Raw genomic sequence first — 57508 nt, 5'->3', positions numbered from 1 at the left:
CCGGCTTCGGCGACGGTGAAGGAAGCGGGGCGCTCGAGCAGTTCCCAGAAACGGCCGATCTCACGGGAGATCAGGCGGCCGAAGGCGCTGTGCACGTTCATGCTGGTGTAGAAATCCCCCTCGGCGCCTACCTTGCGCCCCGGGGAGGTGTAGTAGCCCAGGTCGGGTTCGTAGAGAGCGCTCTCCATGAAGGAGGCGAAGGTGATGTCACCGCGGGAGCGGATGCGTTTGAGGATGATTTCTGCCAGTTGCGTCGTTGCCACTTCGTCAGCCATTAAAAGCCCTCCTGAATCTGAAGGTCTTTTTATATACGGAACGAAAATGGTTGTCAACGCAGGGTGAGAGCCGGGGGGGGGATGAATTATATATAGTGCTGACTGAGGAGGGGAGAAAACGGGATGCTGGGCTCTGGGCACTTACGCGACGACAACGTCACGCCGTCACACGAAGTGACCCCGGTGCCTCAAGCGTCCCCGCCCCCGGAGGGGGAGGGACTATCGGGGGGAGTCGTAAAGCTGAGCGGTGGCTTGCACCATCCCCGCCAGTTCCTCCCGAAGGTGGAACGGTTGCAGCAGTTCGGCGTGCGCGCCGTAGGAGAGGAGCCAGGCGAGGATCTCCATCTTGCCGCCGGCGTGGAACTTGAGCAGCAGGGTGCCGTCCGCCTGCTCCTCGATCTTCTGCGACGAGTGCCAGACGCGGTCCCTGATGGCGTGCGCGATGGACGCGGAGAATCTGATCACGACGTCCATGGGGGGCTCGGCGACGATGCCGAACGCCTCGCCGAGCGCCGAGCCGGGATGGAACCCCTCCGGTATCTCGAAGCGCTCCTTCAAGGGCTCCACGGCGCAGATCCGCTCGACGGCGAAGGTGCGCAGCGCCTCGCGCTCCTGCGCGTAGCCAAGGAGGTAGATGCCGCCCTTCTGGAACAGCAGCGTGTAGGGATCGACCCGGTAGTCGACCGGCTCGGGTCGGTTGGGTGGACGGTAGGAGATGACCACGGTCTGCTGGTAGAGCAGGGCGTTGCGGATCAGTTGCAGGTATTCGGCGTGGCGGGAGTAGTCGCGCTTGCCCTGCAACAGCGGCAGGGACACCTCGGCGATGCGCTCCATGTGGGCGGCGAGGCGCGGCGGCAGCACCGAGTTCACCTTGCGGAAGACGCTCTGCATGTCCTCAAGGAAAGGTGTCCCCTTGAGGAGGTCGAGCTGGGAGCGCAAAAGGGAAAGGGTCATCAGCTCCTGCAGGGTGAAGCTGATGGGAGGGACGTCCTTGAACCGGGTCAGGAAGCGGTACACCTTTTCGCCATCCTGCCAGTCGGAGATGAGCGGGTAGCCTGCCTCCTGGATGGCGACCAGGTCGCGGTGGATGGTGCGCTTGTTGACGCCGGTCTCCTCGGCGAGCTCGGCCACGGAAATGCCGTGACGCGCCTCGATGAGGCGAATCACGTCGTGGACCCTGCCCGCCTGGGAGTATTTGCGCGGGGGACGTCCCTTTCCGGTCACGGCTGCTCGGGCTGCTGCTCACCAGTCGTGGCTTTGGGCTTGCGGCGCCGGCGCTTGCGCTTGGCCGGTGCATCCCCGGTTGCGGCAGCCTCGCCTGTGGGCGCTGTTTCCATCGGCGCCGGCTTGGCTTCCTTCTCGGCTTTTTCCTTGCCCGAACCTGACCTGCCACCTTTGCTGCGGGATTCTCCGCGTCCTGGTTTCGCCCCGCGATCGCCTGGCTTGCCGCCCCTGCCGCCGGGCTTGTCGTCGGTGCGGCGGGGAGGCCTGGCCGTTCTCTTGTAGTCGTGGACGAACATGTCGTCCTCGGCCCATTCGGTCGGGATCTTCTGCTTGATGAAATCCTGGATCGCCTCGATGTAGAAGGCACCGTCCTCGTCGGCCAGCGAGATCGCCATCCCCTCGGCGCCGGCGCGGGCGGTGCGGCCGATGCGGTGCACGTAGTCCTCGCAGTCCTGGGGCAGGTCGTAGTTGATGACGTGCGATACCCCCTCGATGTGGATGCCGCGGGAGGCGACGTCGGTGGCGATCATGATGGGGAGTGTGCCGGCCTTGAAGTCGGCAAGGATCTTCATCCGCTTTCTCTGCTCCACGTCGCCCGAGATCACCTTGCACGGGAACTCGTTGGCGTTCAGGCGGTCCTGCAGGTATTCCGCCTCCCGCTTGGTGTTCACGAAAATCATGGTGCGTTCCATGCCCATCTTGCGCAGCAGGCCGAGCAGCAGGGGGAACTTCTCTTTTCTGGAGGCGTGGTAGAGAACCTGCTCGACGCGCTCAGCGGTCATCTGCTCCGGCGTGACCGAGACCTTTTCCGGCATGTTCATGAACTCGTAGGCAAGTTCCATGACGCGGGTGTTCAGGGTGGCCGAGAAAAGGAGGTTCTGGCGTTTTTCGTAGGGGGGGAGGCGCCTCAAGATAAAGCGCAGGTCGGCGATGAAGCCCATGTCGAACATGCGGTCGGCTTCGTCTATGACGAGGGCCTCGACATCCTTCAGCGAGTAGACCTTCTGCTTCAGGTAGTCGATGAGGCGTCCCGGGGTGCCGATGACGATGTCTGCGCCGGCTTTGAGCGCGTCGCGCTGTTTCATGTAGTCCACGCCGCCGTAGATGGCCTGGATGTTGAAGCCGGTGTACTTGCCGAGCGTCTGGGCGTCCTTTTCGATCTGGACGACAAGTTCCCGGGTGGGTGCCAGGATCAGTGCGCGGGGGTGGTGCTCGGCGCCGGTTTTCTGCTGGCTCAAAAGCCTGGTGAAGATGGAGATAAGGAAAGTGGCGGTTTTGCCGGTGCCCGTCTGGGCCTGTCCTGCCACGTCCTTGCCGGTGAGGGCCAGGGGGAGCGCCTTTTCCTGTATCGGTGTGCAGTCGGTGAAGCCGGTTTCGTCGATGCCCTTCTGGACCAGTTCCGGCAGCTGCAGCTCGGTAAATTTCATGTTTGTGTTTTCCTTTTTTGCCTTATTTCAACCGGATACAATTAGCATGTTGTGAGAAAAATGGCAATGACAGAAAGCCCGGCACGGGAGCGATGAGAAAGTCAAAGGCTTTAACGCAAAGACGCCAAGCCGCAGAGGCGCAAAGAGAAAAGCATGTGTGCCTTGGTTAGCGACTTGCTGCAGGGGGGCAAAAAAGACTTATTTGACGCAAAGCCGCAAAGGTGCGAAGAAAACCTTTACGCTTGTCTTGTCCTGTCGCCTTTCTTAACGTCTCTGCGGCTTCGCGTCTTCGCGTTGGGCCTCTGTGTTTTTTGGTGTCCGCTTTCTGCCTTCTTAGCGCCTTTGCGTCTTTGCGTTACCTACCAGCTTTTCGTTTTTGTGTTCTTTTTTTCCGTCTTTGCGGCTTTGCGTGCCACCTCTTTTTGTGTTATGTTCCCCGCGACAAAATCCCCAAGAGGTACCGATGACGCAATCCTTTATTCACATCGAATCACCCAACTACCTGAGACTTCAAGACCTTCCCACCCCGCCCGACTGGCAAAGCATTTTCGGCAACGACAACAGGCTCGCCCTGGAGATCGGCTGCGGCGTGGGCGACTTCATGCTCAAGACCGCCCTTGATCAACCCGACACCAACTTCGTCGCCATCGACTTTTACAACAAGGGGTGCGACAAGACCTGCCGCCGCATAGACCGGCATGGCGTCACCAACGTGCGCGTGGTGCGCGACGAGGCCCGCGCCTTCGTCACCGAGCGCATCCCCAAGGGGAGCCTCTCCGCGATCTACATAAACTGCCCCGATCCCTGGCCCAAGAAGCGGCATCGCAAGCGGCGTCTAGTGAACAAGGAGTTCATCGAGTTCCTCCTGGACTACATGGTCCCCGGCGCCGACTTCTTCTTCGCCACCGACTTCGACGACTACGGCATCGACGTCGCCAACGCCCTCCCCGGTATCGCGCCCCTCGAGAACCAGTTCGCCCCGGATCTCTACCGCCACGAGTTCCCCGGCTACCACCTCTCCAAGTACATGCGCAAGTTCATGGCGGAGGGAAAGCAGATCTACTTCATGCACTACAAGGTGAAGTAGCTTGGTGGTGGAAAACATAAGAGGGGGGCCGATATACCGGCCCCCCTCTTTTTTATGCCGTCAGCCTTTCACTCTCCGAACATCCGGGTCAGGTGCCCCTTGAGCGTCGCCTCGAAGTCGGACTCGCGGTCGCCGCGGTAGACGAGCGATGAGCCGATCTCCGCGGCCAGAATGGCGAAGAGGTACTTCTGCGGCAGGTTCTTGATGCGCTTGGCATACTTGGGCTCGTCCCTGAGCATCTTGGGGAGGTGCGAGAGGATCGCCTTCTTGTAGATGGGCTGCAGGCAGAGTTGCGGCCGGTTCTGGAAGAAGCGATAGATGGTCGCGTACTGCTGGTTGATCTCCCCGCTCAAGGCGTCCGAGATCTCGGTGCAAAGAAGTCCCGGTTGCTCGCGGCGCCGCCTCAGGATCAGCCGCGCCTCGTCCGCCGCGCGCTGTTCGAGTATCTCCAGGACGTCCTGCACGTAACGCTCCTTGTGCGCCATGAACTCGCTCTCGGTGAGGAGCAGGTTGGCGATGATCTCGTAGGAGGAGGAGATCACCCCGCACTTGTTGGCCGAAGCGTCGCGCATGATGATGACCCCCTTCTTCTGCAACTGCACGCGCGCTTCCGGCGTGATGAAGGAGTTGGCCCCCTCGACGATCGCCCCCGCGGAGGGGGCGCCGCTGGGCAGCAGGTAATTCTGCCAGTTGTCCTTGTCGATGGTCTCCGGCCGTCCGCCGGCCGGAATGAAGAGGTCGGTCTTCACCGTGAAGGGGAGGCCCGCGTAGACCCTGGAGAACTCGTCGGTGGAGATCCATTCCTCCCTGAGCCCCTCGGCGGTCTTGCTCACCTTTTTGTACAGTTCGCGCAGGCCGTCGCGCCTACTGCCGCTGCGGTAAAGGAGGAAGCCGCCAGGGTGCAGCGCCTGCGGGTCGAACGCGTCAAGATCCTGCTGCAGCACGATTCGCCCCAGTTCCTTGCGGTCGGCCCCTTCCGGATCGCACAGGGCGGCGGTGCCGTCCAATACCAGCTTGACCGCGACCTGCGGGGCGCGCTCCAGGAGGATGCGCATGGCGTTGCCCGCCACGTCCCCGTTTGGGCCGCCGGTGAACTTGACGCTGAAGGGATCGCGGTAGATGTCGATGCCCAGCTCCGCCATGGTGATCTCGGCGAACTTCACGACGCCGGTCGAGGTGACGCCGTACTCCTTGTGGTTGATCCCCACCTCCTTGCTGGACATGATGCCGATGCCGAGGATGTAGCCGCGCCGCTTGGAGATGCGCGCAATGTTTTCGATCATGGAATCGTGCATGTTCTCGTCCGGCCCGAGCTCGATCGGCTCGTCCTCGCGGTAGTAGTCAACCACCGACGGGGAGCGCGCCACGCCGTGATCGGTGACGAAGATGTCCAAAAAGGCGTTGGTGACCCCGTGCTGCAGCTTGTACAGGCGCCAGTTCTCCATCTGGCGCTCGCTGCCGCGCTGCAGGTCCGAGGAGTCCAGGATCAGCACCAGCTTCGAGCCCCCCTCGTAGATGTCCTTGTTCTTCAGGTGCTGGGTGTGCGCCAGCACGAAGTTCTCCCTAAAGATGGTGTTCGAGTTGGTGATGAAGTCGTCCATGTTGCGGGCGATGACGGTGCGCCAGCCGCCGCGCGCGATGTCGGAGAAGCCGATGTGGTAGCCGAACCCGAAACGGCTGAAGAAGAAGGTGACCCGGAAGGGAAGCGCCTGCGGCAGGTCCGCGGTGAAGGCCGGGCCCAGTTCGGTCAGGTAGGTCGGGTCGAGCCGGAAGGCGAAGGCCTGCTTCTCCAGCACGAAGAAGTTGGTCTTTAACGTATGGGCGATGAAGATGAGGCAGCAACGGTAGATGGCGCGGCGTACCTCGTCCAGGTAGCGGTGACCCGTGTTGTAGTCGTTCACCGCCCGCACCGTCTCCTCCCGGATCGAGGCGTAGAGCGGATGGCTCTCGGTGATGGCGGGATCGAAGCGTGCCTTGAACAGCTTCACGAGCTGCAGCGACATCTCCGGGTGCGCGTGGAAGGCGTTCTGCACGTCGTCCAGACCGAAGCGGTCCGGCTGGTTATGGGCGAGGTTGGTGTGGCAGAAGGCGATGAACGCGTTCACCAGGGAGGCTTCCTCGCCGGTCATGACGTTGTTGGTCACGAACTCACGGTAGGTGTAGCTCTTGGTCGAGACGATCTGGGTGTTGTAGAGCTCCTGCTGCAGCCTGCGGTACAGCTCTGAGCCCGGCTCCAGCACCTCGCCCGAGCGCCGGTTCACCAGGAAGGTCCCCAGGAAATAGGGGTGGATGCCGTTGGAGATGGTGAGGCAGTAGGCGCGGTTGACGCCGAGGTCTAACCGGTTGAACACCTCCATGAGCTGCAGGAGGAACTCCTTCTGGGGCGGGTTGGCGACGGCGAAATGCACCCTCGATATCTTCACGTCCGGAGTCGGCTCGACGTGCAGGTATAAACCGCCGCTCCTGCTCGATTTCTGCAGCAGTTGCAGCACCTGGGCCACGCGCAGCGGCGAGGCCACCTTCACGTAGCTCTCGTTATTGAGCCAGAGGATCTTGAGCAGGCGGTCGAACTCCTTCATGTCGAACTCGGGATAGGTCGCGCGCAGCTCCGCGGCGATCTTGCGCAGCAGCCCCTTTGGGAGTTGCACGTCCTTCCAGGCCATGATGTCGTCGTTACTCTTGCGGTCGAACTCGAAGCGCTGTATCTCCAATGCCTGGTTCATCCCGGGCATCGGCCCGTCCGAATGGGTGATCATGGCATAGGAGATCTCCCGGTCCTGGAAGTGGCGCAGCGAATCGTACAACGATCCCGGTTCGTTGACCCTGGCGAGGATCAGGCTCTTGTCCCGGTCAGCCAGGATCAGGCGCCGGTTGCTCTTTAGGGAACGCAGCTCGCGCTCCAGAAGCACCAGCGCTTCCGGCTCGTCCTGCATGGAGGTGAAGAAGTAAGAATTTATCTGCTCTCTCAGCCACTTGCGGTTTTCCGAAAGCTCATTGGCAGCGCTTCTTCTGACATTGGCCTTGCTGGTCATGCTTCATTCCCCTTTTGCTTCGATATAACTGCTCCCACACCAGTATATCAGCGACAACGCCATTTGCTTAATTGATCATGGTTGTGATTGAAAAAAAGTTTGTTTTGAGTAAACAGACGACTGCACGACCCGATGATGGTGACGTTCCTTTCGAAGATAACATCGGTGGCTGTCGCGGGAAGCTGGCACCAGCGTGGTTCGGGCGGTCGGCATAAAGGTAAGGCGTGACGATTCACTACCGCCGACAAAACCAGTTGAAACCATGCCTGCTACTGAGTATGATGCCGTGATCGATAGAACGTTCGGGATGGAGGAGCGGTGCAGAGATACTTAACCGCCGAGGTACCTGGTACCGGCGGCATCATGAAAAATACCCCCGAGGACTTCATCGTCGAGGAGATTCCCGCATACCTGCCCAACGGGCAGGGTGAGCATTGCTACGTGGCCATCGAGAAGCGCGGCATCGCGACGCTGGAAGCCGTGCGCCGCCTCGCCAAGGCGCTTGGCGTGCAGGAACGGGACATCGGCTATGCCGGCATGAAGGACGCCGTAGGCATCACCCGCCAGACCGTCTCCATCCCCCGGGTTGCACCCGACAAGGTGCGCGCGCTGGATATCCCCGGCATCAATATCCTCTCTGCCGTCTTGCACGGCAACAAGCTGAGGCTTGGGCACCTGAAGGGTAACCGTTTCGAGATCAGGGTCCGCGAGGTGGCGCCCGGTGCGTTGGCACAGGCCGAGACCGTACTTGCCGTGCTGATGTCGCGGGGGGTGCCCAACCGCTTCGGCGTGCAGCGCTACGGTGTGCAGGGGAACACCCATGTCATCGGCGCGGCCATGCTGCGTCGCGATTATAAGGCGGCCGTCGATACCTTGATCGGTGACCCCGCGCAGGTGACGGACGAGCGCTGGCGGCAGGCGATACATGTGTACCGGCAGGGGGACCTCGCCGAAAGCCTCGCCCTGTTCCCCGGGCATTTCCGCACCGAACGCGAGTTGCTTGGCCGGCTGCAGCAGCGTCCCGACGCGTACGAGAAGGCTTTCCACGCCGTGCAGCCCCGCATGAAAAGGCTGTACCTCTCCGCATTCCAGTCCTCCCTGTTCGACCTGGTCCTGGAGCGGAGGCTGGAACGTCTGGACCAGGTGGAAGAGGGGGACATCGCCTTCAAGCACGACAACGGCGCCTGTTTCCTGGTTCAGGACGTGGCAGCCGAGGCGCCGCGGGTCCAGGCCTTCGAGATTTCCCCGACCGGGCCCATGTTCGGCTGCACCATGATGGAAGCCAAAGGTGCGCAAGGAGAATTGGAAGCCGGAATACTCGCCGCCGAGGGGCTGGTCCCGGAGAGTTTCAACCTTTCCGGTGGGCTCAGGATGGAGGGTGAACGTCGCCCGCTGCGGGTGCCGCTTTCGGCGGCCTCGGTGCGCCAGGAGGGAACTGATCTGCTCTTTGATTTCTCCCTGCCGCGCGGCGCCTACGCCACCTGCGTTCTCAGCGAGGTAATGAAAGATCAATAAACCCTGTTCCCCTTAAACGGGGTGGAAGGAGTAAGTCGTGGACAAACTGCAATTACAGGCACCCGCCAAGGTGAACTACCGATTGGACGTGCTTGGCAAGAGGCCCGACGGCTATCACGAACTGCGCATGGTCATGCAGCGTGTCGGCCTGTGTGACGAGATCAGCATCGCCCTGAGTGCGACTCCCGGTATCCGCGTTACCTGCGGTAAAAAGGGAGTGCCCGACGGTCCCGGCAACATCGCCTGGCGTGCCGCCGAGGCGCTCCTGGAGCTTTCCGGGAAAAAGACCGGCATCGACATCGCCATCGACAAGCGCATCCCTGTCGCAGCGGGACTGGGCGGCGGGAGCAGCGACGCCGCCACCGTGCTCATGGGAGTGAATGAGCTCCTGGGGCTCGGGCTTACCGATGAGCGCCTCATGGAGATAGGAGTGAAGCTCGGTGCTGACGTCCCGTTCTTCATCTTCAAGAAAACCGCGTTGGCTGAAGGCATTGGCGACAAGCTCACCGCGATGGAGTCGATGCCGAGTCTGTGGGTGGTTCTGGTTAATCCAGGCATCCATGTTTCCACCGCCTGGGTCTATCAAAATTTAATATTGACAGAGAAGGGTCCCGCCACTATAATTCGCGGTTCATACAGCAACGCGGCAGAAGTTGCCGAGCTTTTATCCAACGATCTCGAACCCGTAACCTGCGGAAAGCATCCGCTGCTGAACGAGGTTAAGGATATGCTGCTTTCCGCTGGAGCCAGCGGTTCTTTGATGTCCGGCAGCGGCGCTACTGTCTTTGGTATCTTCGAAGACGAAGCAGTCGCCAAGAAAGCCGCGGCAGACATCGCGGCGGCGCGTGGGTGGTTTGCGGAAGCGGTACAGACGCTGTAAGAGAAAAACAGAATATTGGGGCGTCGCCAAGCGGTAAGGCAACGGGTTTTGATCCCGTCATTCCCAGGTTCGATCCCTGGCGCCCCAGCCAATAATAACGGGCATTTACCTTTTTAGGTAGATGCCCGTTTTTGCTTTTGTGACCTTTTTCGTGACCGTTTTTACGGGCGTTGCAGGGGCGCTGCAGCCGGCGGAGATAGTCCCCACCCACTACCTATTTTACTGGACGCATTGTCATGGCAAACGTCCATGGCTTTTCAAGGATTTCTCCGTCTTCGGAGTCTACACCAATCCCGACAGCCCGCCGGTTGCGAGGTTGATGTGTCCAGACTCATGATCTAAACCTTATCTTGCTCTTTCTCGTCCTGTTTTTCCAGACGTTGATGATATTTCTGCGTAGGCAACGCTTTCGTCCCCCCGGAGAAAGCTTTCTCAGCTCAATACAACACATCCGTCGCTCGCCGGAAGCTTTCTCTGCCCAACGCAACGTTCCGTCGCTCGCCGGAAGCGTTCTCTGCTCAACGGAACGCTTTCGTCGCTTGCCGGAAGCTTTCTCTGCGCAACGCAACGTTCCGTCGCTCGCCGGAAGCTTTCTCTGCGCAACGCAACGTTCCGTCGCTCGCCGGAAGCGTTCTCTGCTCAACGGAACGCTTTCGTCGCTTGCCGGAAGCTTTCTCTGCGCAACGCAACGTTCCGTCGCTCGTCGGAAGCTTTCTCTGTGCAACGCAACGCTTCCGTCGCTCGTCGGAAGCTTTCTCTGCGCAACGGAACGCTTTCGTCGCTCGCCGGAAGCTTTCTCTGCGCAACGCAACGTTCCGTTGCTCGCCGGAAGCTTTCTCTGCGCAACGCAACGCTTTCGTCGCTCGCCGGAAGCTTTCTCTGCGCAACGCAACGCTTCCGTCGCTCGCCGGAAGCTTTCTCTGCGCAACGGAACGCTTCCGTTGCTTGCCGGAAGCTTTCTCTGCGCAACGGAACGCTTTCGTCGCTCGCCGGAAGCTTTCTCTGCTCAACGGAACGCTTCCATTGCTCGCCGGAAGCTTTCTCTGCTCAACGCAACGCTTCCGTTGCTCGTCGGAAGCTTTCTCTGCTCAACGCAATTCTTCTGCTGCTCGCAGAAAGCTTCCTTTGCTCAACGCAACGCATCAACCGTACAGCTGAAGCATTGTTTGAATTGGCTGGGGCGTGTAAAGGATTTTGACGGAGATTGGCTGTGGTGAACGGGCTGAGGTTTGCTCTCAAAAAAGGGAGGGGCTGATCGAGGAGCGTTGGAGACAAGTAAATGCCGCCCCCGCCGCAGGGGAGGGGCGGCATTACACGATATAAATTACAGCTGATCAAGCAACTGCTTTACTTCGGGTGTGCGTTTGGCGGCCTCGCCGGCGGCGATGGCCCTCGGATCGAGGTTGCCGTAGTAGGCGCCGTTGGCATCGTCGTCGATCATCAGGGCCGCACCGTCGAGGGCGATCCCGGCAAAGAGACCGCGACTGCGCGAATAGGAAAGGATCTCGCTTTTTAGGGTCACGTCGGTGGCACCCTCGGCGCTTCTCCCCACCGGGCCGGCGGCTACGGACGCGTCTGCGCCAAGCGTGAACTTGCCCCTGAGGACGCCGTCCACGCTCTTCCTGGTTTTGAACACCAGGACCAGATCGGTCGACTGGGCGCCGATCTGCCATCCCAGACTGCCGCCAGCTATCTTCACGAAGACTGGATCGCCCCAGTTACCCTTTTCGCCGCGCACGGTGAGGACGCCGGTGCCGTACCTGCCGCCGACCACGAAGCCGACCTTGATGACTTCGGGGATGATCATGATCCCTTCGGCGTTCTTCAGCAGCATCGGGGGGATCCCCTCCTCGGGTATGGCCTTGATCGCCTTGACGACTTCGACGCAGTCCTCGATCTTTCTCGACTCCTTGCCGGCGTAGGCCGGGGGGACCGAAGTTGCCAGTAGGACAGCGGCTACGGCTGCTGCCAGAAGTTTCATCGTTTTCATTTGGTGTTGTCCTCCTTTCCAGTGATACAGGTTAAGGTTTAATCAAAGGCAAATCCCCTCTGTCTCCCCTTCACAAAGGGGGAGGACGTGGGGGCTCCTTCACAGCTGCATGGTGAATATTTTGGGCTGCACAACTGTTAAAAGCGAAAGCTTGTGCAGTGCTTCCTTGAGGTATATTTTATTCCCCAGTATCTGCTGAAGAAACAAAAAAGCCGGGGCCGAATATCTGGTGATAGTTCGGCAACCCGGCAGTCTCGGTGAGACCCTGTAGGCTTTCCGCCCCATCCTCGCGGATGGTTGAGTATTGTCGCTAGGTCTTTGTCAGCCGTGTCGGGACTGGGTGTTCAGGTACCTGCCGAAGTCGGCATCGGTTTCGCGTATGTGGTGGGTGACCCAGTTACAGAGAAACCAGAGGAGTTCGACGGAGGCCTTCGTGTCAAGCGCCTGTCTTTTCTTCAGTTGCGCAATCTTGGTCCTGAATTGTCGGTGCTCCTCTTTGTGCGGCCCAAGCTTCGGGTAGGAGGAGTTCTCCATCCAACGCTCTTCGCAGCCGAAGTGCTGCATGGAATAGTCGATGAGGATCTCCAGCACGGAAGGGTCCAACTGGTGCCCCTCCCGGAAATGGTCATAGGTTTTGTTGAGATACTGCACCAGGCTCTGGTGGTGTTGATCGATCTCTTGTATGCCGACCACATAACAGTCCTTCCATTCAATTATAGGCATACTAGTTACATCTCCTCTTCATTGATAGGACCCGGCCCTTTGCAGAAGGACCGGGTCCATTTCATTTCCGTTATTGCGGGGTGAGGACGATTTCCCCAAGGTTCTTCGCCTCACCCTGGGCCACCGGCAATGCAGCCGAGGAATAGACGGCAAACCCGTTGGCGCTTATGAAGGTCTTGTAGTTCCAGCCCGGGTCACTCGCCGGTACGAACGCTGAGAACGGTGCCTGCCATTTGCCGCTGGTATAGGCAGCAAAGATCTGGCCGGAGGCGATCGGCGTGACATCGTTGATGGTGCCGCGACGCTTGATGGAGACGGTCGCGCTGCTCCAATTCTGCAGGGTGTTGCTGACGTTGCCGATGATGGAGCCGAACTGGTCCAGCATGTTGGCCATCTGGATCATCCTGATGCCGGTCGGCTTTAGGTTGTACTCGTTGCTGTTGCCGCGCTTCACCACTGCGGTGTTCGGGTCGAAGTCGATCATGACCGCGTTGATCACCCCCGGCTTGACCTCGAGGGGGCCGAGGATCTTGAGGCCCGAGGTCTGACCGCTCGGGGTGGTCAGAGGGATCTTGGTATTCGGGTCGGTCTTCAGGGTGAGGTAGTTGACCGGAGCCTGGTTTCCGTTCGGATTCGGGTACAGGACCAGGCGGATCTGCCGGTAGGTTCCTGCCGGCAGCACGATCTCGCCCAACGCCTGCTGGACGAATTGCAGGGTCATGATATCGATGACCTTTTCCTGCGGGTTGAACTTGGCCAGGACGGGGAGGGCCGGGTCGTTGTCTGGGGCATTTTCGTGGCCGGCGGGTACGACCCTGATCTCCTTGATGGAGATGACCAGGTTCTGGTAGGCGTCACTTGGCTTGTCGGTGATGGCGAGCTTGAGGGTTCCGGTGCTGGCGCCGCCGCCACCGCCGCCGCAGCCTCCGAGGTAAACCATTGTGGCGATGATGGCGCCGATGGCGATGATGACGGATCTAAAGGCAACAGTCGTGTTTCGCATAGTGCTAACCTCCTTTCACCTGAGAAAAGATTTAGTCCTTGTGATGCTTCTTGTGCCCTTTCTTCTTGCCGTGGTCGTGGTGCTCCTTCTCGTGGTGATCCTTTTCCTTCAGGTAAACCCTCTGGCGGTTTTCTACGTAGTAGGGGCGGCCGGAATCGTAATAGATATGTACTCCGGGGGGAGCGGGGATATAGCCGTTCAGGTTGATGTTAACGCCGACGGAACCGGCCTGCGCGGTTGTGACGCCGAGCATGCAGAAAACTGCTCCTGCCGCAAAGGTGCTCAGTAACGCTCTTATGTTCATGTCAGTTCCTCCTGGTGTATCAGCCTTTTCCTGTCCAGTCATAGCGGGAGTCGGGACGGAATGGGGGCTGGATTTTGGGCAATAAAAAAGCCGGGACCGAATATCTGTTTGATATTTCGGCGACCCGGCTGTCTCGGTGAGACCCTGTAGGCTTTCCGTCCCATCCTCGCGGATGGTTTAGTATTATCGTCTATCGTATGTGGTGTCGGGAAATTTGGTGGAACGATAGCTCAAGGCTTGAACCCTGTCAAGGAAGGTTTTTAAGTTCAGGGGCCAATTCCTCTAATTGGAGGCGAATGCTAGTGTCAAAAACACTAAAGTTTCCCCAGTAGTTGCCGAAATCTAAGATCATGGAGGCGGTCGTAGCACCGTCTTGTTTTAATGATTTTGAGCTGTATCGGGAGAGGGTATGGTGAGAAGCATCCTTGAGATCGGCAACGCCAAGTACAAGATCGACAGAATCGCGCTGGGCCGGTTCAAAGACGAGGTGCGCCAGAACTGGACCAAGGTGAGTCCCGACGTGGCGGTGCCGGAAGCCGGACGCGAGCTGTCGCTGGATGAATCGCTGGATGCGGTTTTCAAGGAAGTAATGCAACTATACAACGAATACGCCAAGACCGAGAGCATCGATGTCCTGTTGCGTTTAAAGGATAAGCTGGAACAGGTCTCGCTGAGGTACAAGAGCCTCGCGCTGGCTGAAGAGGTGCTCAATATCAACAGCTGCCTCCCCTACGAACGGCGCATACCCAAGGATTCGGAGATTCGCCCCACCAAGCATTGAGCGGGGCGCGCCGCGCTGGCGATCAGAAGATCGCCACTGCCGCTTCGGGGATGCTCGCCGTCTCCTCCTCGGTAACCGAACTTTCCTTCTTCAGGCTTTCCCACTCCTGCATGAGTTTGTCCGGCTCCGAAGTCTCCCGCTTCAGTAATTCGAGCAGCCTCAATTCGGAGTCGCCGGCGAAGGCGATGAACTTCACCCCGACCATCGAGAAGAAGCAGTGCACCACGCTGACCGTGATGATGAGCGGTTCTTTTCCAGGTTCAAGGGGAAGGGTGAGCCTGCAGGACTCGTTGAGAGGCACCATCAGGCACTCATCGGCGCTGATCAGGGCGCCGCGCAGGCTGACGTTTTCCAGACGGCAACGATATTTAATCTCATGATGAACCAATTCGCCGGGGGCACTGTATTTGACCCGGTGATAACGCCGCTGTTCCATCTCGCATCCTCCTCGCACACATCTAGTGTTGTTCGGCAGGGTTCTTATCGTCAACGATCCTTACTAACTGTAGCGATTTTTGTCAACAATCGGTTGTTGCGCGGCTTTTTTGCCGCGAGGAGCGAAGTATCCGGCGCGAGGCCGGCGGAGGGCTTCCCGGCAAGGGGGGAGGGGGGGTCGCATGGAAGCTTTTCGATTGACTTCACGGGGCAACTATTGTATTAAGTAGCGTTTCCTGGGTTTTGGATGCAGGCTGCCCCGCCGTCGCGACCGGCGCACGTGCAGCCAATTTATAAAAGAAAAATCAAAGAGGGCCGGTGCATTGATGGAAAACAAGATCAGGGTGTTCAGCGGTAACTCCAATCCGGTTCTGGCAGAGAAGATCTGTGACTGCCTCAGGGTCCCCCTGGGTAAGGCGAAGGTGAGGACCTTCTCCGATGGCGAGATCATGGTCGAAATCGGCGAGAACGTGCGCGGTCGTGACATCTACGTGGTTCAGTCCACCTGCTGCCCGACCAACAACAATCTGATGGAGCTGCTCATCATGATCGATGCCCTGAAACGGGCGTCCGCGGCGACCATCACTACCGTGATCCCCTACTACGGCTACGCGCGCCAGGACCGCAAGGCTGCCCCGAGGACCCCGATCACCTCGAAACTCGTGGCCGACCTGATTACCGCGGCCGGCGCCAACCGTGTGGTGACCATCGACCTGCACGCCGGTCAGATCCAGGGCTTCTTCAACATCCCGGTGGACAACCTCTACGCCGCACCGGTGCTTTTGGCCCACCTGAAGAGCCGTTTCGCCGACGGCCTCGACAACCTGGTCATGGTTTCCCCTGACGCGGGCGGCACCGAGCGCGCCAGGGCCTTCGCCAAGAGGCTCGGCTGCACCCTCGCCGTGATCGACAAGCGCCGCACCGGTCCGAACGTCGCGGAGATCATGCACCTGATCGGTGACGTGAAAGGCAAGTCCGCCATCATCCTGGACGACATGATCGACACCGCCGGCACCCTGACCCAGGCAGCCCTGGCGTTGAAGGAGCACGGTGCCGCCAGCGTCTACGCCTGCGCCACCCACGGGGTGCTCTCCGGGCCGGCCATCGAGAGGATCAACAATTCCGTCATCGAGAAGGTGGTCATCACCGATACCGTTCCGCTGGGCGAGAAGGCGGAACAGACCGACAAGCTCAGGGTGCTTTCCGTAGCAGACCTCCTGGCCGAGGCGATCCGCCGCATCCACGAGGACGAATCCGTCAGCTCCCTTTTCGTGTAGTACTAAAATAAAAACTGTCATTGGAAGATCAAATACCAAGATTGACATCGGAGGATGTATGAGTAAGCAGGTGCTGAATGTTGAACTGAGGGAAAAAACCGGTAAGGGTATCTGCCGTCGTCTGCGCGCCGCTGGCCGCGTTCCGGCCGTCGTGTACGGCAAGGGGATCGAGCCGATCTGCATCTCGCTCGCCCTGAAGGACCTCACCGAAGCCATCGCCGGCGAAGGCGGCCGCAACCATATCCTGACCCTGCAGGGCGTGCCGGCTCTGGAAGGCGCTAACGTCATCGTGGCCGACCTGCTGCGCGACTCCCTTAAGAACCACGCACGTCACGTCGACCTGCACAAGATCAACCTCGCCGACAAGGTGAAGGTACAGGTCAAGCTGAACCTGGTCGGCACCCCGGCTGGCGTGAAAGCTGGCGGCTTCCTCGATTTCGCCATGCACACCGTCGAGGTCGAGTGCCTCCCGGTTCACATCCCGGCGCACATCAACGTCGACGTCGTCGACCTCGCCATCGGCCACTCCATCCACGTGGGCGACATCAGCGCCCCGATCGGCGCCACCATCCTGAGCGATCCGAAGGCTCCGGTGGTCAGCATCCTCGGCCGCAAGGCTGGTGCCGAGGAAGAGGCCGCCGCCTAGTTCAGGACCGTTATGGCAGCAAAACTTATCGTAGGGCTCGGCAACCCCGGGCCCAAGTACACATGGACCCGCCACAACGCGGGTTTCATGGTTTTAGACCGCTTGGCAAGCCAGTCCAACATCGCCGTCACCAGGAAGGCCTTTTCCGGTCTTGCCGGTGACGGCAACTGGGCGGGCGAGCGGGTCTATCTCCTCAAGCCGCAGACCTTCATGAACCTGTCCGGCCGCTCGGTGGCCGAGGCGCTCCGCTTCTACAAGCTGTCCCTGTCTGATCTCATCGTGATCCACGACGACCTCGATATCCCGTTCGGCAAGGTGCGACTCAAGGAAGGGGGCGGTCACGGAGGGCACAATGGTCTCCGCTCGCTGGGGCAGGAGTTGGGCTCCAACGCCTTCGCCCGGGTGCGCGTCGGCATCGGCCGGCCGCTGCACGGCGACGTGGTTAACTTCGTCCTGACCAACTTCGCCAAAGAGGAGATGAACGAGCTGCTGGAAGTACTGGATACCTCCCTGGACGCCATGGAGATGGCCATAAAGGAAGGGATGCCCAAGGCCATGAGCATCTTCAACGCGAAGTAACGACCAAAAGGAAATAGCATGGGTTTCAACTGCGGCATAGTCGGTCTCCCTAACGTGGGAAAGTCCACCATCTTCAACGCGCTCACCTCGGCCGGAGCCGAGTCCGCCAACTACCCCTTCTGCACCATCGATCCCAACGTCGGCATCGTGTCGGTGCCCGATCCGCGCATGGACAAGCTTGCGGAGATCGTGCACCCGGAACGGGTCCTTCCCACCACCGTCGAGTTCCTCGACATCGCCGGCCTGGTCAAGGGGGCGAGCCAAGGTGAGGGGCTAGGCAACAAGTTCCTCGGGCACATCCGCTCCGTGGACGCGATCCTGCACGTGGTGCGCTGCTTCGAGAACGAGAACGTTGTGCACGTAAGCGGCAGCGTCTCGCCGGTGCGCGACATCGAGGTGATCCAGACCGAACTGGCGCTGGCCGACCTGGACACGGTCGAGAAGCGCATCCTGCGTACCGAGAAACAGGCGAGAAGCGGCGACAAGAAGGCCAAGGAAGACGTGGAGTTCTGCCAGAAGGTGAAAACGACCCTGGAAAAGGGGCTCTCGCCGCGCGACCTGCCTGAGAACGAGGACGAGAGACTGATCCTGCGCGACATGCACCTGATGACCGCGAAACCGGTGCTCTACGTCGCCAACGTGGCCGAGGACGACCTCGAGGGGAAACACCCCTACATCGAGGAGGTGCGCCAGTTCGCCGCCAAGGAAGGCAACGGCGTGGTCACCATCTGCGGTTCCATCGAGGCGGAGATCTCCGAGCTGGAGGGGGAGGAGAAGCAGGCTTTCCTCGAGGAGATGGGGCTTGTCGAGTCCGGTCTGGACCGCCTGATCCGCTCCGGCTATGAACTGCTCGGGCTCATCACCTACTTCACCGCGGGGGTCAAGGAAGTGCGTGCCTGGACCATCACCAAGGGGACCAAGGCTCCCGGCGCCGCCGGCGTGATTCACTCCGACTTCGAGAAAGGGTTCATCCGCGCCGAGGTCATCTCCTACAACGACTACATCGCCTCCGGCGGCGAGTCGGGCGCCAAGGAGAAGGGCCTGATGCGCCTGGAAGGGAAGGAATACGTGGTGCAGGACGGCGACGTCATGCACTTCAGGTTCAACGTATAGTTGCCGGGTGGGAGGGCGAATGATTATTCGCTCCTACAAAGGCTGCGGTATCCACTGTTACAGAGCATCTTTCCACTGTAGGGGCGAATAAATATTCGCCCTCCTCTGGATCTTTTGCTTGTCAAATTTTCATAAGTGTAGTAAGAAGTAACGTTCACCAGAGCGGCCTACAGGCCGTATCTCCTTGCTCCGGGTTGGACCGGGGCTAAATTAACCGTGAGGAGGCTTAACAATGAGCAGGATGTACGAGACGATTTACATCGTCCAGCCGGACCTCGGTGACGAAGAGATCAAAGCTCTTTCCACCAAGGTGCAGGACGTAATCGCCAGCATGAACGGCGATTTCAAGAGACTTGAGGACTGGGGCACCAGGAAACTGGCTTACCCGATCAACAAGAACCCCCGTGGCCGTTACTTTTACCTCCGTTTCGACGCAGATGCCCCGCTGATCGCAGAGCTGGAGCGTCGTCTGCGCCTTGACGACAAGGTGATCAGGTACCAGAGCGTGAAGCTCGAGCAGGAAGTGGTTGCACCGGCAGCCGCTCCGGCCAAAAGTGCCGAGGAAGGGACTGAGGAAGTGGCCGCGGCTGCTACCGAGGCTCCGGCCGAAACGACTACTACGGTGGAGGAATAAAAGATGGCAGACGAAAGAGCACCCCAGAGAACCAGCAGCGGGCCGAGGAAGAAGCGTCCGTTCCAGCGTCGTAAAGTCTGCCGTTTCTGCGCAGACAAGCAGGTAACCATCGACTACAAAGATCCCCGTACCCTCCGTTACTTCGTTTCGGAGCGCGGCAAGATCATCCCGCGCCGTATTTCCGGCAACTGCTCCAAGCACCAGAGGGAAATCACCGAGGCGATCAAGCGCGCCAGGAACATCGCGCTGCTCCCGATCGCCGGCAGCCACGCAACCGCCTAGGTGCCGCTGACGGTGAATCCGTTGCAGGGGAAGATTCTAGATGTGATCAAGGGGAGCGTCACCACGGTGACGCTCTTCCTTGCTTTCGTCTACCTCCCCGTGGTCGGTACCATTCCCGGTCTGTTCGCCTCGGCTCCGGCCGCGTTCTACGCGGTCAAGCGGGGGAGGGGGACGGGGGTGGCGGTGGTTCTTGCCAGTTGCGCCATTCTTCTCGGCGTCGGTGATCCCGCCGCGACGGCCATCTATTTATTACAGGCCGGCGTACTGTCGCTGGCGCTTCCCGAGTTCCTGCTCAGGAACAAGGGGGGAGCCCGATCCGTCATCTACTCGGTGGCGGTGACCATCGCCGTTCTTTTGGTCGCGGCGGTAGTGTACGGCATGGCAACCGGGGCCGACCTGCACGCCAAGATCAGCAAGGGCGTGCAGACGAGCATCAACCAGACCTCGCAGATCTACCAGAAGGCGGGTGTCAAGGGTGACGAGCTCAAGGCGCTGCAGGACTCGATGCACCAGGCCGGACAGCTGGTGATCACCATTTATCCCGCACTGGTCACCGTGGCCTACGGGATGATCGCCTGCATGAACCTGATGCTTCTCGCCGGCATAGCGGCGCGGCTGCGCATGCCGCTCTACGTCGGGGATTTCAGGAAGTACAAGAACCCGGAGCCGCTGATCTGGCTGTTGATCGTGGCGGGTTTCGGCACGCTGGTGCCGGAAACCGTGGTGCACCTCGCTTTCCTGAACGTGCTGATCGTCCTCGGCGCCGTCTACTCGGCGCAAGGGTTCGCGATCATCAGCTTTTTCTTCAGAAAGCTCCAGGTTCCCGTCTTTATCAGACTTTTGGCAACCCTGCTCCTGATCTTCCAGCCCATGATGGTGCTGGCGGTGGCGGCGCTGGGCGTATTTGATCTCTGGGCGGACTTCAGGTCCCCCAATAAACAGGAAAACCTGTAACTAACCAGGCTAGGAGGCAACACATGAAGGTCATTCTCAAAGAAAACGTAGAGCATCTCGGCAACATCGGCGACATCGTGAAAGTAGCACCGGGCTACGCCAGGAACTACCTGCTCCCGAAAGGCTTCGCCATCGAGGCCACCGAGAAGAACGCCAAGGCCCTCGAGCACGCCAAGCGTCACCTCGAGTACAAGAAAAACAAGGTTCTCGAAGCTGCCAAACTGATCGCAGCCAAGATCGAGGGGATCACCCTTTCCATCGCTCACCAGGCTGGTGCTGACGACAAGCTCTTCGGCGCTGTCACCAACATGGAACTTGCCGAGCAGCTCAAAGCCGCCGGCGTGGAAGTCGACCGCAAGCGCGTCGTGCTCGCCGAGCCGATCAAGCACCTGGGCGAGTTCACCGCTGCCGTGAAGCTCCACCCGGAAGTGGTTGCTACCCTGAAAGTCGTGGTCACCAAGGCCTAAGCCTTGCTGCAAAACCGGCAGTTTTTGTAATAATGAAGGGCCGCCTCCCCAGGGAGTGCGGCCCTTTTATATTTGGCGAGGAGATCGCCGGGGGGAGCCATGAATATCGAGAAGCACCACAAGCAGGAGATCGCCACGCGGCAGGTGGAGACGGCGCTCTTGCTGTACTTCGCGCAGAAGGATCTTTTCAGCGTCATCACGCTGGCCGGGGCCGCCGAAGAGATCTTCGGACAACTGCTGCGGCTGCGTGAGCCCGGCGAGAAACAGAGCCCCTTCAGGTCGGTCCTGGAACTGTTACGGCCGGCCAAGACGCGGGCGAGGGAAGAGCTGGCGGCGGCGCACGAGACGGACCTGTACGTGCACATGGACGTGAGACATGAGGCCGAGTTCCTGCTGGGGCGGGCGATAGACGACTACTTCGCGCTCACGGGCGAGTTGAGCGGCAACATGCGGAAGTTCAACGAGGAGGTCAGGAGCAGGAGAGGGTAAACGCAGCGGTCGCAGCGTTGGGAGGTAAACGGGTTACGGGGATTTGACCAGGTGCAGGTCAGTCAGCTCCGAGGAGGCAACTTCCCCCACCCCCTAACCCCCTCCCGCAAGGGGGAGGGGGGCATAGGCAGCAGAAAAGTTACTTCTTGAACTTGGCGTCCTGGACCAGGACGTTATAGCGATAGCCGGAACCGAAGTCGAGGTTGTTGTAAAGGGTGCCGGAAACGGTCACCACGTCACCTTCCTTCGGCAGGTCTTTCGAAGTGATCACCAGATCGTCGGTCTTCTTGGCGCTCGACCCTGTGCCGTCCACGAGGTGGATCCAGTTCCTCTTCATGATCTTCTGCGACACCCTCACCACGCGGCCACGAACCACCACCGGTTTTTTCTCAAGCTTCTTGCTCTTGGCGTAGATCTCGGCGATGGTGTAGGCGTTGGGACCCTTGGCCTTTGTCACTTTCTGGTTCTTCGCCAACGGCAGCGGGGCAGCCGCGGAGGACGATGCGGGTGCCGGTGTCGCTGCAGCCGCTGCCGGAGCGGACGCCGATGCCGACTTGGCGGCGGGAGCGCCTTTCTGCGCCGCCGGGACTCCCTGGTGTACCGCCTTGATGGCGGCCGGGCTCATCTCGATCTTATCGGCGTTGGCGAGGCCGCCCGAGAAGATGACCCGGTCGAACTTGCGGTTTAGCCCCTTGCTCGTGAAGTTCTTCATCTCGAAGCCGGGCATGAGCGATAACTGCTGCCCCACCTTCACCTTCATGAGCGGGATAGCAACCCATACCTTTTCCGGCCCGTTCTGCAGGTTCACGTAGGTATACCCGCCGCCGTCCATGGTCTCCAGCACCTTGCCCGAAAGCTGTATTTCTTTGGGCTTGGTATCCGCTGCACCCACCTGCTGTGCGGTCAGTACGGCGAAGACGATCAACAGAGAGAAAAGCTTTACAAGATGTTTCATTTATTGACTCCTTGAAGGGATCCTTTTTGCTCCCGGCAGACTACTTTTTTCCCGCCCGATTGACAAGGTTTTTCTAGAACCAGCTCGCCGTTGCCGCGTGCAGCCTCCTTCAAACTCTTCAACGCAAAGGCACCGGGGTGTTAAGACGCAAAGGTAAAGCGCGAAGGATGCGAAAGGCGTCGGGACTTGTAAAAAGTGCCTGTTTTCTTTGCGCCTCGGCGGCTCCGGGTCCTTGCGTTGAGTCTTTTCTCTGTGCTCCACATGCGCGGACAGGGTTGCACCAGCAGATTATCTGGTTATATTTGTGTGGTCACATTAAAAGCTGCTTGAGGATCGTCCGCGACAGCTGGTCCCGCAGGGGCGGATGCAACAGCGGCGCGGCGCTACGTGGTGCGACCGATCCAATGGGCGGGCGCGAAAGGGGGCACACATGAACAAGAAAGTTGGCGTGCTGCTTGTGCATGGCATGGGGACTCTGGCCGATGATTTCGCTCACGACATGGTCTACGAGTTGCGTGAGCGGATCTCGGGGCGCGGATTGAACCGGGATGAGATCGCCTGGCAGGGAGTCTACTGGGCGCCGCTACTGTCGGCCAGGGAGCACCAGATCTGGGTCGACCTGGCGGCGAACAACGACCTCAACTGGGCCAAGCTGCGCAAGTTCTTCCTGAACGCCTTCGGCACCATGAGTTCATACCACGCCTCCGGCAACCGTCCCGACAGCCTGTATCACAGGATCCACGGCGTGGTGCACCAGGGCCTGCAGCAACTGCGGGCCAAACTGGGCGACCAGGACAAGCCGCTCATCGTCGTCGCGCATTCTGTCGGTTCGGTCTTCATGTCCAATTACATTTGGGACCGGCAGAAAGGGTACGAGCAGGAGCGCTACGGGAGCACGCCCTTTGAGCGCATGGAAACGCTGACCGGCCTCGTCACGCTGGGGAGCAATATCCCGTTGTTCTGCGTGGACAAGGAGAACCTGGCCTGCATCGAGTTTCCCCCTCCGTCCCTGACCGAGCCGCTTCGTAAAAAGGCGAAGTGGCTGAACCTCTACGATTCCGACGACGTGTTGGGCTGGCCCCTGAAACCCCTTAGCACGAGCTATTCAGCAACCGTGTCCGAGGATATCGAGGTGAGTGTCGGCAACATCCTTACCTCCTGGAATCCGGCCAACCACTCAGCCTATTGGAGCGATGAGAACGTGATCAAGCCCATGGTCTACCTCTTGAGCACCATCCTGGAGGCGACCCACGCACCGCCTACCGTGACCTCGGAGGCGCAGGCGGTTCCGATTGGCCAGTGAAAGCAAGAAGCAAATCCCCCCTGTCCCCCCTTCGCAAAAGGGGACGCTTGAGCTGGTGCGGCGCTTCGTGGCGAACATATCTCGGCTCCAAAATCTGCACAGAACCTACTCCGGGATCATAAAAAAAAGGCGCTCGCTTGAGCGCCTTTATCTTTCTACCGTTTTTTTAAGAAGCCTTACACGATCTTCTGCATGCCCTTCATGGCGGCGCGCAGTTCCGCGCCCACTTCCTCGACCAGGTGATTGCGGATCTCGGCGTTGACGGCGACCAGCAGCTGGTTGTCCACGCTGTTGTCCTTGATGTCGAGACCTTTACCGATCACGTCGGTGCCGACCTTGCTCATGAAGTCACCCAAAAGGGGAACGCAGGCATGGGAGAAGAGATAGCAGCCGTACTCGGCGGTGTCCGAGATGACGCGGTTCATTTCGTACAGCTTCTTCCTGGCGATGGTGTTGGCGATGAGCGGGGTCTCGTGCAACGACTCGTAGTAGGCGCTCTCCGGCTCGATGCCGGTCTGGACCATGGTTTCGAAGGCGAGCTCGACGCCGGCCTTAACCATGGCGACCATGAGGATCGCCTTGTCGAAGTATTCCTGCTCGGAGATCTCGCCGGCCGCCTCGGTCTTCTCGAATGCGGTCTGGCCGGTCTGCTCGCGCCAGGTGAGGAGTTTCACGTCGTCGTTGGCCCAGTCTTCCATCATGGTGCGGGAAAATTCGCCGCTCATGATGTCGTCCATGTGCTTTTGGAACAGTGGACGCATGATGTCCTTCAGTTCAGCGGCCAGTTTGAAAGCGACCAGCTTGGCCGGGTTGGAGAGGCGATCCATCATGTTGGTGATGCCGCCGTGCTTGAGGGCCTCGGTGATGGTCTCCCAGCCGTACTGGATCAGCTTCACCGCGTACGGCGCGGCGATGCCGTTTTGGGTCATCTTGTCGAAGCAGAGGAGCGCGCCCGCCTGCAGCATGCCGCAGAGGATGGTCTGCTCGCCCATGAGGTCGGATTTAACCTCGGCGACGAAGGAGGACTCGAGCACGCCGGCGCGGTCGCCCCCCTGTGCGGAGGCAATGGCCTTGGCGATCTCAAGGCCGTCGCCGTTGGGATCGTTCTCGCCGTGGACGGCGATGAGGGTCGGCACGCCGAAGCCGCGCTTGTACTCGGCGCGCACCTCGGAACCCGGGCACTTCGGGGCGATCATGATGACGGTCAGGTCCTTGCGGATCTGGGTCCCTTCTTCCACGATATTGAAGCCGTGGGCGTAGCTGAACACGGCGCCCTGCTTCATGAACGGGATAACGGTTGCTACCACGTTGCTGTGCTGCTTGTCCGGGGCGAGGTTCATGACGATGTCGGCGGTGGGGAGCAGTTCCTCGTAGGAGCCGACCTTGAAGCCGTTGTCCACCGCGTTCTGGTAGGACTGGCGCTTCTGCTCGATGGCCTCTTTGCGGAGGGTGTAGGATACGTCGAGCCCGCTGTCGCGCATGTTGAGGCCCTGGTTGAGGCCCTGTGCGCCGCAGCCCACGATGACGATCTTCTTGCCTTTGACGTACTCGCAGCCGTTGGCGAACTCGGAAGCGTCCATGAAGCGGCAGGTGCCCAGTTCCTGGAGCTGGCGACGCAGCGGCAGGGTGTTGAAGTAGTTCTGTCCCATCTTTCCCTCCTGAATATATAGTGTGATGTGGTTCTAGCGGGTGGTGGTGTGAAAGCGTGGTGAATGTATACCAAATTTCACATTGCGTAAATTGATTTGTTGTGCATATTGTATTGCGCGTAACGCAATATAGTTTGGCGGTGGCCATTAAAAAAGCGACCCAGGGGTTTTTCCGGGGTGTGCGCGGCGTGGTAAAGGGGGGGCGAATGATTATTCGCCCCTACCGGGGTGTGAAAAGGTGGCGTAGGGGTGAATAGATATTCGCCCAACTCCGCTGCCGTGCGGCTTATTGTGCCACATGTGTATGAATTCGGAGTGTCGGGGGGCTACTCACATGGATCTGCGGGAGCTGGAAATATTTCTCACGGTGGCGGAACTGAAACATTTCGGACGGGCGAGTCAGGCGTGCAACCTGAGCCCTTCCGCCCTGACCCGCACCATCCAGCGCATGGAAGAGGAACTGGAACAGCCGCTTTTCCTGCGCGACAACCGGACGGTGACCCTGTCGCCGGCGGGTGAACGGGTGAAGGCGTACGCGCGCCTTTGCCTCAACGAATGGCAGGGCCTGCGCTCTTCTATGAAAAACGAGCAGACCGTGGCCGGATCCCTATCTATATATGCATCGATCACGGCGGTCTACAGCCTTCTTCCTGAACTGCTGGAGTCGTACCGCCAAAAGTACCCCGAGGTCCAGTTGGAACTGAGGACGGGCGCGGCGGAGCAGGCGGTGGCGCAGGTGCAAAGCGGAGAGATCGATTTGGCGGTGGCGGCGTTCCCGGACGGGCCGCGCTCCAACATCCAGTTCCTTCCCATCGTGACCATCCCGCTTATCTTCATAGCGCCCAGACATTCGGGCGCTGTCGAGGTTCCGGCCAAGGGGGAGCGCCTGGATCTGTCCCGCGCGCCGCTGGTGCTGCCGCAGACCGGGCTTTCGCGCAGGCGCCTGGACCAGTGGCTCAAAGAGCACCGCATCACCCCCAACATCACCTCGGAGGTTTCCGGCAACGAGGCGATCATCGCCATGGTGCGACTCGGGTGCGGCGTCGGGATCGTGCCGCAATTGGTCCTGGAACGGAGTCCCTTTCGGGACGATGTGGTCGTCGTGGAGAACGCCCCGGTCTTGAAGCCCTACGAGGTCGGTCTTTGCACCAGCAAGAGGAACCTGCAGCGGCCCAGCGTGAAGGCCTTCTGGCAACTGGCTGAGGAACGGTCGGCTGTGACTTAGCTGGCGGCGAATGGGAACAATGGAAGAATGGGAAGGCAAACAAAGTCTGAAGGGTTGATTTGCAGTATCCCTTTTGTCAGCTTTTATCCCTGTTAGAGTGATTTGCTTTGCGCCTTTGCGCCTTTGCGTGAGCGGTTTTCGCCTTGCCTTCATTTCTCCCCTGTGCTATATAAGTTTGCTGTTTAAAATTCGCACGCCATTGCAGTCTTTGCCGGCGGTGCCCGCTCGCGGGTTCCGGTATCGATGGATGGCGGAGGGAAAACCAAAAGGAGAAGCAAAAATGTCGAACATCACCATGAAAGAACTGCTGGAAGCCGGCGTCCACTTCGGACACCAGACCAAGAGATGGAACCCGAAAATGAAGCCGTACATCTTCGGCGCTCGTAACGGGATCTACATCATCGACCTGCAGAAGACCGTAAGGCTCTTCAAAAATGCCTACAGCTTCGTCACCGACGCGGCCCAGTCCGGCGAGACCATCCTCTTTGTCGGCACCAAGAAGCAGGCTCAGGATTCCGTGGCCGAAGAGGCACAGCGTTGCGGGCAGTTCTTCGTCAACGACCGTTGGCTGGGCGGCATGCTCACCAACTTCTCTACCGTGAAGCAGAGCATCGACCGCCTCAAGCGTCTCGACGCCATGATCGCTGACGGCACCATCGAGGCTTACACCAAGAAAGAGCAGTTGAAGCTTGCCAAAGAGCGCGAGAAGCTCGAGAAGACCCTGGGCGGCATCAAGGGCATGGGCAAGGTTCCGGGCGTGCTGTTCGTGGTGGACCCGAAGAACGAAGAGATCGCCGTCAGCGAAGCCAAGAAGCTCGGCATCCCGGTCGTCGCCATCGTCGACACCAACTGCGATCCGGACGACATCAACTACGTCATCCCGGGCAACGACGACGCCATCCGCGCCATCCGCCTCTTGACCAGCAAGATGGCTGACGCGGTTCTCGAGGGTGCTCAGGCTCGCAACGCCCGTCTCCAGACCGGCGCCGAGGAGGAGTTCTCCACCGAGGGCGAGGAAGTGGCTGAAGAGGTTACCGCAGAGGCCTAATCGCCTCCCTATCCGCGGCAACCGCAACACCTTTCAATAACACAATGACTAAGAAACCCGCGCCCCAGGGCGCGGGTGACTGTGGAGGATAACGTGAGCATTACAGCTGCACAGGTAAACGAACTCAGGAAAGTAACCGGCGCCGGCCTCATGGACTGCAAGAAGGCCCTGACCGAAACGGGCGGCGATCACGAGAAGGCGATCGACTACCTGCGTACCAAGGGTCTGGCTGCCGCCTCCAAGAAGGCTGGCCGCGCCGCCACCGAGGGCCTGGTCGGCTCCTACATCCACGCCGGCGGCAAGATCGGCGTCCTGGTCGAGGTCAACTGCGAGACCGACTTCGTCGCCAAGAACGAGAACTTCCAGGCTTTCGTGAAGGACATCGCGATGCACATCGCTGCAGCCTCCCCGCTGTACGTCCGCCGCGAGGAAGTACCCGCGGAGTTGATCGAGCGTGAGAAGGCGATCTACCGCGAGAAAGCCAAGGAGAGCGGCAAGCCGGCGGCCATCATCGAGAAGATCCTCGACGGCCAAATCAATAAGTTCTTCGGCGACATCTGCCTCCTCGAGCAGGCCTACGTTAAGGACCCGGACAAGACCATCCAGACCTTCCTCAACGAGACCATCGCGTCCATCGGCGAGAACATGACCATCCGTCGCTTCGCCAAGTTCGTGCTGGGCGAAGGGCTCGCCAAGAAGGAGAGCGATTTCGCGGCTGAGGTCGCCGCGGCGGCCGGCGTGTAACACGTTCCAAACGGAGCCGGCCATGAAAATGGGCGGCTCTTTTTTTATCTGCAGCAAGGCAAAAGGCGCTGCGCGGGAGGTTCTCGCCCCGGCGGGCGCACCGCACGCGGTACATCGCTGCGGAACCTGTTCTGCGTAAAGGCTTTTTGCCGTCAAGAAAAGGCAAGGTGACTACGATGGCAGAACCGTATTACAAAAGAGTACTTCTCAAGCTTTCCGGCGAGGCCCTGGGTGGCGAGCAGGGGTACGGCATCGACCCCAACACCATCACCGCGATCGCCCGCGAGGTGAAGCAGGTGGTGGAACTCGGCGTCGAGCTGTGCCTCGTTATCGGCGGCGGCAACATCTTCCGCGGCGTCGCCGCCTCCTCCAAGGGGATGGACCGCGCCAGCGCCGATTACATGGGGATGCTGGCCACCATGATCAACTCCCTCGCCATGCAGGACGCCCTGGAGAAGGTCGGCGTCGACACCCGCGTGCAGTCCGCCATCGGCATGGCCGAGGTCGCCGAGCCCTACATCCGCCGGCGCGCCATCAGGCACCTCGAGAAGGGGAGGGTGGTCATCTTCGGTGCCGGCACCGGCAATCCCTACTTCACCACCGACACCGCCGCGAGCCTCAGGGCCATGGAGATCGGTGCCGACGTGATCCTCAAGGGGACCAAGGTGGACGGCGTCTACTCCGCCGACCCCAACAAGGACAAGAACGCCACCAAGTACGACACGCTCAGCTACCTCGAGGTTCTGAGGAAGGGGCTCCAGGTCATGGACGCCACCGCGATCTCGCTGTGCATGGACAACAGCCTTCCGATTATCGTGTTCGACGTGACGACTGACGGCAATGTCGTGCGGGTCGTCAACGGCGAGCCGATCGGCACCCTCGTCAAAGAAGGAGAATAGCATGATCAAGGATGTCATCGCCGATATGAACGTCCACATGGACAAGACCATAGACTCGCTCAGGAAGGACTACCAGAAGGTCCGCACCGGTCGCGCCAGCACCGCGCTTCTGGACGAGATCAAGGTTGATTCTTACGGCACCCTTTCGCCGTTGAACCAGGTGGCCTCCCTCGCGGTTCCCGAGGCGCGCACCATCACCATCCAGCCCTGGGACAGCAAGATGATCGGTCCCATCGAGAAGGCGATCATGAATGCCAACCTCGGCCTCACCCCGGCCAACGACGGCAAGCTGATCCGCCTGGTTCTCCCCCCCCTCACCGAGGAGCGCAGGAAGGACATCGCCAAGCAGCTGAAGCGCGACGCCGAGGAGGCCAAGGTTGCCTTGAGGAACATCCGCCGCGACGCGATCGACAAGCTGAAGAAGCTCGAGAAGGACAAGCAGATCTCCGAGGACGAGCTGAAGCGCGCCGAGAAGGACGTGCAGGACGCCACCAACAAATACGTCGCCAAGTGCGACGAGGTGCTGGCCCACAAGGAAAAAGAGGTAATGGAGGTCTGACGGACCGACAGATCAGGGGGGAGCCTGGCTCCCCCTTGATCGTCTTCCGTCCGTCCGCCACCGCTCCCTCAAGTAAACCCCCCGATCCAAAGGGGATTTTTTGTTTTCAGGATGCTCATGGACCACAGCTTAGACCCCAAGAAACTCCCGAAGCACCTCGCCGTAATCATGGACGGTAACGGCCGCTGGGCCAAGCAGCGCATGCTGCGCAGGATCGTTGGGCATCAAAAGGGTGTTGAGACCGTTCGGGTCATCGTCGAGGAGTGTTCGCGCCTGGGCATCGGCTACCTGACCCTGTTCGCCTTCTCCGCGGAGAACTGGCTGCGCCCCAAAACCGAAGTGAAGGCACTCATGACGCTGTTGAAGCAGTACATCCGCAGCGAAACCGCGCGCATGATGCAGAACAACATCCGCTTCAACGTGATCGGCAACCGCACCGACCTCCCCGAGGACGTGAACCGGGAGATCCAGTCCACCATCGACAAGACTTCTGGCAACAACGGCATGCTGCTCACCCTGGCGCTCTCCTACGGCAGCCGCCAGGAGATCGTGGCGGCCGCGAAGAGGCTCGCATGCGAGGTGGCGGCGGGGAGACTCGACCCGGAGCGGATCGACGAGGGCGCCTTCACCGGTTCGCTCTTCACCGCCGGGATTCCGGACCCGGACCTCCTGATAAGGACCAGCGGGGAGATGCGCATCAGCAACTTCCTCCTCTGGCAGCTCGCCTACGCTGAACTTTACTTCACCGAGGTGAACTGGCCCGATTTCGACAAACACGAGCTGGCGCGGGCCTTCCGCGACTACCAGTCCAGAGAGCGCAGGTTCGGCATGACCAGTGAACAGCTGGTAGCGACGCCGTCCTAGACCATTTCCGGGGCTCGCCCCGAAGGAGTCCGCCATCAAACGACTAGCCACCGCAGCGGTCCTGCTGCCCCTCGTGATTGTTTTCATCCTGAAGGCGTCGGTATTCCAGTTTTCCTTGCTGGTGTTCCTGTTCGCCCTCCTGGGGTTGGACGAGTTCTACCGCATGGCCCTGCCGCAACGCCGCGGCGAGGGGAGGGTTGCCACCGTCGCCGGAGCCTGCGCCGTGTTTGCCGTTTTCTCCGCGAACCCCGTGCTGCCGCTGTTCACCCTCACCACCCTGGTGCTCGGCTTCACCCTGGTCGCCCTGTTCCGGCTCAAGGACATCAAGCAGGCCGCCCCCGACGTCGCCCTGGTGCTGATGGGCTTTCTCTACGTGCCGCTTCTGCTGGCGCACCTGGTGCTGGTCCGGGCGCTCCCCAACGGGGTCTCCTGGCTCTTTCTGATCATGGTGATCGTCATGGCTGGGGACAGCGCCGCCTACTACGTCGGCTCCACGCTCGGCAAGCACCGCCTCTATCCGGCGGTGAGCCCAAAGAAGAGCATCGAGGGTGCGCTGGGCGGGCTCTCGGGCAGCGTCATCGGCGCGGTGATCGCCAAGTTCACCTTCTTCCCGGAGCTCTCCATCGGCGACTGCTTTGCCGCCGCGCTCCTCCTGGGTGTGCTGGGGCAACTGGGCGACCTGTTCGAATCGCTCATCAAGAGAAGCTGCGGCGTGAAGGACTCCGGTTCCATCATCCCCGGTCACGGCGGCGTTCTGGACCGGCTCGATTCCATTTTGTTCGCGGCGCCGGCGGCTTACTACTACGCCTTTTTCCTGTTTTAAATACGGGCGCCGCGCCCGCCGTTGCCAATGGCTGAGGTGGAACAGCCAACTCGACAAAAAAATCCGCTAGTTAGCCTGCCGCGCCACTTGACTTGAGACATCTGCGAGGGAAAATGAAAAATCTTACCATTTTGGGCTCGACAGGATCGATTGGGGCAAGCACCCTGGAGGTCGTCGCCGCGCACCCGGACAAGTTCCGCGTGGTGGCGCTCACCGCGGGATCCAACCTTGAACTTCTGAAACAGCAGATCGAAACCTTCAAGCCCGACCTCGTCTCGGTGCTGTGCGCCGACAAGGCCAAGGCGCTGAGCCGCTCCCTGAGCGGTAAAAAACCCCAGATCATGCACGGCGTGGAAGGGCTGATCGCGGCCGCCACCGCCGCCGACACCACCATGGTGGTCGCGGCCATTGTCGGCGCCGCAGGTCTCGTCCCGACCGCGGCGGCCATCATGGCCGGCAAAGACGTGGCGCTTGCCAACAAGGAGACCCTGGTCACGGCCGGTCACCTGATCATGAGGATGGTGCGGGAGAAGGGCGTGCGCCTGTACCCGGTCGATTCCGAGCACTGCGCCGTGTTCCAGTCCATGGCCGGCCACCGCACCGAGGATATTGCCCGGGTCATCCTCACCGCATCCGGAGGGCCCTTCCTCAACTGGGGCAAGGAGAAGCTTGCCGGCGCCACCGTGGCCGACGCGCTGAACCACCCGAACTGGAGCATGGGTAAAAAGATCACCGTTGACTCCGCCAGCATGATGAACAAGGGGCTCGAGGTGATCGAGGCGCGCTGGCTCTTCGACATCCCGGTGGAGCGGATCGCGGTCAACATCCACCCCCAGAGCATCGTGCACTCCATGGTCGAGTACATCGACGGCAGCGTCATGGCGCAGCTGGGCGTACCCGACATGAAGGGGCCGATCGCCTACGCGCTCACCTATCCCGGGCGCGTCGCCTCCGGGGTGAAACCGCTCGATCTTACCGCGCTGTCGGGGCTCACCTTCCTGAAACCCGACACCGACCGTTTCCCGGCGTTGAAGCTCGCCTACGACGCGGTAGGGGCCGGGGAGAGCATGCCGGCCGTGATGAACGCCGCCAACGAGATCGCGGTGGAGAGCTTTCTCTCCGGCAGGATCGGCTTCATGGCGATCTCCGAAACCATCGCCAAGGTGATGGACCTGCACACCCCGCGCTCCCTGCACTCCATCGAAGAGGTGCTGGAAGCCGACCGTTGGGGGAGAAGGACCGCGAGGGAAGTCCTCGGCTGCACCAATTAATCCTTTACCGCCTCGTCCGTCGCCTTGTGCCGCCGGTCCGGGGCGCCGGGGTGTACCCGACCACACCGACAGAGGGACCATATGAGCATAATCTGGGCCATCATCGCCCTCGGGGCGCTGATCTTCATACATGAGCTGGGGCACTTCCTGTTCGCCAAGACCTTCAAGGTAGGGGTGGAGAAATTCTCCCTGGGCTTTGGCCCCAAGCTGCTCAGCAAGCAAGTGGGCGAGACCGAGTACCTGCTCTCTGCGCTCCCCCTGGGCGGCTACGTCAAGATGGTGGGGGAGGGGGAGGATGTCGAGGTCTCCGAGGAGGACCGCAAGCGCTCCTTCGCCGACAAACCGGTGCTGCAGCGCATCGTCATCGTCGCGGCCGGTCCGATCTTCAACCTCCTGTTCGCCTACATCATCTTCATCGTCATCTACATGTTCCTCGGCGTTCCCGCCGTCACCACCAAGGTGGGCGAGGTGCTTCCGGACAAGCCGGCGGCCCGGGCCGGGATCAAGACCGGCGATGCCATCAGGAGCGTGAACGGCAGGCCGGTGTCCCGCTGGGACGAGTTCGCCAAGATCATCTTCGACGGCAAGGCCGTGCCGGTGCAGCTCGAGGTGCAGCGCGGCAACTCGCTGCTCAAGTTCACCATGGTGCCGGAAACGACCACCAGCAAGAACCTCCTCGGCGAAAAGGTGACCCGGCCGGTGATCGGCGTGGTTGCCGCCGGCGAGACCGTCACCGACCATTTCCCCCCCGGCGAGGCGATCGTCAAGGGGAGCACCCAGTGCTGGAACGTGATCGAGCTGACCGTGCTCTCCCTGGTGCGCCTGGTGGAGCGGGCCATCCCGCTGGACAACATCGGCGGGCCGATCATGATCGTCAAGATGGCCGGCGAGCAGGCCGCTGCCGGAGGGGTGAGTTTCCTCGCCTTCGTGGCGCTCCTGTCCGTGAACCTCGGTGTGCTGAACCTATTGCCGGTGCCGATCCTGGACGGCGGGCACCTGGCCTTCTTCTTCATCGAGCTGGTGACCGGGAAGCCGCTTTCCAAGAGGACCCGCGAGATCGCGCAGCAGGTCGGGCTCGTGCTCCTGATCAGCCTGATGATGCTCGCCTTCTACAACGACATCGCGCGCATGATCGCGAGCAAGGCATAAACCACGTGAAGATACTCACCGTCGATACCTCCAGCAACTGCTCCTCGGTCTCCTTGAGCGACGACGCGACCCTTTTGGGCGAGTGCCTCCTGGGCGAGGACCGCAGCAACTCCGGGCGGCTCATGGAGTCCATCGCGAGCCTCTTGCAGGCTGCCAAACTCACCCCCGAGGGGCTCGACTGCTTCGCCGTTTCCCTTGGTCCCGGATCCTTCACCGGGGTGCGGGTCGGCATCGCCACGGTGAAGGGACTCGCCCTCGCCACCGGGAAACCCGTGGTCGGCTTTTCCTCGCTCGCCATGCTGGCCATGAACCTCCCCTACAGCTCCGAACAGGTCGCTCCCATGTTCGACGCCAGGAAAGGGGAGGTGTACGGCGCCCTGTACCGCTGCGGCGCCCTTCCCGACGCGGTGATCCCGGACACGGTGCTCTCCCCCAAGGACTTCCTCGCGCTGGTGAATCATCCCACCATCTTCGTCGGCGACGGCGCGGTGCGTTACCGCGACCTGATCCGGGACACCCTGGGAGACCTCGCCATATTCCCCCCCTGGCACGCCCACCTGCCGCGCGCCTGCGCCGGAGCGGTCATCGCACGCGAAGCCGCCCGCGAGGGTAAATTCACCCCGCTTGCCCACCTGAACCCCACCTACCTTCGCGCCTCCGAGGCCGAGATCGCCAAGAGAAAGCGCGAGTCTGTTTAACGCCGTTTTAGCCGGTTGACAGCTTGGTTTTAATGTATTATCGTGTCCCTTCCTACCGTTTCCGGTAACTGCTCTCAACTACTAAGCTTTTGGTAAGACCAACAGCCGGTTTGGCGATCCTGAACAAGGTTCCCGCCGGCGCAGGGAGAACTGCATGCGTAGCGACATGATCACCCAAGGGCTGGAGCGCACCCCGCACCGCGCCCTTTTGAAAGGAACCGGCCTGCCGCAAAGCGAGATGGGGAAACCCTTCATCGGCATCGCCACCAGCTTCACCGACCTCATCCCTGGACACGTGGGCATGAGGGATCTCGAGCGTTTCATCGAGAAAGGGGTCCATACCGGGGGGGGGTACTCCTTCTTCTTCGGCATCCCCGGCGTCTGCGACGGCATCTCCATGGGACACAAGGGGATGCACTACTCGCTCCCCACCCGCGAACTGATCGCGGACATGGTCGAGTCCGTGGCCGAGGCGCATCGCCTGGACGGCCTCGTGCTTTTGACCAACTGCGACAAGATCACCCCGGGCATGCTCATGGCCGCCGCGCGCCTCGACATCCCGTGCATCGTGGTCACCGCCGGCCCCATGATGAGCGGCCGCGGCGACGCCGGCCGCAAGTACTCCTTCGTCACCGACACCTTCGAGGCAATGGCACGCTACAAGGCCGGTGTCATCGACGACGCGGAGTTGGCCCGCTGCGAGGAGAACGCCTGCCCTGGCATGGGTTCCTGCCAGGGGCTCTTCACCGCCAACACCATGGCCATCCTCACCGAGACCATGGGGATGAGCCTGCCGCGCTGCGGCACCGCGCTCGCCGTTTCCGCGCTCAAGCGCCGCATCGCCTTCGCCTCCGGCGAGCGCATCGTGGACCTCGTGCGCGAGAACGTGACACCGCGCTCCATCATGACCCGCGAGGCGTTCGAGAACGCGATCCGCGTCGACCTGGCGCTGGGGGGCTCATCCAACACCGTGCTGCACCTCCTCGCCATCGCCCACGAGGCCGGCGTGGAACTGCCGCTTGAGACCTTCGACATCCTCTCCAAAACGACCCCGCAGATCGCCTCCATGAACCCGGCGGGCGAGCACTTCATGGAAGACCTCGACGCCGCCGGCGGCGTGGCCGGCGTCATGAAGCAGTTGGGGGACAAGATCCACGACTGCCCGACGCTCATGGGTCTTTCCACCAAGGAGATCGCGGCGAGCCTCAAGGCCGTGGACGACAGCGTGATCCATCCGGTTGATGCGCCGGTCAAGAAGGAAGGCGGCATCGCCGTCCTCTTCGGCAACATCGCGCCCGAGGGCGCCGTGGTCAAGCAGTCAGGCGTGGGCGAAAAGATGATGCAGTTCACCGGTACCGCGCGCTGCTTCGACTCGGAAGACATTGCCATGGCAGCGATCATGAACGGCCAGATCAAGAGCGGCGACGTGGTGGTGATCCGCTACGAAGGTCCGAAGGGCGGCCCGGGCATGAGGGAGATGCTGGCGCCCACCGCGGCCATCATGGGCCTTGGGCTGGGCGACTCGGTGGCGCTCATCACCGACGGCCGCTTCTCCGGCGGCACCCGCGGCCCCTGCATCGGCCACATCTCGCCCGAGGCGGCCGTGGGCGGTCCCATCGCCCTCGTTGCAGACGGCGACCAGATCGAACTCGACATCCCGTCCCGCTCCCTGAAGCTTCTCGTGAGCGATGAGGAACTGGCCAACCGGCGCGCCCGCTGGGTGGCGCCCGAGCCCAAGATCAAGAAGGGTTGGCTCGCCCGCTATGCGAAGGTGGTAACCTCCGCCCACACCGGCGCAATTACCACCGCTGAATAAAACCCCGACCCCCTTTACCAAGGGGCAGAGGGAGGCCCTCCTTTCACCGGGGAGGGTCGGCCTCAGGGGACGTCTTCATTACTAGTGATTCGGCGCTTACCAAGCGCGGGATCGATCAATAGCGGCAGGTTTCTGCCGCGGCATGGGGGTACAACATGAAGCTGAACGGAGCACGCATCCTGCTGGAGTGTCTCAAACGGGAGGGGGTCGACACGATCTTCGGTTATCCCGGGGGGACCGTCATCAACCTCTACGACGAGCTTTTCTCGTTCAAGGAGATCAGGCACATCCTGCCCAGGCACGAGCAGGCCGGCGTCCACGCCGCCGACGGCTACGCCCGCGCCACCGGCAAGGTCGGCGTCGCCATCGCGACCTCGGGGCCCGGCGCCACCAACACCATCACCGGCATCGCCACCGCCTACATGGACTCCATCCCGATGGTGATCATCACCGGGCAGGTCCCCACGGCCCTGATCGGCAACGACGCCTTCCAGGAAGCCGACATCATCGGCATCACCCGTCCCTGCACCAAGCACAACTTCCTGGTCAAAGACGTCAAAGACCTCGCCACCATCATGAAGAAGGCGTTCTACATCGCCCGCACCGGCCGCCCCGGCCCGGTCCTGGTCGATCTCCCCAAGGACGTCCAGATCGCCCAGACCGAGTTCCACTACCCCGAGAGCGTCGAGATCCGCGGCTACAAGCCGACCGTCGAGGGGCACCCCAAGCAGATCGAGAAGGCGGTCGCCATGATCATGCAGGCCAAGAAGCCGGTGATCTACGTGGGCGGCGGCGTCATCCTCGCCAACGCCGCGGCGGAACTGGTCGCGGTCGCCAAGCGTCTCGGCATCCCGGTCACCACCACCCTCATGGGGCTGGGCGCCTACCCGGAGAACGACCCGCACTCCCTCGGGCTTTTGGGCATGCACGGCACCTACTACGCCAACATGGCCGTGTCGCACTGCGACATGCTGATCGCCATCGGCGCGAGGTTCGATGACCGCGTCACCGGCAAGATCGCTTCGTTCGCGCCGCACGCGAAGATCGTCCACGTCGACGTCGACCCGACCTCGATCAAGAAGAACGTCCGCGTCGACCTCCCCATCGTGGGCGACGTGCGCGACGTGCTCCAGAAGATGCTCAAGGTGGCCGACGAGATCGGCCCGGACGCCAAGGCCTGCGAGGCCGCACTCGCCCCCTGGATCGCCGAGATCGACGAGTGGAAGAAGAAGCACCCGATGACCTACAAGCAGTCCACCTCCGTGATCAAGCCGCAGTACGTGATCCAGAGGCTGCGCGCCCTGTCCGACCCGGACGCCATCGTCGCCACCGACGTCGGCCAGCACCAGATGTGGACCGCGCAGTTCTTCGGCTTCACCGCCCCGAGGACGCTCCTCTCCTCCGGTGGCCTGGGCACCATGGGCTTCGGCCTCCCCGCCGCCATGGGGGCGCAGGCCGGCTTCCCCGACCGCCAGGTGATGGTGGTCTGCGGCGACGGCGGCTTCCAGATGAACATGCAGGAACTCGCCACCATCGTGCAGAACCGGCTCAACGTAAAGATCGTCATTCTCAACAACAACTTCCTGGGCATGGTACGTCAGTGGCAGGAGCTCTTCTTCGACAAGCGCTACTCCTCGACCTGCATGGAACTTCCCATCGACTTCATCAAGCTCGCTGAGGCCTTCGGCGCCACCGGCCTGCAGGCCACCAAGGTGGAAGAGGTCGACGAGGTCATCAAGAAAGGGTTCGCCACCGACGGCCCCGTACTGATGGAGTTCAAGGTCGCACGCGAGGAAAAGGTGCTGCCGATGGTCCCGGCCGGCGCTTCGCTGACCGAGATGGTTCTTGCCAGCTAATCTGCCACTTGCCTTAGGAGGGTAATATGAGACATACCATTGCTGTTCTGGTCGAGAACGAGTTTGGCGTTCTCTCCCGCGTGGTCGGACTTTTTTCCGGGCGCGGCTTCAACATAGATTCGCTCACCGTGGCCCCCACCAACGACGAGGCGCTCTCCCGCATCACCCTGGTGACCCGCGGCGACGAGCAGATCATCGAGCAGATCACCAAGCAGCTCAACAAGCTGATCGACGTGATCAAGGTGATCGACTTCGAACCCGAGCACGCCATCGAGCGCGAGATGGTGCTGGTCAAGGTGTCCGCCGAGGATCAAAGCCGCGCCGAAGTGCTGAGGATCGCCGACATCTTCCGCGCCAAGGTCATCGACGTGACGCCGAAGTCCTACACCCTGGAGGCCACCGGGGCCCCGGCCAAGGTAAGCGCCATGGTCGAGCTGCTGCGCCCCCTGGGGCTTAAGGAACTGGTCAGCACCGGCCCGGTGGTAATCGGGCGCGGCGCCAAGGCCTGGAAGGGGTAGCAGCTTCTTTTCATTGCATGAAAGGCCGTTTTCGGGCTATACTCCCGCTTTGGTGCGCAGGGGTCCGGAAACGGCCTTTTTCTGTCCCGGTTCCGCGACAGGCCTCACCGGCTCCGCTGTTCCCGCACAACTACTTGACAAGAGGTACTAGATGCGCAACACAAATACCCCCGTCGCAGTCGAGGGGTACCCGTTCATCGCCGGTTTCGCCGCAGTCGCGGCCCTGCTGGCGCTGCTTGGCCAGTTCCTGCATTTCGGCTTTTTCATCCCCGCGGCGCTTTTCCTGCTGCTCGCCCTGTTCTCCATTTTCTTCTTCAGAAACCCCGAACGCACCACCCCTCCGGGTGAAAACGTGGTGGTCGCTCCCGCCGACGGCGAGGTGATCTTCCTCGGCAAGGTGACCGAGCCGCATACCGGCGCCGAGATGGAGAAGATCAGCATCTTCATGTCCGTTTTCAGCGTGCACGTGAACCGCGCTCCCCTTACCAGCAAGGTCGTCGATTCTTTCTACAACAAGGGGAAGTTCTATGACGTGCGCGACGAGCGCGCGACCTTCGAGAATGAGCAGCAGGGACTGGTGCTGGAATCGGCCACCGGTTTGAGGATGGTGGTGGTGCAGGTTGCCGGGTTGATCGCCCGCCGCATCATCTGCTACGCCAAGGTGGGGGACCAGCTGACCCGCGGGCGCCGCTACGGACTGATCCGGTTCGGCTCCCGCCTGGACGTGTACCTGCCGCTGGGGACGCGGATCGACGTTGCCATGAACCAGAAAACCGTTGCCGGTGAAACCGTGCTGGGGATACTGCCGTGAGCGAAGAGAGACCGAAAGTAGAAAGGGAAGGGATGCGCAAGGGGATCTACATCCTCCCCAACCTGTTCACCGCCGGGAGCCTGTTCGCCGGCTTTTACTGCATGGTGTCCACCGTGAACAGCGACTTCCGCACCGCGGCGCTGTGGATCCTGGCTTCATCCATCTTCGACGGTCTCGACGGCAAGGTGGCGCGCCTGACCGGTACCGCGAGCAAGTTCGGTGTCGAGTTCGACTCGCTGGCCGACGTGGTCTCCTTCGGTGCGGCGCCGGGGCTGCTCATGTACTGCTGGGCCTTGAAGCCCTTCGGGCGCCTGGGGTGGCTGGCCGGGTTCCTGTTCCTGGCCTGCGCGGCGCTCAGGCTTGCGCGCTTCAACGTCCAGGTCGAAACCGTGGAGAGCAAGCGCTTCGTCGGCCTCCCCACGCCGGCTGCCGCCAGCATGGTCTCGGCCACGGTGCTCTTCTTCTATCACATGGGGTGGCCCTCCTCCTATAACAAGGTAGCCATACTGGTGCTGATCTACTTCCTGGCCCTGCTCATGGTGTCCAACGTCAAGTACTACTCCTTCAAGGACCCGAGCCTGATCAAGCGGCAGCCCTTTGCCCTCCTCGTGCTGGCGGTGCTGCTCCTGATCGTTATCGCCGCCGAGCCGGTGATCATGCTCTTCACCATCTTCATCTGCTACATCCTCTCCGGCCCTATCGGCTTCGTGGTCACCTATCCGCGCCGGCGCCGCCTGGAGCGTGCCATGCACCGCGGGCACGAGGTTAAGAAGAACCAGTAGACAGGTTCTAGGTTCTACGTTGGAAGACGGCAGCTTCGTGCCGGGATATGAAATTGCTGTTTCGCTAGCCGAAAAGATCGCGGCGTTGTCCCTCGGACAACGCCGTTTTAGTGCCTGCGTTGTCAAAATAAAACAAAAAGCGCTTGACAGCCGTCGGCGGCTTTTCTATTATCTCCCGAAACTAAAGGCAGTGATGAGGAGTAGTAGCCTTTCCCTTCCCCTACAGAGAGCCGGTGGTTGGTGCAAACCGGTGAGGAAGCAGGTGAACTCGCCTTGGAGCCGTCGTGGTGAAGAACGGTCGTTCTATTTTCCTGAGATGGAAAACGATCGGTACTAGCCGCGGCCGTCGGCCCGCGTAAAGGGCGCAAGAGGTCCGTCTTGAGACGGATGAATGAGGGTGGTACCGCGGAAGCTTTCGAGAGCCTTCGCCCCTTACTGGGGCGGAGGCTTTTTTTATTTCGGCCTGCTGGTTTTTGCCACCTCGTCTGTTTTAATTAGCAGGCGGGGAAGGGCAGGCTAACGAGGCAGCATAACCACACAAGGGGGAAGCGCAAGTGAACAACACGGAACCGAAGACCATCAAGATCTTTGACACCACACTCAGAGACGGGGAGCAGTCCCCGGGCGCCAGCATGAACATCGAGGAGAAACTCCGCCTTGCCAAGCAGCTCCAGAAACTGAACGTGGACGTCATCGAGGCGGGTTTCCCGATCGCCTCCGAAGGGGATTTTGAGGCGGTGAAAAAGGTGGCCCAGACCATCAAGGGGCCGGAGATCGCCGGCCTTTGCCGCGCCGGTTTCAAGGACATCGATCGCGCCTGGGAGGCCCTCAAGTACGCCGAGGACAAGGGGCGCATCCACACCTTCATCGCCACCTCCGATATTCACATGAAGTACAAGCTGCAGATGACCCCGGCCCAGGTGCTGGAGGCCGCGGTGAAAGGGGTGAAGCGGGCGCGCTCCTACACGGCCAACGTCGAGTTCTCCTGCGAGGACGCGGTCCGCACCGATTTGAAATTCCTGGCCGAGGTGGTGGGCGCGGTCATCGACGCCGGCGCCACCGTGGTCAACATCCCCGATACCGTCGGCTACACCATCCCCTTCGAGTACTTCAACATCATCAAGTACCTGAAGGACAACGTGAAGAACATCGAGGACGCCATCATCTCTGTGCACTGCCACAACGACCTCGGCCTTTCGGTGGCCAACTCCATCGCCGCCGTCCAGGCGGGCGCGGGGCAGGTTGAGTGCACCATCAACGGGATCGGCGAGCGCGCCGGCAACTGCTCGCTGGAAGAGTTCGTCATGGCCATCAGGACCCGCGGCGACATTCTCCCCTTCAAGACCAACGTGGTCACCGAACAACTGACCCCGGCCAGCCGCCTGCTCACCCAGGTGACCGGCATCGCCGTGCAGCAGAACAAGGCCATCGTCGGCGCCAACGCCTTCGCCCACGAGGCGGGGATCCACCAGCACGGCATGCTGATGGACAAGTCGACCTACGAGATCATGACCCCCGAGTCGGTCGGCCTCAAGGCGAGCGCCCTGGTGCTCGGCAAGCATTCCGGCCGCCATGCCTTCAAGAAGAGACTGGAGGAGTTGGGGCACGACCTGGACGAGGAAGCGCTGAACAAGGCGTTTACCCGCTTCAAGGCACTGGCAGACCTGAAGAAGGAGGTCTACGACGAGGACCTCGACGCCATCGTCGCCGACCAGACCAAGAAGATCGACGAGAAGTACAAGCTCTCCCACATCACCGTGACCTGCGGTTCCTTCGCCGTCGCCACCGCCACCGTGCAGATGGAGATCGACGGCATGCAGGTGCGGACGGCAGAATTGGGCGACGGCCCGGTCGACGCGACGCTGAAGGCGATCAAGAAGCTCGCCAAGCGCGACGCGCAGCTTCTGCAGTACAACGTGGGCTCCATCACCGGCGGCACCGATGCCCTCGGTGAGGTCACGGTCCGCATCACCGAAGGGGAGCGCACCCCCGTCGTCGGCCGCGGTTCCTCCACCGACATCATCGAGGCGTCCGCCAAGGCGTACATCGACGCCCTGAACCGTCTCTACTTCGCCACCGAGCGCGACGTCGAGTCGCTGTAACAGAGACATTTTCTGCAGTCAAAAAATCCCACTGACACTATTAGTCAGTGGGATTTTTTTTATAGTGTACCTTATAGTACTCATACTTAATAATACTATTTAATAATATCGGGGCTGTGTGGTCTTTAATGACCATAACTAGCTGTAATGCTTATTGCGCTCGCAGCTGTGTTGTGATACCTATGTGCGATCTAATTTAGTTGGATTAACTAGATTGGAAACATATTTTAGGGGAGGATGGCATAATGAGATTAAGTTTAATCAAGAAGTTTGTCTGTGTTCTCTTGTCAATGCTTGTCATTGTCATGATGGCCGCATGTGGTGGCGGCGGTGGTGGTGCTGCGCAAACGGCAACAATCACTGGCTCGGCAACGTTTCCTGTTGCCGCAGATGTATTGGCAAAACGAGTTGCAGCAACTACTGATACCAGTGTCACCGTCAAGGCTTACAGCTTGGACGGCACCGAGGTAGCATCGGTCAACCCGACAACTGATGGTGGAAACACTTTCAGCTATTCCATCCCGGCACTTAAAACCGGCGTAGATTACGTCATAAAGGTCAAGCGTGGCTCCCAGGTCCTTAAAAAGCTTGTGGAAAAACAATTTGTGGTTCCTGGCACCATTGCGGGGCAGACCGTCGACGCTGTGTCCACTGCGGCTGTAGTCGTTGCTTCCCAAAAGCTTTCCACTTCTACCGCTACCGTTGTTCTCGGCGATCCCCTCCCCACCGGCGCAACCCTCGCCGTCGTGTCCAGTGGATTGACCACTATCAAGCCGGCTCTCATCGAAAGCAGCATTTCTGCCGCAGTCAACGGCGGCAGGGATGGCTTGGATGCGACCACCGTGAACTACGCTAACCTCTACAACCTCGTGGTTGTTGCAGTCAGCACTTCGCAGGTCGGTAACGTTGATGCGGTTCTTTCCGGTTCGGCTGTGGTGAACCAGGTGCCGGTGTTTAGTGCTGAAGCGCCTACTGCACCTGCTGTCTTCACCAATATCTCCAGCAGCAGTGCGAGCAACATTGCGACCCAAACCGGTGAGGCATATACCCCTCCGGCGACCAGCGTCGATACCGCTGAGATGTACGTTCAACAGGCAAAGCAGTACCTTGCTAAGCAGGACATCGCGCGGGCCAACAACAGCTTCGAACTTGCCCTCGCCGCTGATCCCAACAATGTCGACGCCAACGTCGGTGGTGCCATTACCGGTGGCCTGATGATCGCAGACAGCGCTGATTTCAAGGCAATAGCGGCGCGGTGGGAGATTGTTTACCCGTCGGTCACCCAGGTTATGCAGGGTGTAAGTCCTGTGCGTCTGCCGTTTGGGAATACGACTTCCTTTAGCTTTACCGGCGGGAAGTTCGTGACCGCCAAGAGAGTCGGCAAGTCTACTGCTAACACGGTTCCTACTGCTACCCGCGTGATGACGGCCCTGAAGGAAATGGCCGCTCTCATGCCGCAGCAAAAGGTGGGCTTCAAATCTGTTGCGAAGGAACTGGGTCTGGTTCCCACTAACGCTCCTACTGTGTCTGAAATGCAGGTTATGATCGACAACGTGATCATCCCTAAGTTCGACACGATGATCGCACGGTTGCAGAAAGCTGAGGCTGCTGCCGGGGCCACCTTCACCGTGACAGCCGCCATGCAGGGAAATCCCCTCTATGGGCAGGACGTAGTTCTTGGCACCGGTGAGTTTTACACCTTGGACGCAGCTCTGAACGTGCTGCAGACCATGTTCAAGTTCTCCACTGCCTACAACTTCGATGTGCCGTCCCCCTACACCTACGACACAATTGCACAGGACCCGCTGGCTATGATTAATAGCCCGAGCGTTTTCGTGCTCAAGGCGGATGGTAAAGCAAAGATGGCAGCCGCCCTTGCTTATGCGAAGAAGGCATCGGCACAATCCATTGCAGCTTTCAACATCATCAAGGCCAGAACTCTTGGGGCAGGAGCTATCGACGTCGCCACCTGGACTACTGTGGAAAAGCAGGACTTCTCCAACGCTCTTGACAACATCGCTGCAGCTCTTGCCGGCCCGGCAACCATCACTATTGATGGCGCGCAGGTAAGGATGGACGTAACCAAGTTCTTCACCAACCCGCTGACCAGGTCGAACCTGCCTACCTTCGCCTATGACCTAACCAGGAACGCCGATCTCTCCGCCAAATACCGCAACCCTGTTGCCGCAGAGTACACCAATTCAAGCATGGGCTACACTCAACCTGTGATATGCGACGTGTACCCCACCAGCGATCTGCCGGATTATACCCTGAACGGCATCTTCCCGGACAATACGGCAGCCAACAACATCGCCAACTTTAACGGCATCCTCCCCATGGCAGGCGGCAAAGTGCTGTCTCCTGCTCTGAATCAATATCCTTGGGGAGTAGCAAGCGACGGCACCAGCTTGTACGTCGTTGATTACGACACCCAAGCCGTTATCAAGAAAATTAATCCTGCTGACGGTTCAACTTCTGTGTATGCGCGGGGGACCGATTACCCAAACCTGCTTTTCTGGTATCAGAACCAACTCTTTACCGTGGCGGGGACGACAAATGGCACTGCCTTTGTTCCGATAGAGGTGTCAGGAGGTAACTTCACGTTCGGAGCTCCGGTCGCCACTGTCTCCGACTACAATAGCTGGATTACTGCCGTTACCGCAGATGGTGCTGACATCTACTATGTTAAAGGTACGTGGGATTCGCTCACCTATGCTGAGAGCCATGAAATCCATAAAGTAAGTGGTGGCAACGACACTGCGCTAGGTATTTTCCCAGGGTACACTGAGGCTCTGGCAGTTAGCAATGGCTACATTTATGCTGGCAGACATAAGTTCAGCCTGGCTACAAAGGCCCTCGTTGCTTCCTATGTTAACACCGACTTTAATGCTTACTTAGGCGGTTACTTCTACCATGTAAGAAACGACAGGCTGGTCAAGTTCTACGGGACCCCGACCAAGGGGTTGGCAAAATCCCTGCTGGGCTTCTTTTAACTGATGCACGTGCCGGGGCGGCGCAATGCCGCCCTGGCTTTTTCAAAGAATCACGAAGGCGCATTCAATGACCGTCAAGTTCTACTGTTTCCCCCTTCTTGCCAATCTGCTTTTGGTATCTCTTTTATTCATTGCCTGTCCCCGGCCGGCGTCCGCCCTCAGCGATCTCCTTGCCCGCACTCTTGTTGATGACGGAGTTTCCGCACTCGGGCGTGGCGGTATGGAGCCGCTACCCAGGCGCCAGGAAAGACTGGATTTCAGCTCCCCTATGTTTCTTGACAGCAAAGGCAAATATCGTGTTGAGGCTGCTTACGAATATCAGCCGACAGCCTATATCTACAGCGGTCGTTGGGAAGGGAGCAAAGCCACTTCAGATAAGCTGGAACTTGCCGGAGCTGCCCCTTTTACCACCTGGGGCGGCAACCTGGAAGGTAGCTTCGCGGCCGGCTATGGTTACCGCGCCGCCACTTTGCGTGCTGACAGTGACGTTGAAGAACTTCATTTTCACACCAACGACCATTTTGACTGGTTCGGTGCTGGGGCCTTATTGAAGTACCGGGACCGATTGTCGCTGGGGATTTCGCTGGTTGATTCGGATTATCGACGTCAGGTGGAAGTGCCGTGTGAGCTGGAATTGGGTGTGGCCCCATGGTTGAAACTTGGCTATAAACGCTCCTACATCGATTTTGCTTCCAATCTCGACGTCTCGATATCCGGCCATTACGGCAATTTGCCGCTGCACCTGGAGCAGGAGCTAAACCAGGTTAGCGGGAGTGTGGACTATAAGAACCTGCACCTGAAGTATTACCAGGATGTTCGCAATCCCAAAAACAGGGACGGTGAAGCGAGGCTGGACCTGCCGGGCGGATACTACCTGGTGGGTAGTTACTCCGATCTTGACGCGGACCTGATGGATGTGGAGTTCACTGCCGACGGGAATCCAGGGGGGAGACTCAAGGCCGGCTTACAGAAGAGGCAGTACCGTGTGGGCGCCGGATGGCAGGTGTCGGAGCGCTGGAGCGCGGAAATCAATTACCGGCGCATGGAACTCGACCTGGATGGCGGCGGTTATGCAAATTCACGCGCTGTAGTTGATTTCTGGCCATCGCTTCTGATCGGTAATTACAACTACATAGCCTCCGCCCGAATAGATTCCAGCCAGTACCACGCCTCCGCGGAATACCGGGGAGAGCGGTTCCATTTCAGTACCGGGCTTCAGTATCTGGATATACGACCAGCAGCCAAGATAGACTACTGGCGCAGCCAGTTCCTTGGATTAGGTACGGCGGGTGCCGGCACCACTGAGCTTGCCGTTGATAGAATTCAGATGCTGTTTTTGGCCTTCGGTGTAGGTTACCAGTTTGACAAGCTTCAACTTCGCTACGCATTTGGTCAATTCATTCCGTTCAATGCCCACGACAAGGAGCCGGAGCCGCCCACGCCCGACACAGGATCCGGAGATGGGGGCAATCCCTTTTCTTCTGCGTGGGACAAGGTCAGGCATTACCCAGGCGGCGGTGTACACAGGATCCAGCTCTCTGTTTCTTTCTGAACCATGAGGAGGCTGTTTTTCTTCGTAGCCTCCTGAAAGGAAACCCTCCCAATCACATTTCTTCTATACCTTTTACTGTAATTGTTTTTCCTGCTGCGAAATGTTAGTCTTCTTTTCTCTAAATCTTTTGCCTCACCATCCGATCCATTACAGGTGACAATCATGTCCAGCGGGATCCGCTTTTGCCTTGTCGCTCTGACTTTAGCCCTGACCTCTCTGACAGTGCACGCCTTCGCCAAGAAACCGGCGGAGCTGTGGGCCTTGTTTCACTTCGACGGTTCCGCTTTCGTAGCCGGTAAGCCTGCACCGCTGTCGCCCTTTGTCGCAGTGCGGGAAGGTTTCCTTCCGGTGGTCGAAACCAAGGAAGAGCGCATCACGGAGGCAAAACTGCCCGACGGTGCGGGGGCCCTGGTTGGCGTCTGCTACGTGCAGTCTTACGGCGGAAAGCTGAAACCGGCAGGGGGGTACCACCCTGTCCCGATGCTCGAGGTTCCCATCCTGGTTGACGGAAAACCGGCGGCAGCGGCGCAAACCGACGGTGACGGTTACTTCGTGACCGCGCTCCCCGCCGGCAGCTACCAGGTCGGTAACCAGCGGGTCGAGGTAAAGGTGGAAAACGGCAAAACAAGTTTCATCCCACTGCGCGTGGGGAAAAGGATGGTGGACTAGTGGCAAAACTTAGATCTGTTGGGTTACTCTGCTTGGCACTGCTCTTCCCGTCGGTCGTTTCCGCCTCGTCGCTGGATGATTACTACCTGTCGAAGTTCGGGCAGCAGGCCCAACTGGCCAAGGCACTGCAGAGCGTGTTTGGCGTTCAGAGCTATCACGCCGAACGCTGCCGCACTGATTTGTACCGTAACTTGAAGCGCGACTTCATTTCCCTGCAGCCGGCAACGCAGAAGACGCTGGCCAAGTACGTCGGAAGGCCGACGCTGTCGGGGCAGTCATCCCCCACGTCCTCTCCGAGCTACAGTTCGGCGCACTTTACCGTCCACTACACCACAACAGGCGCCGACGCTCCCGACCTCACCGACCTCGATGCCGACAGCGTGCCTGACCATGTGGAGCGGGTCGCGGCGGTGTTCGAGGAGGTCTACGCCGCCGAGGTCACCACCATGGGATACCGTCCTCCCCCGGTAACATCGAAATACGACGTCTACCTTCAGGACCTTACCACGCAGCAAGCCTACGGGTTTACCTCTGAAGACCGGGTTCCTACTGCGCCGGCTGTCTCTGTCGGAAGTTACATACAGATCGACAAGGCGTTCAGTGACTCCATGTTCACGGTCAACGGTCTCTACACTGCGGACCAGATGCTTCAGATAACGGCGGCTCACGAATTCCACCACGCCATCCAGTTCGGCTATAACTATTACTTCGACATCTGGTACGGCGAGGCCACCTCCACCTGGATGGAAGACCAGGTCTACGATGGCGTCAACCAGTGCTACAGCTACCTCACCGACTATGTGCCGCTTGGCTCCACCATTTCGCTCAATGCAGCTCTCAACGGCGGCTCCGAATACGGCCGCTGGATATTCAACCGTCACCTGGCGGAACAGCACGACACCCAGAACACCTCGGTGGTCCGCTCCATCTGGGAAAAACTCGGTACCCTCACGCCAACCAGCAGCCCGAAGACCTCCGCCGGTGACCTGCAGATGCCGCCGGTGATCGATTCGGTGCTGGTGAACTCGTACGGCAGTTCCCTGGCCGCAGACTTACTGGGCTTTGCCAAGAAGGTTTATGCTGGGAACTGGTCAAGCCATGTTGCCGACCTCAACAGGATCCCGCCCGCCAGCATCGCCGCTAGCTATTCAAGCTATCCCGTCACTTCCCACGTGGTGACGATGCCGCATTATACCTTCGCCTTTTACCGGTTCATCCCGTCGGCCGGTGTCGCGAACCTCACAGTCTCCGTAGCCAAAACCACCGGTGTCCAGGTGTCGGTACTGAAGAAGTCTGGCGGCGTGGTCAGCGAGATTGCAGCAGATGTTGGTGGAGCTTCCTATACAGTGGCCGGCTTCGGTTCCCTCAACCCAGCTGCCGACGAGGTGGTGCTGGCGGTTGCCAATACCACCGACGTCGATGGGCACCAAGTCAGTTTCAGTACCGACGGCAGTACCTCGACTACCGCCGAACCCGGTGGAAACAGTGGCGGAAGCACTGGAGGAACCACAGGCGGAAGTAGCACCGGTGGTGGCGGGGGAGGGTGCTTCATCGCGACGGCGGCATACGGCAGCTACCTGCACCCGAAGGTCGCCGAACTCAGGGCGTTCCGGGACCACTACCTTATGACCAATGCTCCCGGGCGACTCTTCGTGGCTGCCTATTACCGGCTGAGCCCACCGATCGCGGACGTGATCGCTCGGCACGAGTGGATGAAGAGCGGGGTGCGCGGCCTGTTGCTGCCGCTGATCTTCGCGGTCGAACACCCGGCGGCGGCGCTGGGGCTGCTGCTGTTGGTGCTGGGGGCGTCTCTGCGGTGGGGCGTGCTTTACTTGAAGGGGAGGGCTCGGCAAGCTGCAGCGGCCTGAGCGTTCAGATCGCAGATGGGATGTGGGCTTTGAAAAGCCGGGCGAATGATTATTCGCCCCTACAGGGGGGCACCCGTACGATAGTGAGTTTCATCTTAATGACACGTCGGGTTTCACGACAAAAAAAGGCCCCGCCGGAATTCCGGCGGGGCCTTTTGACGCACGAGGCTAAATATTAGCCCAGCTTCTTGACGTTGGCGGCCTGCAGACCTTTCGGACCGTTGGTCACGTCAAAGGAGACAGACTCCCCTTCAGCCAGGGACTTGAAGCCTTCCCCGGTGATCGCGGAGAAGTGCACGAACACGTCCTCGCCGTTCTCCTGCTCGATGAAGCCGAATCCTTTCGCGTCGTTGAACCATTTAACTTTGCCCTGTGCCATTTTCCTGCCTCCTTTTCTAACCTCCGGTACTCTGCCGGATCTACGTTTGATGCTGCAATTTCCGGAAGGTTCTTGGGCTGGAAATGGCTCAAAGTGGCAGTAACCCTTTGGCTTTTCGGCGCGGCAAACTTCCAGAACTAGCTGCTGGAATAAAAATTAACATCGTGTAATAACCTTGTCAAGAAAATATTTACAAAACGTTTTTTCAAAGAGCCTCTACTAAAAGGTGTTTAACCTCCTAATGAAGGCTATCAGCAGGCCGTAGTGCTGGTGGTGGAACCGGAAAGCGATGCGCGGCAATTCAAGGAGATCCGGCTCGTCGGCCTCCTCAGGGCGGGCGCTAATGAGCTCGATGCGGCTCCCCTCTAATCTCAATTCCGGGAATTCGTTTTCCAGCATCTCGATCTGTTCAGGCGTGAGAACCTTGTTGAGCCGGATGATGAGCTCGCCGTTGACGAAGCGAATAGAATGGTAGTTGGCGTAGAAGTCGTCGATGACCTGGACCGCCTCTTCATAGCTCTTGGTGATGGTGAAGATGGAAAAATCCTCGGCCGAGATGAAGCCCATAACCAGCAGTCGTTCCTTGATGAAGCGGAAGAAGTGTTCCCAGTACCCTTCCTCGTCGTCGACCAGAACCAGCGGTTTGGGGCTGGTCTTGCCGGTTTGTACCAGGGTGAAGACCTCCATCGCCTCGTCCAGGGTGCCGAAGCCGCCCGGGAACACCGCGATGGCGTCGGATTCCTTTACGAAAGCGACCTTGCGGTTAAAGAAGTACTTGTAGGTGATCAGCCTGGGGTTCTTCAGCATGATCGGGTTGGCGCTCTGCTCGAAGGGGAGCTTGATGTTGGCGGCGAAGGAGCTCTCGCTCCCGGCGCCCTCGTTGCCCGCCTGCATGATGCCGCCTCCGCCGCCGGTGATGATCATGTATCCCTTTTCCGCCAGGAGCCGGCTGAACTTGATGCACTTCTGGTACATCTCTTCCTCTGGGAGGGTGCGCGCCGAGCCGAAGATGGTGACCTTCTTCTTGTGTCGGTAGGGGGCGAACACCGTGGTGGTGTAGCGCATCTCCTTCATGGTGTTGCTCAAAAGCTTAAGGTCCGCCAGGTAGCTCGTGTCTTGTCCCGCCTTGAGCGCGGCGATGATCATCTCCCGTGTCTGCTCGGGGTGGTGCACCCCTCCGGCCTTCTGCATCAGATCGTCAATCATCTGGTCGATTTCACTGTTTGTTCTGTTGAAACGAAGTTGCATAGGAGGCTCCCTGTTGGATTGAGGCGGCCATTATAGCACGGGTATATCTACAGGCAAATGTTTAATAACATTGAACAATTATTAGTTTGATTTGTTGCTGTTATTTTATTATCTTGGCTGCTGTGAAAAACCATTCCAACCTTTAAAAGGAAGCGCAATTTATGGGTATGACTACGGCTCAAAAGATATTCGCGGCCCATCTGGTTGATGAGCCTTTTGCAGGAACGAAAGTGCTCGGCATCGACGTGGTGATGTGCCACGAGATCACCACCCCCATCGCCATCGCCGACCTCATGGCGCGCGGCAAGGACCGGGTCTTCGACAACACCAAGATCAAGGCGGTCATCGACCACGTCACCCCGAGCAAGGACTCCAAGACCGCCACCCAGGCCAAGATGCTCAGGGACTGGGCGCGCCGCCACGATATCAAGGACTTCTTCGACATCGGCGCCAACGGCGTCTGCCACGCGCTGTTCCCGGAGAAGGGGTTCATCCGCCCGGGCAACACCGTGATCATGGGTGATTCCCATACCTGCACCCACGGCGCCTTCGGCGCCTTCGCCGCCGGCGTCGGCACCACCGACCTCGAGGTGGGGATCCTCAAGGGTGTCTGCGCCTTCCGCGAGCCCAAGACCATCAGGATCAACCTAAACGGCACCCTTCCCAAGGGGGTCTACGCCAAGGACGCCATCCTGCGCGTCATCGGCGAGCTGACCGTGAACGGCGCCACCGACCGCGTCATCGAGTTCGGCGGCCCCATCGTCGACGGCATGACCATGGAGTCCAGGATGACCCTGTGCAACATGGCCATCGAGGCGGGCGGCACCTCCGGCATCTGCGCCCCGGACCGCGTCACCGTGGATTACCTCTGGCCCTTCATCTCCGACTCCTTCGCTTCCAAGGAAGCGGCGGTCGCCGAGTACAGCAAGTGGGCCTCCGACGCCGATGCCGAGTACGACAAGGTGATCGACCTCGATCTCTCCAACCTGACTCCGCTCTGCACCTTCGGCTACAAGCCGGACCAGGTTAAGAGCATCGACGAGATGGCCGGCCAGCCGGTGGACCAGATCTACCTCGGCTCCTGCACCAACGGCCGTCTCGAGGACCTGAGGGTCGCCGCCCAGATCCTCAAGGGTAAAAAGATCGCCCCGACCGTGCGCGCCATCCTTTCCCCGGCAACGCCGCAGATCTACAAGGACGCGGTGGCCGAGGGGCTGATCCAGATCTTCATGGACGCGGGCTTCTGCGTCACCAACCCGACCTGCGGCGCCTGCTTGGGCATGAGTAACGGCGTCCTGGCCGAGGGCGAGGTCTGCGCCTCCACCACCAACCGCAACTTCATGGGGAGGATGGGCAAGGGGGGCATGGTGCACCTGCTCTCGCCGGCGACCGCCGCCGCCTCCGCCATCGAAGGCAAACTTGCCGACCCGCGCAAGTACTTGTAAGAAATTGACAATGGACAATTGACATCTGACAACGACCAAGCGTCGTTGCCGTTGACCAGGGACCATTGACACACACTGACAACGAAAATGCGGGAGCTCCCGCTAGACTAGGAGATCGATATGAAAACATTTGGCGGCCCGGCCCTTTTCCTGGACCGTAGCGACATAAACACCGACGAGATCATCCCGGCCAAGTACCTCACCGAGATCACCAAGGAGGACTTGAAGCCGTACCTCCTGGAAGACCTCAAACTCCCGGGCTTTGACCCCAAAAGCGACAAGACCTTCGGCGCCGGCGCCGTTGTGACCCGCGCCAACTTCGGCTGCGGCTCCTCACGCGAGCACGCCCCCTGGGTCTTCGAGGTGAACGGCATCAACGTGGTCATCGCCCAGTCCTTCGCCAGGATCTTCCGCCAGAACATGTTCAACTGCGGCATGGCGGCCATCGAACTCTCCCCGGAGAAGATCGACCAGCTCTTCAGCTACGCCGGCGCTGTCGACGCCGCGATCGAGGTGGACGTGGCCAATACCACCCTCACTGTCAAAGGCGGGGGACGGGAGGAGTCGATGCAGTTCGAAATCTCTCCGTTCGACAAGGCGCTGGTTCTTGCCGGCGGCTGGGTTGACTACGCCGACAGCAAGTACTGATAGGTCTGGTATTCAAAGCACATCATCATCCGACGAGGCAGGAGACTGACGTTTCCTGCCTCGCTCTTTTTCGCCTCAATGCTGGACATTTCGCGAAGAAGTGGCATAACTTTCGCGTGGTGTTAATGATCTAGGCTGCAGGTGTCGAAATTGTCTTGAGACTACTCCATCAGATTCATTCCAGCCTCCATCGGGACTATATTTTGATTGACTATGCTTGATTGCAGCAGTTACTATCCGAAATCCAATACAATATTTGAGTCAGTAAGAGGTACATGACACGTTCCACGCCGTCCATAACTGCATTGTCCGCCCTGCTATTCGTGGCAACCGTTGCTTGTGCCGAACCACAGCCCGAGTCACAGCCGGTACCGAGGTCTGAGCCTCCGGCCGCGCAGAAGGCCGAGCAGGTGTCCGAGCCGAAGGCCGATAAGGCGTCCGGGCAGAAAGGGACCATCTTCACCCTGTGGCCCCTGATCGACTATCGCGAGAGCCCCAAGGAGCGCTTCAGCAACCTCGCCATCTTAGGTCCCCTTTTCAAGTACCAGAGAAACGGTGATGACAGGGATATCGCCCTGCGTCCGCTGTTCTACCGGACCGAACGCGCTGAGGATCGTGCTTCCTCTTCCTATTACCTTTATCCGGTGGCGACCCAGGAAAAGACTCCCGAGACCGACAACTTCGAAGTGCTGCAGCTGTTCAGGACCTCCAGCTACCGCAAGCAGGAGTCGGAACCGGAGCGGGAAAAGTCGACCATGCTGTTTCCGTTCTACATCTCCGGGGACTCCAAGCGGCACGGCCACTATCGCGCCTTCTTTCCGATCTACGGAAACATCTATGACCGGTTCTGGCGCGACGAGTACCACTTCGTGATGTTCCCGCTCTACGGCAGCACGGTGAAGAAGGGGACCACCACCAGGCACTACCTCTGGCCCATCTTCGCCACCACCTCCGGTGATAACGAGTCCGGCTTCGACGTCTTCCCGCTCTACGGCCAGTCGCACAAGACCGGCGTGTACGAGAAGCGTTTTGTGCTGTGGCCCTTCTACACCTCGGAGAGCACCGGGCTCAACACGGATAACCCGACCCGGAGGAAGTTCATCTTCCCGCTCTATGCCTCGACCGATTCGCCCAAGAAGACCTCGCGCAGCTACCTGTGGCCTTTCTTTGGCTACACCGAGGACCGCGGCAAGAAGCAGGAGGAGGTCGACTACTTCTGGCCCTTCATCACCAAGGTGCGCGGCGAGAAGAAGAGCAGCGACACCTTTCTCCCGTTCTACTCGCACGAGGTCTTTTCCGGCGGCGAGAAGAGCTGGTATCTCTGGCCCTTGTACAGGCATGAGGAGCTGAAATCCGAGAACTTCAGCCAGGACCAGGACCGGGTCCTCTTCTTCCTGTACCGGGATAACCACGAGTTCTGGCCCAAAGACGGCAACGAGCGGCGCCGCACCACCATGTGGCCACTGTTCTTGTATCGCAAGAGCCCCGAGGGGGTCTCTTCCTTCTCCTTCCCCGCCCCGGTCGAGTCGATCCTGGACAAGGAAGGGATCGAGAAGGATTGGGCACCTTTGTGGCGCATCTACCAGAGACGCTGGGACCAGGGGGGCAACTCCACGTCGACCCTGCTCTGGAACCTGTTCTGGCATGAACGGCGCGGCAACGACCTCGCCTACGAGTTCTTCCCATTCATCTCCTACCGCGACACGGCCAGGGAGAGGGAACTGAAATTCCTGAAGGGGCTGGTAAGCCTGAAACGAGATGGCGGGCAAGAGGAGTTGAGCCTCTTCTGGCTCCCCTTCGGACTGAAATGGGGGGATAAGTGAGCCAAGTTTTCGAACCGCTAGGCAAGAGGGTGCTCTACTTCTACCAGGTGCTGGGGGAGATGACCATCCTCATGGGGAAGGTCGTGTACTTCATACGCGAGGCGCCCCGCAATATCCCGAGCATCCTGACCCAGATGGCAATCGTCGGCTGGGACACCCTGCCCGTCGCATCGGTCATGGCCTTTTTCGTGGGGATGGTGCTCGCCCTGCAGACCGGGGTGGAGTTGCAGAAGTACGGCGGCCAGAACATCATCGGGGCCATCGTGGGCCATTCCATGGTGCGCGAACTGGGGCCGGTCATGACCAGCTTCCTGGTCGCCGGGCGCTGCGGCTCGGCCATGGCCGCCGAACTGGGTGTCATGACCGTGTACGAGGAAATCGACGCACTGAAGACCCTGGACATCGACCCGGTGCGGTATCTCGCCATGCCGCGCTTCATCGCCTGCATCATCTGCGTTCCCGCCCTGGTGCTCTACTCGGACCTGATCGGCATCATCGGGGGGGCGTTGATCAGCAACCTGCACCCGCAGATCTTCGTCTCGTACGCGACCTACTACGACAGCCTCACCGCCGCCCTCAAGATGAAGGAGATCGGCATCGGTCTCACCAAGTCCATGTGCTTTGGCGGCATCATCGCCCTGGTCTGCTGCTACGTCGGCTTCGCCACCTCGGGGGGCGCCCGGGGCATCGGCCAGTCCACCACAAGGTCCGTCGTGCTCTCGTTCATGCTGATCCTGGTCGCCGACTACGTCCTGACCAGGCTGCTCATGTAGCACTTTTACGTTTTCCGTTTCCGGAGGAAGAGATATATGGCTCTATCAGTAGAGAAAAAGGTCGGCATGTTCTTCGTGTTCGGTCTCATCATCCTGGGCGTGCTGCTCGAGGTTGGGGAGAAGTGGAACCCCTTTGAGAAGAAGATCATGTACCGGACCTACCTCACCAGCATCACCGGCCTCAAGGTGGGCGACCCGGTCCGCCTGGCGGGGGTCGATGTCGGGCGCATCACCAAGATCATCGTCTTGAACGACAAGATAGAGATCGACTTCGAGGTGAAACCTGGCACCCGCATCAAGGTAGACACCGTGGCGGGCTTAAGGCTCACCAACCTCCTGGGCGGGCAGTTCCTGGGGCTTTCCTTCGGCTCGCCCAACGGTGCGCTTCTTCCCGAGGGGGGGACGGTGCGCGGCAAGGATGTCGCCAACATAGACATCATCGTGGACAACCTCTCGGACGTGGTGAAGGACACCAAGGTCCTCATCAACAACCTGAACAAGAACCAGGAGGACGTGCTGAAGAAGGTGTCGGGGATGCTGGATGAGAACCGCGGCAACCTGAGGGACGCCATCTCCAACATCAGCAGCATCACCGGCAAGATGGACCGCGGCGAAGGCTCGCTGGCCATGCTCCTGAACGACCGGAAGCTCTACGACGATGCCTCCAGCGCGGTGAGCAGCCTCAGGGTGGTCTCCACCAAGATAGAGAAGGGGGAGGGGACGCTCGGCAAGCTGGTCAACGACGAGACCGTCTACAACGACGCCTCCGCCCTGATCAAGGACCTCCGCAGCGGTGTGAAGGACCTGAACGCGGGCATGAAAGACGTGAAGGACATCACCGCCAAGATCAACAAGGGCGAAGGGACCCTGGGCAAGCTCGTCTACGACGACAGCCTCTACACCGAACTGCGCGACGCCTCCAAGAACGTGAAGGAAATCACCCAGAAGATCAACTCCGGCCAGGGGACCATCGGCAAACTGGTCAACGAGGACCAGCTCTACCGCGACACGACGGCTACCCTCAAGAAGGCGGAACGCGCCATGGAGGGACTGGGGGACACCGGTCCGATCTCGGTGCTCGGCTCCATCGTCGGGACCCTGTTCTAACACCAAAACAACAGTGCTGGCGGCGTGGGGACGGAACTATTCCGCCCCCACGTTTGCGTGACGCCGCCTTTTTCTCAAGGAGCTCTCCGGCATGACCCATATCCTCGATATCGCGGTGGGGACCTTCACCATGCGTCCCTATGTCTTCGCCTTTTTCGCCGTCTACCTCGTGGCGGCGGTGCTGCACCTGGGGTGGAAAAAGACCATCTGGTTCACCGTCTGCGGCTACCTGGTGGCCTTCGCCTCCGAGTTTTCCTCCATCAACACCGGCTTTCCCTACGGCTGGTACTACTACGTGGACGTCACCCGCGACCGGGAACTCTGGATCGCCGGCGTCCCCTTCTTCGACTCGCTTTCCTATGTCTTTTTGACCTACTGCAGCTACGCCACCGCCCTGTTGGTCCTGGCGCCCGCCAAGCGGGTCAAGGGGGACCTGGTCCTCTTGGAGACCGGCCGCATCCGGCGCTCCTTCGCGGTGCTTCTGCTCGGCTCGCTGTTCCAGGTGTTCCTCGACATCGTCACCGACCCGGTTGCCCTGCAGGGGAGCCGGTGGTTCCTGGGGCGCATCTACGGCTACCGCGAGGTCGGCACCCATTTCGGCATCCCCATGTCCAACTACTTCGGGTGGTGGCTGGTGAGCGCGCTGCTGGTACTGGTGCTGCAGTTGATCGACCGCCTCTGCTCGGCAAAGGAGCGTCCCGCCGGGGTCGGCGCGGCACCGTACCGCTCGCTGTACGGCCCCTTTCTCTACCTCTGCGTGATAGCCTTCAACCTCGGGGTCACCTTCTACATCGGCGAGAACCTGATGGGGCTC

General features: G+C 60.0%; 54 protein-coding genes, 1 tRNA gene, 2 riboswitches and 1 other annotated feature (2 of these 58 running past the window's edge). Of the genes, 42 read left to right on the top strand and 13 right to left on the bottom strand.

The window, feature by feature from the left end; translation table 11 throughout:
* From KOL99_RS07550 to KOL99_RS07540, 3 genes are all read right to left on the bottom strand, one after another.
* A protein-coding gene (locus KOL99_RS07550; protein WP_216509857.1) for a class I SAM-dependent methyltransferase crosses the window boundary here: on the bottom strand, positions 1 to 275 show its beginning. The gene continues 886 nt to the left of window position 1, outside the view; only the first 275 of its 1161 coding nucleotides appear in the window; the start codon lies at positions 273 to 275; its stop codon lies off the left edge, out of view.
* 219 nt (positions 276 to 494) lie between these two features.
* Positions 495 to 1499, bottom strand: a complete 1005-nt coding sequence (locus tag KOL99_RS07545; protein ID WP_216509856.1) for a helix-turn-helix transcriptional regulator — start codon at positions 1497 to 1499, stop codon at positions 495 to 497.
* The gene (locus KOL99_RS07540; RefSeq protein WP_216509855.1) at positions 1496 to 2926 is read right to left on the bottom strand and encodes a DEAD/DEAH box helicase; all 1431 of its coding nucleotides are present in this window, start codon (positions 2924 to 2926) and stop codon (positions 1496 to 1498) included. The genes KOL99_RS07545 and KOL99_RS07540 overlap by 4 nt, the downstream gene beginning before the upstream one ends.
* A 463-nt stretch (positions 2927 to 3389) precedes the next feature.
* Here KOL99_RS07540 and trmB point away from each other — a divergent pair, with 463 nt between their 5' ends.
* Positions 3390 to 4013 carry a tRNA (guanosine(46)-N7)-methyltransferase TrmB gene (gene trmB, locus KOL99_RS07535; protein WP_216509854.1) on the top strand — a complete coding sequence of 208 codons (624 nt, stop codon included), beginning with the start codon at positions 3390 to 3392 and terminating at the stop codon, positions 4011 to 4013.
* A 68-nt stretch (positions 4014 to 4081) separates the two neighbouring features.
* Here trmB and KOL99_RS07530 read toward each other — a convergent pair whose 3' ends face one another.
* Complete coding sequence (locus tag KOL99_RS07530; protein WP_216509853.1) at positions 4082 to 7045, bottom strand: NAD-glutamate dehydrogenase domain-containing protein; 2964 nt, start codon at positions 7043 to 7045, stop codon at positions 4082 to 4084.
* A 318-nt stretch (positions 7046 to 7363) separates the two neighbouring features.
* Between KOL99_RS07530 and truD the strand changes: the two genes are divergently transcribed.
* From truD to KOL99_RS07510, 4 genes are all read left to right on the top strand, one after another.
* A complete protein-coding gene (gene truD, locus KOL99_RS07525) occupies positions 7364 to 8560 on the top strand; it encodes a tRNA pseudouridine(13) synthase TruD (protein WP_216509852.1) in 1197 nt (398 codons plus the stop codon).
* 37 nt (positions 8561 to 8597) lie between these two features.
* Positions 8598 to 9440, top strand: a complete 843-nt coding sequence (ispE, locus tag KOL99_RS07520; RefSeq protein WP_216509851.1) for a 4-(cytidine 5'-diphospho)-2-C-methyl-D-erythritol kinase — start codon at positions 8598 to 8600, stop codon at positions 9438 to 9440.
* A 16-nt stretch (positions 9441 to 9456) separates the two neighbouring features.
* Positions 9457 to 9531 (top strand) — tRNA-Gln (locus KOL99_RS07515).
* A gap of 627 nt (positions 9532 to 10158) precedes the next feature.
* Positions 10159 to 10638 carry a hypothetical protein gene (locus KOL99_RS07510; protein ID WP_216509850.1) on the top strand — a complete coding sequence of 160 codons (480 nt, stop codon included), beginning with the start codon at positions 10159 to 10161 and terminating at the stop codon, positions 10636 to 10638.
* A 126-nt stretch (positions 10639 to 10764) separates the two neighbouring features.
* Here the strand turns inward: KOL99_RS07510 and KOL99_RS07505 are convergent, their stop codons facing one another.
* The 4 genes from KOL99_RS07505 to KOL99_RS07490 all read right to left on the bottom strand — a co-directional run bounded on the left by KOL99_RS07505 (position 10765) and on the right by KOL99_RS07490 (position 13460).
* Entirely contained in the window at positions 10765 to 11430 is a 666-nt protein-coding gene (locus KOL99_RS07505) for a lipid-binding SYLF domain-containing protein (protein ID WP_216509849.1), read from the bottom strand.
* 236 nt (positions 11431 to 11666) lie between these two features.
* Positions 11667 to 11743: riboswitch (cyclic di-GMP riboswitch) on the bottom strand.
* Positions 11744 to 11751: 8 nt separating this feature from the next.
* Positions 11752 to 12153, bottom strand: a complete 402-nt coding sequence (locus KOL99_RS07500) for a bacteriohemerythrin (protein ID WP_216509848.1) — start codon at positions 12151 to 12153, stop codon at positions 11752 to 11754.
* A gap of 70 nt (positions 12154 to 12223) precedes the next feature.
* Positions 12224 to 13156: a DUF4382 domain-containing protein gene (locus tag KOL99_RS07495; protein ID WP_216509847.1), complete on the bottom strand. Its 933-nt coding sequence runs from the start codon at positions 13154 to 13156 to the stop codon at positions 12224 to 12226.
* A gap of 31 nt (positions 13157 to 13187) precedes the next feature.
* Positions 13188 to 13460: a hypothetical protein gene (locus KOL99_RS07490; RefSeq protein ID WP_216509846.1), complete on the bottom strand. Its 273-nt coding sequence runs from the start codon at positions 13458 to 13460 to the stop codon at positions 13188 to 13190.
* A 115-nt stretch (positions 13461 to 13575) separates the two neighbouring features.
* Positions 13576 to 13652: riboswitch (cyclic di-GMP riboswitch) on the bottom strand.
* A 217-nt stretch (positions 13653 to 13869) separates the two neighbouring features.
* Here KOL99_RS07490 and KOL99_RS07485 point away from each other — a divergent pair.
* Positions 13870 to 14241 carry a hypothetical protein gene (locus KOL99_RS07485; protein WP_216509845.1) on the top strand — a complete coding sequence of 124 codons (372 nt, stop codon included), beginning with the start codon at positions 13870 to 13872 and terminating at the stop codon, positions 14239 to 14241.
* Positions 14242 to 14263: 22 nt separating this feature from the next.
* On the opposite strand, the gene KOL99_RS07480 is transcribed toward KOL99_RS07485, so the two are convergent.
* The gene (locus tag KOL99_RS07480) at positions 14264 to 14677 is read right to left on the bottom strand and encodes a PilZ domain-containing protein (protein WP_216509844.1); all 414 of its coding nucleotides are present in this window, start codon (positions 14675 to 14677) and stop codon (positions 14264 to 14266) included.
* Positions 14678 to 15002: 325 nt separating this feature from the next.
* Between KOL99_RS07480 and KOL99_RS07475 the strand changes: the two genes are divergently transcribed.
* The 9 genes from KOL99_RS07475 (at position 15003) to KOL99_RS07435 (ending at position 21117) form a co-directional block, all read left to right on the top strand.
* Positions 15003 to 15953, top strand: coding sequence for a ribose-phosphate pyrophosphokinase (locus KOL99_RS07475; protein WP_216509843.1), 951 nt, complete (start codon positions 15003 to 15005; stop codon positions 15951 to 15953).
* 58 nt (positions 15954 to 16011) lie between these two features.
* A complete protein-coding gene (locus KOL99_RS07470; protein ID WP_216509842.1) occupies positions 16012 to 16599 on the top strand; it encodes a 50S ribosomal protein L25 in 588 nt (195 codons plus the stop codon).
* A gap of 12 nt (positions 16600 to 16611) precedes the next feature.
* Positions 16612 to 17178, top strand: a complete 567-nt coding sequence (gene pth / locus KOL99_RS07465; protein WP_199393919.1) for an aminoacyl-tRNA hydrolase — start codon at positions 16612 to 16614, stop codon at positions 17176 to 17178.
* Positions 17179 to 17196: 18 nt separating this feature from the next.
* On the top strand, positions 17197 to 18291 hold the full coding sequence (gene ychF / locus KOL99_RS07460; protein WP_216509841.1) for a redox-regulated ATPase YchF: 1095 nt from the start codon (positions 17197 to 17199) through the stop codon (positions 18289 to 18291).
* A gap of 232 nt (positions 18292 to 18523) precedes the next feature.
* A complete protein-coding gene (gene rpsF / locus KOL99_RS07455; protein ID WP_183350615.1) occupies positions 18524 to 18925 on the top strand; it encodes a 30S ribosomal protein S6 in 402 nt (133 codons plus the stop codon).
* A 3-nt stretch (positions 18926 to 18928) separates the two neighbouring features.
* Entirely contained in the window at positions 18929 to 19207 is a 279-nt protein-coding gene (rpsR, locus tag KOL99_RS07450) for a 30S ribosomal protein S18 (RefSeq protein WP_183350613.1), read from the top strand.
* A 12-nt stretch (positions 19208 to 19219) separates the two neighbouring features.
* On the top strand, positions 19220 to 20161 hold the full coding sequence (locus tag KOL99_RS07445) for a YybS family protein (RefSeq protein WP_216509840.1): 942 nt from the start codon (positions 19220 to 19222) through the stop codon (positions 20159 to 20161).
* A 23-nt stretch (positions 20162 to 20184) separates the two neighbouring features.
* The gene (rplI, locus tag KOL99_RS07440; RefSeq protein WP_216509839.1) at positions 20185 to 20628 is read left to right on the top strand and encodes a 50S ribosomal protein L9; all 444 of its coding nucleotides are present in this window, start codon (positions 20185 to 20187) and stop codon (positions 20626 to 20628) included.
* A 99-nt stretch (positions 20629 to 20727) separates the two neighbouring features.
* The gene (locus KOL99_RS07435) at positions 20728 to 21117 is read left to right on the top strand and encodes a hypothetical protein (protein ID WP_216509838.1); all 390 of its coding nucleotides are present in this window, start codon (positions 20728 to 20730) and stop codon (positions 21115 to 21117) included.
* A gap of 139 nt (positions 21118 to 21256) precedes the next feature.
* On the opposite strand, the gene KOL99_RS07430 is transcribed toward KOL99_RS07435, so the two are convergent.
* Complete coding sequence (locus KOL99_RS07430; protein ID WP_216509837.1) at positions 21257 to 22072, bottom strand: DNA-binding protein; 816 nt, start codon at positions 22070 to 22072, stop codon at positions 21257 to 21259.
* A gap of 430 nt (positions 22073 to 22502) precedes the next feature.
* Here KOL99_RS07430 and KOL99_RS07425 point away from each other — a divergent pair, with 430 nt between their 5' ends.
* Entirely contained in the window at positions 22503 to 23375 is an 873-nt protein-coding gene (locus KOL99_RS07425; protein WP_216509836.1) for a hypothetical protein, read from the top strand.
* Between the two features lie 176 nt (positions 23376 to 23551).
* On the opposite strand, the gene ilvC is transcribed toward KOL99_RS07425, so the two are convergent.
* Positions 23552 to 25024, bottom strand: a complete 1473-nt coding sequence (gene ilvC / locus KOL99_RS07420; RefSeq protein WP_216509835.1) for a ketol-acid reductoisomerase — start codon at positions 25022 to 25024, stop codon at positions 23552 to 23554.
* 334 nt (positions 25025 to 25358) lie between these two features.
* On the opposite strand from ilvC, the gene ilvY reads away from it, so the two are divergent.
* The 20 genes from ilvY (at position 25359) to KOL99_RS07320 (ending at position 49271) form a co-directional block, all read left to right on the top strand.
* Entirely contained in the window at positions 25359 to 26249 is an 891-nt protein-coding gene (ilvY, locus tag KOL99_RS07415; RefSeq protein ID WP_216509834.1) for an HTH-type transcriptional activator IlvY, read from the top strand.
* Between the two features lie 280 nt (positions 26250 to 26529).
* Entirely contained in the window at positions 26530 to 27297 is a 768-nt protein-coding gene (gene rpsB, locus KOL99_RS07410) for a 30S ribosomal protein S2 (RefSeq protein ID WP_216509833.1), read from the top strand.
* A gap of 93 nt (positions 27298 to 27390) precedes the next feature.
* A complete protein-coding gene (gene tsf, locus KOL99_RS07405) occupies positions 27391 to 28041 on the top strand; it encodes a translation elongation factor Ts (RefSeq protein WP_216509832.1) in 651 nt (216 codons plus the stop codon).
* 176 nt (positions 28042 to 28217) lie between these two features.
* Positions 28218 to 28940, top strand: a complete 723-nt coding sequence (gene pyrH, locus KOL99_RS07400; protein WP_216509831.1) for a UMP kinase — start codon at positions 28218 to 28220, stop codon at positions 28938 to 28940.
* A gap of 1 nt (position 28941) precedes the next feature.
* On the top strand, positions 28942 to 29499 hold the full coding sequence (frr, locus tag KOL99_RS07395; protein WP_216509830.1) for a ribosome recycling factor: 558 nt from the start codon (positions 28942 to 28944) through the stop codon (positions 29497 to 29499).
* A 117-nt stretch (positions 29500 to 29616) separates the two neighbouring features.
* Complete coding sequence (locus KOL99_RS07390) at positions 29617 to 30363, top strand: isoprenyl transferase (RefSeq protein WP_216509829.1); 747 nt, start codon at positions 29617 to 29619, stop codon at positions 30361 to 30363.
* Between the two features lie 34 nt (positions 30364 to 30397).
* Complete coding sequence (locus KOL99_RS07385; RefSeq protein ID WP_216510289.1) at positions 30398 to 31186, top strand: phosphatidate cytidylyltransferase; 789 nt, start codon at positions 30398 to 30400, stop codon at positions 31184 to 31186.
* Between the two features lie 113 nt (positions 31187 to 31299).
* Positions 31300 to 32457 (top strand): 1-deoxy-D-xylulose-5-phosphate reductoisomerase, encoded by a 1158-nt coding sequence (locus KOL99_RS07380; protein ID WP_216509828.1) that lies wholly within the window; start codon positions 31300 to 31302, stop codon positions 32455 to 32457.
* A gap of 81 nt (positions 32458 to 32538) precedes the next feature.
* Positions 32539 to 33606 carry an RIP metalloprotease RseP gene (gene rseP / locus KOL99_RS07375; RefSeq protein WP_216509827.1) on the top strand — a complete coding sequence of 356 codons (1068 nt, stop codon included), beginning with the start codon at positions 32539 to 32541 and terminating at the stop codon, positions 33604 to 33606.
* A gap of 5 nt (positions 33607 to 33611) precedes the next feature.
* Positions 33612 to 34304 (top strand): tRNA (adenosine(37)-N6)-threonylcarbamoyltransferase complex dimerization subunit type 1 TsaB, encoded by a 693-nt coding sequence (tsaB, locus tag KOL99_RS07370; RefSeq protein WP_216509826.1) that lies wholly within the window; start codon positions 33612 to 33614, stop codon positions 34302 to 34304.
* Between the two features lie 154 nt (positions 34305 to 34458).
* On the top strand, positions 34459 to 36120 hold the full coding sequence (ilvD, locus tag KOL99_RS07365) for a dihydroxy-acid dehydratase (protein ID WP_216509825.1): 1662 nt from the start codon (positions 34459 to 34461) through the stop codon (positions 36118 to 36120).
* A 155-nt stretch (positions 36121 to 36275) separates the two neighbouring features.
* Positions 36276 to 37976, top strand: a complete 1701-nt coding sequence (gene ilvB / locus KOL99_RS07360) for a biosynthetic-type acetolactate synthase large subunit (RefSeq protein WP_216509824.1) — start codon at positions 36276 to 36278, stop codon at positions 37974 to 37976.
* A 26-nt stretch (positions 37977 to 38002) separates the two neighbouring features.
* Entirely contained in the window at positions 38003 to 38494 is a 492-nt protein-coding gene (ilvN, locus tag KOL99_RS07355) for an acetolactate synthase small subunit (RefSeq protein ID WP_199393899.1), read from the top strand.
* A gap of 151 nt (positions 38495 to 38645) precedes the next feature.
* Positions 38646 to 39305: a phosphatidylserine decarboxylase family protein gene (locus KOL99_RS07350; protein WP_216509823.1), complete on the top strand. Its 660-nt coding sequence runs from the start codon at positions 38646 to 38648 to the stop codon at positions 39303 to 39305.
* Positions 39306 to 39337: 32 nt separating this feature from the next.
* Positions 39338 to 40087, top strand: coding sequence for a CDP-diacylglycerol--serine O-phosphatidyltransferase (pssA, locus tag KOL99_RS07345; RefSeq protein WP_216510288.1), 750 nt, complete (start codon positions 39338 to 39340; stop codon positions 40085 to 40087).
* Positions 40088 to 40268: 181 nt separating this feature from the next.
* Positions 40269 to 40523 (top strand) — a binding site (T-box leader).
* 118 nt (positions 40524 to 40641) lie between these two features.
* A complete protein-coding gene (locus KOL99_RS07340; RefSeq protein WP_216509822.1) occupies positions 40642 to 42189 on the top strand; it encodes a 2-isopropylmalate synthase in 1548 nt (515 codons plus the stop codon).
* 245 nt (positions 42190 to 42434) lie between these two features.
* On the top strand, positions 42435 to 45182 hold the full coding sequence (locus tag KOL99_RS07335) for a tetratricopeptide repeat protein (protein ID WP_216509821.1): 2748 nt from the start codon (positions 42435 to 42437) through the stop codon (positions 45180 to 45182).
* 67 nt (positions 45183 to 45249) lie between these two features.
* Positions 45250 to 46734 carry a hypothetical protein gene (locus tag KOL99_RS07330; protein ID WP_216509820.1) on the top strand — a complete coding sequence of 495 codons (1485 nt, stop codon included), beginning with the start codon at positions 45250 to 45252 and terminating at the stop codon, positions 46732 to 46734.
* A gap of 162 nt (positions 46735 to 46896) precedes the next feature.
* Positions 46897 to 47403 (top strand): hypothetical protein, encoded by a 507-nt coding sequence (locus KOL99_RS07325; protein WP_216509819.1) that lies wholly within the window; start codon positions 46897 to 46899, stop codon positions 47401 to 47403.
* 32 nt (positions 47404 to 47435) lie between these two features.
* Complete coding sequence (locus KOL99_RS07320) at positions 47436 to 49271, top strand: MXAN_6640 family putative metalloprotease (RefSeq protein WP_236025878.1); 1836 nt, start codon at positions 47436 to 47438, stop codon at positions 49269 to 49271.
* A 175-nt stretch (positions 49272 to 49446) separates the two neighbouring features.
* On the opposite strand, the gene KOL99_RS07315 is transcribed toward KOL99_RS07320, so the two are convergent.
* Together KOL99_RS07315 and KOL99_RS07310 are read right to left on the bottom strand one after the other, a co-directional pair.
* Positions 49447 to 49650, bottom strand: a complete 204-nt coding sequence (locus KOL99_RS07315) for a cold-shock protein (protein ID WP_183350568.1) — start codon at positions 49648 to 49650, stop codon at positions 49447 to 49449.
* Between the two features lie 219 nt (positions 49651 to 49869).
* Positions 49870 to 50898 carry an LOG family protein gene (locus KOL99_RS07310; RefSeq protein WP_216509817.1) on the bottom strand — a complete coding sequence of 343 codons (1029 nt, stop codon included), beginning with the start codon at positions 50896 to 50898 and terminating at the stop codon, positions 49870 to 49872.
* Positions 50899 to 51059: 161 nt separating this feature from the next.
* Here KOL99_RS07310 and KOL99_RS07305 point away from each other — a divergent pair, with 161 nt between their 5' ends.
* From KOL99_RS07305 to KOL99_RS07280, 6 genes are all read left to right on the top strand, one after another.
* Entirely contained in the window at positions 51060 to 52343 is a 1284-nt protein-coding gene (locus tag KOL99_RS07305) for a 3-isopropylmalate dehydratase large subunit (protein WP_216509816.1), read from the top strand.
* 120 nt (positions 52344 to 52463) lie between these two features.
* Positions 52464 to 52991, top strand: a complete 528-nt coding sequence (locus KOL99_RS07300; RefSeq protein WP_216509815.1) for a 3-isopropylmalate dehydratase small subunit — start codon at positions 52464 to 52466, stop codon at positions 52989 to 52991.
* A 410-nt stretch (positions 52992 to 53401) separates the two neighbouring features.
* Positions 53402 to 54814 carry a hypothetical protein gene (locus KOL99_RS07295; protein ID WP_328759954.1) on the top strand — a complete coding sequence of 471 codons (1413 nt, stop codon included), beginning with the start codon at positions 53402 to 53404 and terminating at the stop codon, positions 54812 to 54814.
* Positions 54811 to 55587 (top strand): MlaE family ABC transporter permease, encoded by a 777-nt coding sequence (locus tag KOL99_RS07290; RefSeq protein ID WP_216509814.1) that lies wholly within the window; start codon positions 54811 to 54813, stop codon positions 55585 to 55587. Before KOL99_RS07295 ends, KOL99_RS07290 begins: the two co-directional genes overlap by 4 nt.
* 36 nt (positions 55588 to 55623) lie before the next feature.
* On the top strand, positions 55624 to 56694 hold the full coding sequence (locus tag KOL99_RS07285) for an MlaD family protein (protein WP_216509813.1): 1071 nt from the start codon (positions 55624 to 55626) through the stop codon (positions 56692 to 56694).
* A gap of 91 nt (positions 56695 to 56785) precedes the next feature.
* Positions 56786 to 57508, top strand: the 5' portion of a protein-coding gene (locus tag KOL99_RS07280) for a carotenoid biosynthesis protein (protein ID WP_216509812.1). The gene runs 159 nt beyond the window's last position; the window shows 723 of its 882 coding nt (coding positions 1-723); its start codon is at positions 56786 to 56788; the stop codon falls past the right edge of the window.

The organism is Geomonas azotofigens, assembly GCF_018919395.1.
Classification (GTDB): domain Bacteria; phylum Desulfobacterota; class Desulfuromonadia; order Geobacterales; family Geobacteraceae; genus Geomonas; species Geomonas azotofigens.
This window is presented reverse-complemented; position numbering and strand designations above follow the sequence as displayed.

Excerpts from the sequence above, each read along its gene's own strand:
- KOL99_RS07540 (WP_216509855.1), bottom strand. The coding sequence starts at position 2,926 with ATGAAATTTACCGAGCTGCAGCTGCCGGAACTGGTCCAGAAGGGCATC.
- trmB (WP_216509854.1), top strand. The coding sequence starts at position 3,390 with ATGACGCAATCCTTTATTCACATCGAATCACCCAACTACCTGAGACTT.
- KOL99_RS07530 (WP_216509853.1), bottom strand. The coding sequence starts at position 7,045 with ATGACCAGCAAGGCCAATGTCAGAAGAAGCGCTGCCAATGAGCTTTCG.
- KOL99_RS07505 (WP_216509849.1), bottom strand. The coding sequence starts at position 11,430 with ATGAAAACGATGAAACTTCTGGCAGCAGCCGTAGCCGCTGTCCTACTG.
- KOL99_RS07500 (WP_216509848.1), bottom strand. The coding sequence starts at position 12,153 with ATGCCTATAATTGAATGGAAGGACTGTTATGTGGTCGGCATACAAGAG.
- KOL99_RS07495 (WP_216509847.1), bottom strand. The coding sequence starts at position 13,156 with ATGCGAAACACGACTGTTGCCTTTAGATCCGTCATCATCGCCATCGGC.
- KOL99_RS07490 (WP_216509846.1), bottom strand. The coding sequence starts at position 13,460 with ATGAACATAAGAGCGTTACTGAGCACCTTTGCGGCAGGAGCAGTTTTC.
- KOL99_RS07485 (WP_216509845.1), top strand. The coding sequence starts at position 13,870 with ATGGTGAGAAGCATCCTTGAGATCGGCAACGCCAAGTACAAGATCGAC.
- KOL99_RS07480 (WP_216509844.1), bottom strand. The coding sequence starts at position 14,677 with ATGGAACAGCGGCGTTATCACCGGGTCAAATACAGTGCCCCCGGCGAA.
- KOL99_RS07475 (WP_216509843.1), top strand. The coding sequence starts at position 15,003 with ATGGAAAACAAGATCAGGGTGTTCAGCGGTAACTCCAATCCGGTTCTG.
- KOL99_RS07470 (WP_216509842.1), top strand. The coding sequence starts at position 16,012 with ATGAGTAAGCAGGTGCTGAATGTTGAACTGAGGGAAAAAACCGGTAAG.
- pth (WP_199393919.1), top strand. The coding sequence starts at position 16,612 with ATGGCAGCAAAACTTATCGTAGGGCTCGGCAACCCCGGGCCCAAGTAC.
- ychF (WP_216509841.1), top strand. The coding sequence starts at position 17,197 with ATGGGTTTCAACTGCGGCATAGTCGGTCTCCCTAACGTGGGAAAGTCC.
- rpsF (WP_183350615.1), top strand. The coding sequence starts at position 18,524 with ATGAGCAGGATGTACGAGACGATTTACATCGTCCAGCCGGACCTCGGT.
- rpsR (WP_183350613.1), top strand. The coding sequence starts at position 18,929 with ATGGCAGACGAAAGAGCACCCCAGAGAACCAGCAGCGGGCCGAGGAAG.
- rplI (WP_216509839.1), top strand. The coding sequence starts at position 20,185 with ATGAAGGTCATTCTCAAAGAAAACGTAGAGCATCTCGGCAACATCGGC.
- KOL99_RS07435 (WP_216509838.1), top strand. The coding sequence starts at position 20,728 with ATGAATATCGAGAAGCACCACAAGCAGGAGATCGCCACGCGGCAGGTG.
- KOL99_RS07430 (WP_216509837.1), bottom strand. The coding sequence starts at position 22,072 with ATGAAACATCTTGTAAAGCTTTTCTCTCTGTTGATCGTCTTCGCCGTA.
- KOL99_RS07425 (WP_216509836.1), top strand. The coding sequence starts at position 22,503 with ATGAACAAGAAAGTTGGCGTGCTGCTTGTGCATGGCATGGGGACTCTG.
- ilvC (WP_216509835.1), bottom strand. The coding sequence starts at position 25,024 with ATGGGACAGAACTACTTCAACACCCTGCCGCTGCGTCGCCAGCTCCAG.
- ilvY (WP_216509834.1), top strand. The coding sequence starts at position 25,359 with ATGGATCTGCGGGAGCTGGAAATATTTCTCACGGTGGCGGAACTGAAA.
- rpsB (WP_216509833.1), top strand. The coding sequence starts at position 26,530 with ATGTCGAACATCACCATGAAAGAACTGCTGGAAGCCGGCGTCCACTTC.
- pyrH (WP_216509831.1), top strand. The coding sequence starts at position 28,218 with ATGGCAGAACCGTATTACAAAAGAGTACTTCTCAAGCTTTCCGGCGAG.
- frr (WP_216509830.1), top strand. The coding sequence starts at position 28,942 with ATGATCAAGGATGTCATCGCCGATATGAACGTCCACATGGACAAGACC.
- KOL99_RS07390 (WP_216509829.1), top strand. The coding sequence starts at position 29,617 with ATGGACCACAGCTTAGACCCCAAGAAACTCCCGAAGCACCTCGCCGTA.
- KOL99_RS07380 (WP_216509828.1), top strand. The coding sequence starts at position 31,300 with ATGAAAAATCTTACCATTTTGGGCTCGACAGGATCGATTGGGGCAAGC.
- rseP (WP_216509827.1), top strand. The coding sequence starts at position 32,539 with ATGAGCATAATCTGGGCCATCATCGCCCTCGGGGCGCTGATCTTCATA.
- ilvD (WP_216509825.1), top strand. The coding sequence starts at position 34,459 with ATGCGTAGCGACATGATCACCCAAGGGCTGGAGCGCACCCCGCACCGC.
- ilvB (WP_216509824.1), top strand. The coding sequence starts at position 36,276 with ATGAAGCTGAACGGAGCACGCATCCTGCTGGAGTGTCTCAAACGGGAG.
- ilvN (WP_199393899.1), top strand. The coding sequence starts at position 38,003 with ATGAGACATACCATTGCTGTTCTGGTCGAGAACGAGTTTGGCGTTCTC.
- KOL99_RS07350 (WP_216509823.1), top strand. The coding sequence starts at position 38,646 with ATGCGCAACACAAATACCCCCGTCGCAGTCGAGGGGTACCCGTTCATC.
- pssA (WP_216510288.1), top strand. The coding sequence starts at position 39,338 with ATGCGCAAGGGGATCTACATCCTCCCCAACCTGTTCACCGCCGGGAGC.
- KOL99_RS07335 (WP_216509821.1), top strand. The coding sequence starts at position 42,435 with ATGAGATTAAGTTTAATCAAGAAGTTTGTCTGTGTTCTCTTGTCAATG.
- KOL99_RS07330 (WP_216509820.1), top strand. The coding sequence starts at position 45,250 with ATGACCGTCAAGTTCTACTGTTTCCCCCTTCTTGCCAATCTGCTTTTG.
- KOL99_RS07325 (WP_216509819.1), top strand. The coding sequence starts at position 46,897 with ATGTCCAGCGGGATCCGCTTTTGCCTTGTCGCTCTGACTTTAGCCCTG.
- KOL99_RS07315 (WP_183350568.1), bottom strand. The coding sequence starts at position 49,650 with ATGGCACAGGGCAAAGTTAAATGGTTCAACGACGCGAAAGGATTCGGC.
- KOL99_RS07310 (WP_216509817.1), bottom strand. The coding sequence starts at position 50,898 with ATGCAACTTCGTTTCAACAGAACAAACAGTGAAATCGACCAGATGATT.
- KOL99_RS07305 (WP_216509816.1), top strand. The coding sequence starts at position 51,060 with ATGGGTATGACTACGGCTCAAAAGATATTCGCGGCCCATCTGGTTGAT.
- KOL99_RS07300 (WP_216509815.1), top strand. The coding sequence starts at position 52,464 with ATGAAAACATTTGGCGGCCCGGCCCTTTTCCTGGACCGTAGCGACATA.
- KOL99_RS07285 (WP_216509813.1), top strand. The coding sequence starts at position 55,624 with ATGGCTCTATCAGTAGAGAAAAAGGTCGGCATGTTCTTCGTGTTCGGT.